Below are 57671 nucleotides of genomic sequence, written 5' to 3'. Positions count from 1 at the left end.
GCCTATCTCGGCATGACGCTCGGCGCCTTCGCCTGTATCCTCTCCATGCGCCGCAAGGACGGCATGGTCGAAGAGATCGCGGACCTGTCCGGACTGTGGCGCACCAACCTGCCGATGGCCATGCTGCTGTCGGTGATCCTGGTGTCGCTGGCCGGTATCCCGCCCTTCGTCGGGTTCTGGGGCAAGTGGTATGTGTTCTCGGCCGCTGTCCAGGCCGGGCTCTATCCGCTGGCGATCATCGGTGTGGTCGCCTCGGTCGTTGGTGCCTATTACTACCTTCGCATCATCAAGGTGATGCTGTTCGACGAGCCGGCCGAGAAGTTCGAGGCCATGCCCGTTGAACTGAAGGTGGTCCTCGGTCTGTCGAGCATCTTCGTGATCTTCTACATCGTGCTGCCGCAGCCGATCACGACGGCAACGGCGCTCGCGGCCAAGAGCCTGTTCTGAGACGCGGATGTCAGCAGATCTGACTTTCGGCCCGGTGCCTCAGGCGCCGGGCTTCCGCTTTGAAAGGCACGCCAGTCTGCCGTCGACGAACAGCACCGCCATGGCGGCGGCGCGGGCGGGGCAGGCGAGTGGGCTCTGGGTTCTCGCCGATGTGCAGACGCAGGGGCGTGGCCGGCGTGGCCGCAACTGGGTGTCGCCCGTCGGCAATCTGTTTGCCAGCCTGCTGCTGGTCGATGCAGGCCCGCGTGAGCGCATCGGGGAACTGCCGCTGGTCGCGGCAGTCGCTCTGGCAGAGGCAGTGGATGCGGCCGTTGGAGCCTTCGGCCTCGCGCGGCTCAAATGGCCCAACGACCTGCTCGTTGGCGGCGCCAAGCTTTCCGGCATCCTTCTGGAGGCTGAGCCCCTGGCTGATGGCCATCTGGCGGTGGTTTGTGGCTTCGGGGTCAATTGCGCCAGCCACCCGGAGCCTGAAAACTATCCGGCGACGGATCTGGCTTCGCTTGGCTACCGCGTCGATGCCGCGACGATGTTCCGCTGCCTGTCGGCCAGCGTAGCCCGCCGGCTGGACAACTGGCGCGAGGACGGCTTTGAGCCTGCCCGGCGCGCCTGGCTGGAGCGGGCATTGAAATTGGGTGAGACCATCACCGTTCGCCTGCCCGAAGAGGACCTGATCGGGTGCTTTCGGGATATCGATCCGCGCGGACAACTCGTTCTTGAGCTAGAGGACGGGACAAGACGCATTATTTCGGCCGGAGACGTGTTCTTCGGCGCGCGGTCAAAGGGCTGATCCAGCCTGCCGCGCATGACGACAGAAGGAGTTTGAACGCATGGCTGAGGCCAACGAAATCGTCTTCCTGCCGCTCGGCGGCGTTGGCGAAATCGGCATGAATCTGGGCCTCTACGGCTATGGGCCTGAAGATGATCGCACCTGGCTGGTGGTGGACGTCGGCGTGACCTTTGCCGGACCGGAACTGCCGGGCATTGATCTGGTTCTGCCCGATATCAGCTTCCTGGAGTCCGAGAAGAACCGCATTGCCGGCATCGTCATCACCCACGCGCATGAGGACCATTATGGCGGTCTCGTGCATCTGTGGCCGCTGTTGCGTGCGCCGGTCTATGCAACGCCGTTCACCGCAGGCCTGATCGAGGCCAAGGTGGAAGGGGAGCCCGGCGCGGAAGAGATCCCGGTCACCGTGGTCCAGCAGGGTCAGCGGCTGAATATCGGACCCTTCGATGTCGAGTTCGTCGCCATGTCGCACTCAATCCCTGAACCTTGCGCGCTGGCGCTGCGGTTCAAGGAAGGCATGGTGCTGCATACGGGCGACTGGAAGATCGACCTGAAGCCGGGTCTTGGCCTGCCGATAGATCTGAAGCGGCTGGAGGAACTGGGCAACGAGGGCGTCACGGCGCTGGTCTGCGACAGCACCAATGCCTATCGCGACGGCTTCAGCCCGAGTGAGTCGGATGTCGGAGCCGAGCTCACCCGGATCATGAGGGAAGCCAAGCAGCGTGTTGCCGTAACAACGTTTTCCTCCAATGTGGCCCGTATTCGGGCCATCGCGGAGGCGGCAGCAGCTGCGGATCGCAATCTGGTGGTCGTTGGTCGCTCCATGCGCCGCGTCATCGATGTTGCGGGTGAACTGGGCTATCTCGACGGGTTGCCGCCGTTCCTCGACGAGGACAGCTACGGCTTCCTGCCGCGGGAGAAGACAGTGCTGCTTTGCACCGGATCCCAGGGCGAGGAACGCGCAGCGCTGTCCCGGATTGCGGCAGGGGCCCATCGCAACATCGCCCTGGCCAAGGGAGACATGGTGATCTTCTCCGCGCGCACCATTCCGGGCAACGAGAAGGAAGTCGGCGCCGTCGTCAACGGCCTTGCCAAGACCGGTGTGCAGATCGTCACGGACCGGGATGCTCTGGTCCATGTCTCGGGCCATCCGCGCCGCGGCGAGCTGGCGGAACTCTACAAGCTGGTTCAGCCAAAGGTGGTGGTTCCCGTGCACGGCGAACCGTTCCATCTTGCCGCTCATGGCGAGTTTGCGTGCAGCCAAGGCATCCGCTCGGTCGTGATAGCCGGCAATGGCGACATCATCCGGTTGTTCCCGGGTGATGCCAAGGTGATCGACGAGGCCCCCTTCGGTCTCATGGTTGTCGATGGCAATGTCATGGGCGACCCGGAGATGACCGGGGTCAAGGAACGGCGCAAGCTGGCCATCGCCGGCGCTCTGGTCGTGTCTGTCGTGTTGAACCGGGCCGGTGACATGATGGACGATCCGGCCGTTGCCCTGTTCGGCATTCCGGAAACGGATACCGAGGGCGATCCGATGGAGGAAATTGTCCGTAAGGCGGTTACAGGGGCCTTGTCCGGCATCCCGAAAGCCCGCCGCAAGGATGACGATATGGTCGCGGAGGCTCTGCGGCGTGCGGCGCGTGCGTCGGTGACATCCGTGTGGGGCAAGAAGGCGCTCTGCAAGGCGCTCGTCACCCGAGTTTGACAACCCGGTGGGTGCTTGGTTCCCGAAAAGACCGCACCCCCGACCCCTGGGGGAGTGTGCATGATCGGACGTTTGAACCATGTGGCGATTGCCGTGTCTGACATTGACGCGGCAACCGCCGTCTATCGCGATACGCTCGGCGCGGAGGTCTCGGCCAAGGTGGCGCAGACCGAGCACGGTGTGACAACCGTGTTCATCAACCTGCCGAACACGAAGATCGAGTTGCTGGAGCCGCTGGGCGCCGGCTCTCCGATCGCCAGGTTCCTTGAAAAGAACCCGACCGGTGGCATCCACCATGTCTGCTACGAGGTCGAGGATATCCTGGCCGCTCGGGATCAGCTGGTTGCGCGCGGTGCCCGCGTCCTGGGTGACGGAGAGCCGAAGATCGGAGCTCACGGCAAGCCGGTGCTGTTCCTGCACCCGAAGGACTTTCTCGGCACCTTGACCGAACTCGAGCAGGCCTGATCACGCCAGTTGGAGCCGGCTGGCTTGCCGGTTGGCTCCGCCCCCGCATGCTTGACCCTGGCAGCCTTGCCAGGCGGTTGAACCTTAGGACCCTTGCGACATGTCACTTCCTTTTGCACTCGCCATCTATTTCATGATGTGGTGGATCGTGCTGTTTGCGATCCTGCCCTTCGGCGTCAGGACCCAGGCAGAAGAAGGCGAAGTGGTGCCCGGTACCGAAGCCAGCGCTCCGGCCAGGTTCCGCATGCTGCGCACGGCGATCTGGACGACCATCGTCACAACGGTCCTGTTCGCGGGCTTTGTCTGGTTGCGTCAGTCCGGCATCACCCTGGATGACATCCCGCTGCCCGGCCCGCGCTGAGTCGGGGGTCTGTACTTTATGCGGGAGCCCGTGAACGCAGCTTCTGCGAGCGGCCATTGAGATAATGCCCAGTGGCAGGCGCCAGACGAAATCCGACAGAGTGGAAGCAGTGCGGGGACGAAAAAAAAGCAGGGCAATTGCCCTGCTTTTTTAGTTCCGCGTCCAAAACTCCCCCAATACATCAGTGCGTTCCTTTTGGAAACTTCACTGTGTCGGCTGCGAACCTTGTGGGTGCGCCAGGGGGATCTTCCTCCCAAGACTCAGACCGCGATGCCTGTTATGAAAGGCTTAGAACGTTGCCGCTCTTTGCCTCTGTTCTTATGGAGAGGCAAACTAGCGCATTGACACAAACTTGTCACTATTTTGAGCGCATAAGCCCAAAATTTTTGCATGCTGCTTCCGGCGGCGTTTCGGAAAGCCTTATTCCTCAAGGGGATGCCCCTCCGGAATGTGGTCCGGACCCTGGAATCCCAAGCTTTTCCCGAAGCATTTCTGCAAGGGACTTGTGTTTTCGGGATGCATGCGGTTTGACTGCGGCGCGGCCCGGTGGTGGGTGCCCGCGATATTCAGGAACCTGACATGCGACTGTCCCGCTTTTTTCTGCCCATCCTGAAGGAAACCCCCAAGGAAGCCGAGATCGTCTCGCACCGGTTGATGCTGCGTGCCGGCATGATCCGCCAGCAGTCGGCCGGCATCTATTCCTGGCTGCCGCTGGGCTTCCGCGTGCTGCGCAAGATCGAGAAGATCGTCGAGGAAGAGCAGAACCGCGCTGGCGCCGTTCAACTGCTGATGCCGACGATCCAGTCGGCGGACCTGTGGCGCGAAAGCGGGCGCTATGATGCCTATGGCAAGGAGATGCTGCGCATCGAGGACCGCCACGAGCGCGAGATGCTGTTCGGCCCGACCAACGAGGAGATGATCACCGACATCTTCCGCGGCTATGTGCGCTCCTACAAGGACCTGCCGCTGAACCTCTACCACATCCAGTGGAAGTTCCGTGACGAGGTCCGTCCGCGCTTCGGCATCATGCGCGGCCGTGAGTTCCTGATGAAGGATGCCTATTCCTTCGACATCGACAAGGAAGCCGCGCGCCACGCCTACAACCGCATGTTCGTCGCTTACCTGCGGACCTTTGCCCGCATGGGGCTGAAGGCGATCCCGATGCGCGCCGACACCGGCCCGATCGGCGGTGACATGAGCCACGAGTTCATCATCCTTGCCGCCACCGGCGAAAGCGCCGTGTTCTGCGACAAGAGCCTCCTGGACATGGCAACCCCCGGCCTCGATACCGATTTTGCCTCTGACCTGACGCCGATCGTCGACAGCTGGACGACGCCTTACGCAGCGACCGAGGAAATGCACGACGAGGCAGCCTTCAACGCGATCCCGGAAGACGCCCGCGTCTCGGCCCGTGGCATCGAGGTGGGACACATCTTCTACTTCGGTACAAAGTATTCCGAGCCGATGGGAGCCAAGGTGATGACATCTGAAGGCACGGAAGTGCCCGTGCACATGGGCTCCTATGGTGTCGGTGTGTCGCGCCTGATGGGGGCCTTGATCGAGGCGAGCCATGACGAGGAAGGCATCATCTGGCCGGCCTCGGTCGCGCCGTTCCATGTCGGCCTGATCAACCTGAAGCCGGGCGACGCCGAGACGGACCAGGCCTGCGAGGCGCTCTACCAGCGGTTCGAGAATGCCGGCATTGAAGTGCTCTACGACGACGCAGATACCCGCGCTGGTGCCAAGTTCGCCACGATGGACCTCATCGGTCTGCCGTTCCAACTGATCGCCGGTCCGCGCGGCCTCAAGGATGGCGTGGTTGAGGTCAAGGAACGCGCCACCGGGGCCCGGGAAACGCTGACTGTCGAGGCAGCCTTCAACAAGATCCGCGACGCATTGACCTCGTGATCCCACTCGCGGATCCTTGTGACCGGGGATTCGGTGCACTTGGCGACCGAAACAGCCGATGTGCTCGCAATCCTGCCTGCTTTGGCTAATAAAGCGCGATCGTAGGCTCGCGCTTTATTGTCCGGGCCGATTCGGGAAACAGAACAAGCAGGCAACCGGACGCTTTCGCGACAGTGCAGGACGTCCGGTACCAGGGCCGAGCCCTTGCTCCACCTTCAAGGCAGATCATGAGCGCACGCACCACATCGCCGCAGTCGAAGGATGCCAAGCCGGAGAAATCCGCAAGCGCCGGCAAGGCCCCGGGGGATAGCAGTCCGGGCGCCGTCCGCCCGTTTGCCCCGTTCGAGTGGATGATCGCCGGTCGGTACCTGCGCTCGCGCCGTCGCGACAGCTTCATCTCGATCATTGCCGGGTTCTCCTTTGCCGGAATCATGCTTGGCGTTGCGACCCTTGTCATCGTCATGGCGGTGATGAACGGGTTCCGCACGGAACTCCTCAGCAAGATCCTCGGCATCAATGGCCACATGCTGGTTCAGCCGATAGATCAACCTCTCACCGACTATGACGCCGTGGCCTCACGGCTGCAGGGGGTGTCCGGTGTCGTGGCTGCCATTCCCTTTGTCGAGGGCCAGGCCCTTGTCGCCGGACCGGCGGGAAACCTCGGGGCGCTGGTGCGCGGTCTTTATGAGAGCGACCTCAAGCGGCTGCCCCTCGTTGCCGGCAACATTCGCCAGGGCTCGCTGGAGGGGTTTGACACCGACGGCGGCATTGCCATTGGCACACGCATGGCGCAGCAACTTGGCCTGCAGGTCGGCGACAGCATCACCATCATCTCGCCGCGCGGGGCGGTCACCCCGATGGGCGTGACCCCGCGTACCAAGGCCTACCCGGTCAGCGCCATCTTCGAGATCGGCATGTCGGAATACGACGGAACCATTGCCTTCATGCCGCTGCCAGAAGCCCAGGGCTTCTTCCGCATGGACGGCAAGGCGACGGGCGTCGAGGTCTATACCGACGATCCGGACAAGGTGGGCACCTATCGCTCGGCCGTCGAGGAAGGGGCAGGGCGCCCCGCATTCGTCAGCGACTGGCGCCAGCGCAACATGACGTTCTTCTCTGCCCTCGAGGTGGAGCGCAACGTCATGTTCCTGATCCTGACGCTGATCGTGCTGGTTGCCGCACTCAACATCATTTCCGGCCTCACCATGCTGGTGAAGGACAAGGGGCGCGACATCGCCATCCTGCGCACCATGGGGGCGACGCGGGGGGCGGTCATGCGTGTCTTCGTCATCACCGGTGCCAGCATCGGTGTTGTCGGCACGCTTGCGGGTTTCCTTCTGGGCCTTGTTGTCTGCCTCAACATCGAGAGCATCCGCCAGTTCATTTCCTGGCTGACCAGCACGCAGCTGTTTGATCCGACCCTTTATTTCCTCTCGCGTCTGCCGGCAGAGATGGACCAGGGCGAAACGATCATGGTGCTGGTGATGGCGCTGGTGCTGTCCCTTCTGGCAACGATCTACCCGGCCTGGCGTGCCGCGCGCCTCGATCCGGTCGAAGCGCTCAGGTACGAGTGAACCATGGCCTTAGCCGGATCCTCAGGAGAGACCTCGTCCATGTCCGCGTCTGTATTGCGCCTCAGCGGTATTACCCGTGTGTTCAGTGAAGCTTCCGGCACGCTGGAGATCCTGAAAGGGGCTGATCTGACGCTTGAAGCGGGTCAGATGGTTGCTCTGGTCGCCCCCTCGGGCACAGGCAAGTCCACGTTGCTGCACATCGCTGGCCTGCTGGAAAAGCCCGATTCGGGTGAGGTCTATGTCAATGGCAAGCCTTGCGGTGCGCTCGGAGATGATGCGCGCACGACCATCCGGCGTAACGACATCGGTTTTGTCTACCAGTTCCATCACCTCCTGCCGGAATTCACGGCTCTGGAAAACGTGATGATGCCGCAGATGATCCAGGGTTTGCCGAAAAAGACTGCGGCCGAACGCGCCAGCCAGCTCCTTGCTTATATGCGGCTTGGGGCCAGAGGCACACATCGTCCATCCGAATTGTCCGGCGGCGAGCAGCAGCGTGTCGCCATTGCACGTGCCGTCGCCAATGCCCCGCGGCTGCTCTTGCTCGACGAGCCGACCGGCAATCTGGATCCGCAGACGGCCCATTATGTCTTCGACGCTCTCCAGGCGCTGGTGCGGGCGACCGGCGTTGCAGCCCTGTTTGCCACCCATAACATGGACCTGGCCGGACGGATGGATCGTGTCATCACGCTTCGGGACGGGTTGATCCTCGATTACTGAGACCAGTTGCGACCGTGTTTTCCTGATCCTTGATGCCCAGTGGTCCAGGTGGGGGCACAGCGCCTTGCATGTGCCGCCCCCGTGGGGGCGAAGGGGCCGTGCGTCGCCCCAGACTAGGCGCCGTTCATTATTTGTTCACCCTCACATGAGAACAACGGGGCCCGCGATGCTTCGGACCCGATAGAGGCTTGTCAAAAGAACAAAAAGGGAACAATCTGGTGACCAAGGGGCCGCTGCGGCCCCAGACCACGGAACCCGAGGCAGCGGAGCTGCCGGTTCGAAAGAGAGGAGCATGCCATGACTTTCCTGGCCCGCGATATCGCCGCTTTCGGTTCGCTCGTTGTTTTCGCCGCCACCATTGCTGTCTGGGGAGAGGTTCTGCTGGCGTTCAACTGAGGCCCGCCGGCGCAGGAACCTCTGGATCGGGTCGTCTCCGGCCGGATCGCAGCTCGACATCTCCCCCCGCTTCAGGGCATGTCAAAGGGACAAACGGCTGATCATCCTGGCTCCGGTTACGGGACAGGATGGTTCTCTCTTACCGGGTCCCGTTGTCATGTCCGAGATCGGCTTCGTCCACCTTCGCGTTCACTCCGCCCTTTCCCTGCTGGAAGGGGCGCTGCCGATCAAGAAGCTGCTTGATCTTGCCAAGGCGGACGGTCAGCCCGCGCTGGCAATCACGGACACCGGCAACTTGTTCGGGGCGCAGGAATTTGCCGGCAAGGCCTGGGGCTCCGGTATCCAGCCGATCATCGGCTGCCAACTCGCGGTGGCCTTTGACGATGAAGCCGGCGATGATCGGCGCGGTGAACCCGCCTTGAGCGATGTGGTTGTGCTTGCCATGAGCGAGCAGGGCTACATGAACCTCATGGAACTGACGAGCCGGGCGTTCCTGGAGACGCCGACTGGCCAGCACCCGCATGTGCCGCTGGCATTGCTGGAATCGCGTGCTGCCGGCCTGATCCTTCTGACTGGTGGTGTTCATGGCCCGGTCGGCAAGGCGCTGCTAACGGGCAACCACAAGCTTGCGGCAGCCCGCCTCGACCGCCTGGCCGCAGCCTTCGACGGGCGGTGCTATGTGGAACTGCAGCGTCACGGCATGGCCGCGGAGCGGAAGACCGAGCCGGGCTTTCTCGATCTGGCCTATGACAAGGGCCTTCCCATCGTTGCCACCAACGAGCCCTTCTTTCCCAAGCGCGACGACTATGAGGCCCATGATGCCCTCATCGCGATTTCGGAAGGCCGGGTGCTCATTGATGATGACCGGCGCAAGCTGACGCCGGAACACTATTTCAAGTCCCGTGCCGAGATGCTTGCGCTGTTCTCCGATCTGCCGGAGGCCTGCGACGCCACGCTCGAGATCGCGCGGCGCTGCCACTACCGGCCGCTGAAGCGCGATCCGATTCTGCCGCGCTTTGCCGGTGCCGATGCCGATCCCGAGCAAGCGGAGAAGGCAGAAGCCGATGAATTGAGACGCCAGGCCCGCGAAGGTCTGGCCATGCGCCTGGCTGCCCACGGCCTTGCCCCTGACCTGACCGAGAAGGACTATTGGGACCGCCTCGATTTCGAACTGTCGGTCATCGAGCGGATGAAGTTTCCCGGCTACTTCCTGATCGTGGCCGATTTCATCAAGTGGGCCAAGGCGCATGACATTCCTGTTGGCCCGGGCCGTGGTTCGGGTGCCGGGTCCGTGGTCGCCTGGGCGCTGACCATCACCGACCTCGACCCGATGCGGTTCTCGCTGCTGTTCGAGCGCTTCCTCAATCCGGAACGCGTGTCGATGCCGGACTTCGACATCGACTTCTGCCAGAACCGGCGCGAAGAGGTCATTCGCTACGTCCAGGAGAAATACGGCCGCAGCCAGGTGGCGCAGATCATCACGTTCGGGTCGCTACAGGCCCGCGCGGTGCTGCGTGACGTCGGCCGCGTGCTGCAGATGCCTTATGGCCAGGTCGACCGTCTGTGCAAGCTGGTCCCGGCCAATCCCGCCAATCCGGTAACCCTCGCCCAGGCCATCGCGGAGGAGCCGCGCCTGCGTGAGGCCGCGCGCGACGAGGAAAGCGTCGAGCGGCTACTGGCGATGGCCCAGAAGCTTGAAGGTCTCTATCGCCACGCCTCGACCCACGCCGCAGGCGTGGTGATCGGTGATCGTCCGCTGGAGCAGCTTGTCCCGCTCTATCGTGATCCGCGTTCCGACATGCCGGTGGCGCAGTTCAACATGAAGATGGTGGAGGAAGCCGGACTGGTGAAGTTCGACTTCCTGGGCCTGAAGACCCTTACCGTCATCGACACGGCAGTAAAGCTGATCGCCCGCAAGGGCATACATGTCGACATGGCAGCGGTCCCGCTTGATGATCCGAAGACCTACAAGCTGCTGGCGGCAGGCGAGACCGTCGGCGTGTTCCAGCTGGAAAGCCAGGGCATGCGCCGGGCCATCGCCGGCATGAAGCCGGACCGGTTCGAGGACATCATTGCTCTGGTGGCCTTGTATCGCCCGGGTCCGATGGAGAACATCCCGGTCTATAACGCCGTCAAGCATGGCGAACAGGAGCCGGACTACCTGCATCCGCTGCTGGAGCCGATCCTGACCGAGACGAACGGCATCATCGTCTATCAGGAACAGGTGATGCAGATCGCGCAGGTGCTCTCCGGTTATTCGCTTGGCGAGGCTGACCTGCTGCGCCGCGCCATGGGCAAGAAGATCGCCGCCGAAATGGAGGTGCAGCGCGCCCGCTTCGTCGATGGCGCCGTCGAGCGCGGCGTCGACAAGGACCAGGCCGGCACGATTTTCGACCTCGTGGCGAAATTCGCCAACTACGGCTTCAACAAGTCACACGCTGCCGCCTATGCGCTGGTCTCCTACCACACGGCCTGGCTCAAGGCGAACCATCCGGTCGAGTTCCTGGCCGCGTCCATGACGCTCGATCTGGGCAACACCGACAAGCTGGGCGACTTCCGCCAAGAGGCCCGGCGCATGGGCGTCGAGGTGCTCGCGCCGTCGATCAACCGATCAATGGTGCCCTTCGACGTCGACAACGGCCGCATCGTCTATGCCATGGGCGCCATCAAGGGGGCGGGCGAACAGGCGATCCAGCATCTCGTCGATGTGCGCGGCGACAGGCCCTTCAAGAGCCTTGGCGATTTTGCCTCGCGCATTTCGCCGAAGTTCCTGAACAAGCGCGTCCTGGAAAGTCTCGTCAATGCTGGCGCCTTTGATTGCCTTGAGCCGAATCGCGCCCGCGTCTTTGAAGGGCTTGAGCGAATCATCGGCCAGGCGCAGCGAACGGAAGCCAATGCCACGGTCGGCCAGAACGACATGTTCGGCGGCGGCGGTGGTGGGGCAGGGGATGAGTTGCAACTGGCCGAGGTCTCGGGCTGGCTGCCGGCCGAGCGCTTGCAACGGGAGCATCAGGCCATTGGCTTCTATCTGTCCTCCCATCCGCTCGATGAATATCAGCCTCTGCTCGAACGGATGCGGGTGCAGCCATGGGCGCAGTTCTCAGAGGCCGTGAAACGGGGCGCATCCGCCGGCCGTCTCGCCGGCACGGTCGTCTCCAAGCAGGAGCGCAAGACCAAGTCCGGAAATCGCATGGGCATTGTCCGCTTCTCGGATGCCACCGGCCAGTTCGAGGCGCTGCTGTTCTCCGAAAAGCTGGCCCAGTTCCGCGATGTGATCGAGGTCGGCAAGTCGATGGTGGTCCTCGTCAGCTCTGATATGCGCGATGACGAGCCCTCGGTGCGAATCGAGCAGGTTGATCCGATCGAGACCATGGCCGCACGCGTGCAGAAGAGCCTGCGGGTGTTCCTGCGCGACGCCCGGCCGATGAAGAGCCTGGCCCGTCATCTGTCGACCAAGGGGGAGGGCGAGGTGAATGTCGTCCTGCTGCTGGACGAGGGCAAGCGCGAGGTCGAGGTAAGGTTGCCCGGCAAATACCGCCTGTCCCCGGAAATCGCCGGCGCCCTGAAGGCCGTTCCGGGCGTCACTGACGTGCAGATGGCGTGAGATCCTGCGTCCGGGTTGGGATCTGGTGTCTTGTGTCTGAAGTAGCCTAAGGGCTTGTGTTTCGAGAATTCGACGCCTATAAGGCGCCCATTCCACACACGGGGAAGGATCCGGCATGCCCGGTTCCGTCCGGTGTCCGTTGCGGCTTGATGCCGTCGCTGCACTCCCCGTGGAGGTCATAACCGGAAAAATCAGGAGTTTAGGGCCATGGCTTTGCCCGATTTCACCATGCGTCAGCTGCTGGAAGCAGGCGTTCACTTCGGTCACCAGAAGCACCGCTGGAACCCGCGCATGGCGCCGTACATCTTCGGCGTTCGCAACGACATCCACATCATCGACCTCGCGCAGACCGTTCCGCTGCTGCACCAGGCCCTGAAGGTCGTCAGCGACACTGTCGCCAATGGCGGCCGCGTGCTGCTCGTCGGCACCAAGCGCCAGGCCCAGGAAGCTGTTGCCGAATGCGCGCGCAACTCCGCGCAGTATTTCGTCAACGCCCGCTGGCTCGGCGGCATGCTGACCAACTGGAAGACCATTTCCGGTTCGATCCAGCGCCTGCGCAAGCTTGAGGAAGTCCTGTCGACGGACACCTCGGGCCTGACCAAGAAGGAAAAGCTGTTCATGGACCGCGAGCGCGAGAAGCTCGAGCGGAACCTGGGCGGCATCAAGGACATGGGCGGCCTGCCGGACCTGATCTTCGTGATCGACACCAACCGCGAGGCAATCGCCATCCAGGAAGCCCGTCGTCTGGGCATCCCGGTCGCTGCGATCCTTGATTCGAACTGCTCGCCGGAAGGCATCACCTATCCGGTCCCGGGCAACGACGACGCCGGCCGTGCGCTGCAGCTCTATTGCGACCTGATCGCCCGCGCTGCCATCGACGGCATCTCGCGCGCCCAGGGCAACATGGGCATGGATGTCGGCGCTTCGGAAGCCGCTCCGGTCGAGCCGGTCCTGGCCGACGGCGAACAGGCTGACGCCTGAGTTTGACGGCAGGCGCAGCGGACCTCCGCTGCGCCGCCTGTCTCGAATGGCCGCCGGTCATTCGGTTTCCTGCCCTGTTCCTGTCTTTCGGGAGCAGGTCTCCTGGGCAAGTCCGGGATCGCTGGGCCCAATGGCCCGTTCCGTGACTGTCCGTAGAATTCGCCCGGCCCTCAGGTTGTCTGCTTGCCAGACGGCATCAGCGAGGGCCCGATATGTGTGAATAACCCATGCATATCGTCATAAAGCCGCGGTGGCGCATGCGCTAAACCGGGCAACAATTGTAACCCCCGATCCACGAGGCGTTCGATGAGCATTTCCGCAGCGATGGTAAAAGAGCTCCGCGAGAAGACCGGCGCGGGCATGATGGACTGCAAGACTGCCCTGAACGAGACGGGCGGCGACATGGAAGCAGCAATCGACTGGCTGCGCACCAAAGGCCTTGCAAAGGCTGCCAAGAAGGCTGGCCGTGTTGCCGCTGAAGGTCTGGTTGGCGTTGCCTCCCACGGAATCAAGGCCGCAGTGATCGAGCTGAATTCCGAGACAGACTTCGTTGCGCGCAACGATGGCTTCCAGAAGCTCGTCCGCGACGTAGTCAGCGTCGCAATCGAGACCGGTTCTGATGTCGAGGCGATCTCTGCCGCGACCTACCCGGGTGCCGACAAGTCCGTTGATGCCGTCATCAAGGACAACATCGCCACCATCGGCGAGAACATGACCCTGCGCCGTGCTGCCGTACTGGCCGTGTCGGAAGGCGTTGTCGCCACCTACATCCACAGCGCTGTGACCGACGGTCTTGGCAAGATCGGCGTGCTCGTCGCGCTGGAATCGGCCGGTGACAAGGACAAGCTGAACGGTCTCGGCCGCCAGATCGCCATGCACATCGCCGCCACCAGCCCGCTGTCGCTGAACGTCGACCAGCTGGATCCGGCCGTTGTCGAGCGTGAGCGCAACGTGTTCATCGAGCAGGCGCGCGAGTCCGGCAAGCCGGACAACATCATCGAGAAGATGGTGGAAGGCCGCATCCGCAAGTTCTACGAGGAAGTGACCCTCGTGAAGCAGGCGTTTGTCATCGACCCGGAGAAGACCGTTGAACAGGCCGTCGAGGCCCTGGCCAAGGATCTTGGCACCCCTGTGAAGCTCACCGGCTTCGTCCGCTTCGCTCTCGGTGAAGGCATCGAGAAAGAAGAAACGGACTTCGCGGCCGAAGTGGCCGCGGCCGCCGGCCACTGAATGCCAAAGGCGCCGGCGACCCCGGCGCCTTTTTTCTGACTGCTGTTTGATTTCCGTCGTTCCATAAACACAAAAGAAGGTGTGCCGATGACCACCACGTTGCGCTGGCGCAGGGTCCTGCTGAAACTCTCCGGTGAAGCCCTGATGGGCAGCCAGCCTTTCGGCATCGATCCCTCGGTCGTCGAGCGCATTGCGGTGGAAGTGGCCAACGCGGTCAAGCTCGGCGCGCAGGTCGGCCTGGTGGTGGGTGGCGGCAACATCTTCCGCGGTGTCGCCGTTGCCGCAAAGGGCGGCAACCGGGTTACCGGCGATCACATGGGGATGCTGGCGACCGTCATGAACAGCCTGACCCTGGCCGATGCCCTGCGTCGCCAGGAAGTGCCGGCTCGCGTGCTGTCTGCGGTGCCTGTGCCCTCGATCTGCGAGACGTTTACCCAGCGTGGTGCCGAGCGCTACATGGAAGACGGTGACGTCATCGTTTTCGCTGGCGGCACGGGCAACCCGTTCTTCACCACCGATTCGGGTGCGGCGCTGCGTGCGGCCGAGATGAAGTGCGACGCCTTCCTGAAAGGCACACAGGTCGACGGCATCTATTCCGAGGATCCGAAGATCAATCCGCATGCCGAGCGCTACACCGAACTGACCTATGACGATGTGATCAACCGCAATCTCAAGGTCATGGATACGACAGCCATCGCGCTCGCCCGGGACAACAGGATCCCTGTTGTTGTCTTCTCCATCCACACGCCCGGTTCGCTTGTGGATGTGCTTCTGCAGCGTGGCCGCTATACTGTGGTCAGCGCAGCCTGAATCAGTCCCGCCGGGCTTTCGCACCGTTCGTCCGTTCAGTGGCCGGAGCGAGAGCAAAGGCATGGGGACTGGGTGTGATTATCGTTGCAATGGTTCGGTAATTCTTGTCTTTGAACAAGATTGTGCCATCGTTGCGCCCCGGCCCGTCCGGGCCCCTACAAACATGAATTGCGAGGATCAAAATGCCGGTAGAAGGTGTCGATCTTGGAGATCTTGAGCGTCGGATGCAGGGTGCACTCGGCGTACTGAAAACCGAATTGTCGGGTCTGCGCACCGGCCGCGCATCTTCCAGCATGCTTGATGCGATTGTCGTGACCGCCTATGGCCAGACCATGCCGATTGCCCAGGTCGGCACCGTATCGGTTCCCGAGCCGCGCATGGTCGCGATCCAGGTCTGGGACAAGGGCATGGTCAGCGCCGTCGAAAAGGCAATCCGCGAATCGAGCCTCGGTCTCAACCCGGTGATCGATGGCCAGCTGCTGCGTCTGCCGATCCCGGAGCTGAACGCGGAGCGGCGCCAGGAACTCATCAAGGTCGCGCACAAGTATGCGGAAGCGGCGAAGGTTTCCATTCGCCATGTCCGCCGCGACGGCATGGACCTGATCAAGAAACTCGAAAAAGACAGCAAGATCAGCCAGGATGACGCGCGCGTCGCCTCGGATGACGTCCAGAAGCTGACGGATGGCCGCATCGCGGAAGTCGACAGCATGCTGGACAAGAAGCAGCAGGAAATTTCCCAGGTCTGAGACCTGATCCCGCGCGGCGCCGAGGGTGTGAATGACAACCAGTCCTGACAGCGGTTTGCTGAAGCCCGGTCAGATCCCTCGGGAGGCCGCCAAGCGACATGGCGTTCCGCGGCATGTTGCCATCATCATGGATGGCAACGGTCGCTGGGCCAATGCGCGTGGGCTCCCCCGGACAGAAGGTCATCGCCAAGGTCTCGATGCCCTGCGCGGTGCCATCCGGCATGCCGGGCAGCGCGGCATCGACTTTGTCACAGTCTACAGTTTCTCCTCCGAGAACTGGAGCAGGCCGCCGACCGAAGTGAGCTTCCTGATGGGGTTGCTGCGCCGCTTCGTTCAACGTGACCTGTCGGAATTGCACCAGGCCAACATACGCGTTCGTGTCATAGGCGCTCGCGCGGGCCTTGAGCCTGGCATTTGCGCCCTGCTTGATGAGGCGGAGGCCCTGACCCGCGCCAACACCGGCATGACTCTCGTTGTGGCCTTCAACTACGGAGGGCGGGACGAGATCCTCAGGGCAGCACGTCAGTTGGCCGAAGCTGCGGCTGCCGGGCAACTCGATCCGGCAAGCCTCAGCGAGCAGGACATTTCGTCCCGGCTCGATACGTCGGACATTCCCGACCCGGACCTCATCATCCGCACCAGCGGCGAACAGCGCCTGTCGAACTTCCTGCTCTGGCAGGCCGCCTATGCGGAATTCGTATTCTCGCCGGTCATGTGGCCGGATTTCGATGCTGCAGCCTTTGACGCGGCTCTCGATGCGTTTTCCGCGCGCGAGCGGCGGTTTGGTGCGGTGTCGGCGGGAGGGGGCTGATGGGCGGAACTGATACTGGCTCCGGAGACGGAGCACCCCGGCGTCCGGCGTCGGACTTGCGCGCCCGCGTCCTTTCGGCCCTGGTGCTCGGGCCGCTTGTTCTGGCGGTTGTCTGGTGGGGCGAGGAGCCCTATACGGTCTTGATTGCTTTTGGCGGGTTGGTGATCCTGCGTGAATGGCTGCTGATCATCGGTGCGCCGAAAACCGGTCTTGTACCGCTTCTCGGCTATGCTTCGGTTCTGGCCTTCACAATCCTGGTACACCTCTCCTATGAACTGGCTGCCTTGGCAGGCCTTGCCGGCGCGACAGCAGCGCTTTATGCGGCCGCAGGCGGCGCGCGGCCCGGCCGCTGGGCCGCAGAAGGCTTGCTCTACGCGACCCTGTCTGTCGGCGCATTGCTGGTCGTTCGTCGCGGCGAGATCGGCGAGGCCTTCAGCTTCTTCCTCATTGCAACTGTCTGGGTGACCGACATTGCCGCCTATTTTGTCGGTCGCCGGTTCGGTGGACCGAAACTGTGGTCTCGTATCTCGCCGAAGAAAACCTGGTCGGGAGCCATTGGCGGACTGGTTGCCGGCGCTCTGGCAGGTGTTGGTGCCGCTGCCTTTTATGGCCGTGAGGGCTTGCTGGTCTGGTTCGGCCTCGCCATCGTACTGTCTGTGGTGTCTCAGATCGGAGATCTTGCGGAATCCGCCGTCAAGCGCCGCTTCGGCGTCAAGGATTCCGGGGCTCTCATCCCAGGGCATGGCGGCATGATGGACCGGGTCGACGGCCTTGTCGCTGCCTCGGTTGCCGCCGCGCTTATGGGCCTTCTGCTGGGCGGCACCCTGCATGAACCGGTCTCCGGCCTTGGCCTTGGCTGACCCAAACAAGGGACTGTCGTGACCCCCAGCAACCGTTTCGTTTCCGCGGCACCGGGCCTTGAGGCTGATCCGGCATCGCGTCTGTCCCGATCCGTACAGCCTGTCCGTCTCGTTGTGCTCGGCGCCACCGGCTCCATTGGCAAGAGCACGCTCGACATTGTCCGCCATCATCCGGACCGCTATGAGGTGGTCGCCCTGGTCGCTGGCCGGCGTGCCGACGAACTGGCGGCACTGGCGCGCGAGTTCAAGGTGCGTTTTGCGGCCCTTGCCGATCCGCAAGGGCAAGACCGTCTGGCGCAAGCGCTGTCGGGAAGCGGGATCGCGAGCGGGGCAGGGCCGTCCGCCGTTGCCGAGGCCGCGCTCCATCCGGCCGATATCGTCGTCGCTGGCATCGTCGGGGCCGCAGGTCTTGCACCGACCTTCGCCGCCCTGCGGGCAGGACGCACCATCGCGCTTGCCAACAAGGAGTGCCTGGTCTGCGCCGGCGACCTGTTCATGGCGGAAGCCCGGCGACAGCAGGTTGCCGTCCTGCCGATGGACAGCGAGCACAATGCCATTTTCCAGGTGCTGGAAAGCCGCAACCTTGCCGAGGTCGAGAAAGTCGTCCTGACGGCGTCCGGCGGTCCGTTCCGCACCACGTCGCTTGAGGAAATGCGACACGTTACCCCGGCAGAGGCCCTGCGCCACCCCAACTGGGACATGGGCAGCCGCATCACGATCGACAGCGCCACACTGATGAACAAGGGACTGGAGGTGATCGAAGCCTCACATCTGTTCCCGCTTTCCCATGATCAACTGGATGTCCTGGTGCATCCCCAGTCCGTGATCCACGGCATGGTGCAGTACAAGGATGGCTCGCTTCTGGCGCAGATGGGCAGTCCCGACATGCGCACGCCCATCGCCCATTGCCTGGCCTGGCCGCACCGCCTGGATCTGCCGGTCGCCCGGCTGGATCTCGCCCGGCTCGCAACCCTGACATTCGAGGCGCCGGACCCGGAACGCTTTCCAGCGCTTGGCCTGGCTCTGACCGCCATGCGCAATGGCGGCGGGGCGCCTGCCGCGCTCAATGCCGCTGATGAGGAAGCCGTCGCCGCCTTCCTCTCCGGGCACATCGGGTTTCTCGATATTGCCGCAGTGGTTGCCGATGTTCTGGAGGTGATGTCCGGCGCGCATGCGCTCACGGCACCGGCTTCGGTCGAGGCAGTTCTGGATCTGGATGCGGCCGCCCGGCGGCAGGCCATGCAGGCGATTGCGCGCCGGGCCGCCTGACACGCCAGCCGATGCTCCGCAATTATCCCGCATGCATCTTGCGCGTCATGTGTTCCGGGCTGGCCAGCGCGAACCTGTGTCGCTATGTTAAACTACAATTACGATTTGAGCTTTAGGGTTCTGGTAACGGGGAGGCCCCTCTGGTCCGCCTCCCTCGGCGTAGGAAAAGCGTATGGACCTTGTTTCAGGTTATCTGACCCAGTCGGTGACGATGCTCGCCGCCTTTTTGTTTGTCCTGACGATTGTCGTGTTTTTCCATGAGCTTGGCCACTTTCTCGTTGCCCGCTGGTGCGGGGTGCGGGTGGATGCATTTTCGGTCGGATTCGGCCGCGAACTGGCCGGTTTCAATGACCGCCACGGCACGCGCTGGAAACTCAGCCTGATTCCCCTCGGTGGATATGTAAAGTTTGCGGGCGACGAGAATGCGGCCAGCATGCCGGATCGCTCAGGGCTTGCCGGTATGACCGATGCCGAGCGGGCTGGGACGTTCCCGGCGAAGCCAGTCTGGCAGCGGGCCGCAGTCGTTGCAGCCGGGCCCATTGCCAACTTCCTTCTTTCCATCGTGATCTTTGCCTTTGTGTTCGGTATCTATGGCAAGGTGGTCACGACCCCGCTGCTGCAGGAGATCCATCCGGGCAGCGCCGCCGAACAGGCCGGCCTGCAGCCCGGCGATCTTGTTCTTTCTGTTGATGGTCGGCAGATCACCACCTTCACCGATCTGCAGCGGATCGTCTCTGCGAGCGCCGATGTCCCGCTGACGCTGGATGTCGACCGCAAGGGGGAGGTGGTGCGTGTCGTCGTGACGCCCCAGTACAAGGAAATCTCCGACGGCTTCGGCGGTACCCAGAAGGTTGGTCTTCTCGGTGTTACCCGGTCGCCGGCCCAGGCGGACCTGACCCGGGTCCAGTACGGACCGGTGGAGGCCGTGGCCGAAGGCGCGCGCGAGACTTGGTTCATCGCCGCCCGCACGCTCGATTATCTGTCCAAGGTGGTGACGGGCCGGGAGTCGGCCGATCAACTGGGTGGCCCGATCCGGGTGGCGCAGGTCTCCGGACAAGTGGCGGAGCTGGGGATCATTCCTCTCCTGCAACTGGCGGCCGTCCTCTCGGTGTCCATCGGTCTTCTCAACCTGATGCCCGTCCCGATGCTGGATGGTGGCCATCTGGTCTACTACGCGGTGGAAGCCGTACGTGGCAAACCCTTGAGCGAGCGGGTTCAGGATGTCGGTTTCCGGATCGGTATCGCCCTGGTCCTGATGCTGATGGTGTTTGCGACATGGAATGATGTATCGCGTCTCGCAGGCGGGTGACCGCAGGCGTGACATGGCCGCAACGCCTTCAAATGAAATCCGTTTCGGGTGAGGCTTGCGGTTGCGTATTCGGCAAAAGGATGTAAAAACCATGCCGGATGCTGAGAATCTGACGAAGGCCCTAATCCGGTCTCAATTGAAAAAGGCATAGCTCGGATATGCAGCGACTGCGGAAAATTTCTCGTGCCGTTATTTTGTCGGCACCGCTCTTTGTGGCTGGCGGGATCATTCCTGACCCGTTCGGTCTTTCTGTCACGAGCGCTGAAGCCGCGGTCGCCGGCAATATCGTTGTGCGTGGCAATACGCGCATCGAGGGCGAGACGGTTGTCAGCTACCTGACAATCCAGCGTGGCCGGTCCTATTCTGCGGCTGATGTTGATGAGTCCCTGAAGGCGCTGTTTGCGACGGGTCTGTTTGAGGACGTCCGCATCAGTTCCGAAGGCGGCACGCTCGTTGTCACCGTGAAAGAGAACCCGGTCATCGGTCGTGTTTCTTTCGAAGGCAATCGCCGCGTTTCCGACGACCAGCTCAAGACGGCTGTGCGGACCACCGAGCGCTCCATGCTGACGCGCTCGAAGGTGCAGTCCGACGTTCAGAATATTCTGGAAGCCTATCGCCGCACAGGTCGCTATCGGGCGTCCGTGGAGCCGAAGATCATTGATCGCGGTAACAACCGCGTTGATCTCGTGTTCGAGATTTCAGAGGGTGAAAAGACCGGTGTCGAGCGCATCACCTTCATCGGCAACGGCAATTTCAGTGACCGTCGTCTGCGGGAAGTCATTCGTACCCGTGAAAGCGGGCTGCTGAGCTGGCTGCGCAGCACGGACACCTATGACCCGGATCGCCTCGCTGCCGATCAGGAACTGCTGCGCCAGTTCTACTACCAGAACGGTTACGCCGATTTCCGCATCGTTGCCACCAGCGCCGATCTTGATCGCGAACAGAACGTGTTCTTCGTCACCTTCACCGTTGAGGAAGGCGAGAAATACGAAATCGGCAATGTCGAGATCCAGAGCTCGCTGTCCTCGATCGATCCGGAAGCGCTGAAGGGCAACGTACGCACCCGGTCCGGTGATACGTATAATTCGCGCCGTGTCGAGCAGACGCTGGAAGACATCACTCTGAAGGTGTCTGAAGATGGGTATGCCTTTGCGGAAGTGCGCCCGCGCGCCCTCCGCAATTACGAGACCAAGACGATCGACCTCGTGTACAACATCGAGGAAGGTCCGCGTGCCTATGTCGAGCGGATCAACATCCGCGGCAACGATCGCACCCGTGAGTATGTAATCCGCCGCGAGTTTGATCTTGCCGAAGGCGATGCGTTCAATCGTGTCCTGCTTGACAAGGCCGAGCGCCGGCTGCGCAACACCGGCTTCTTCAAGGAAGTGCGGATCACGTCCGAGCGCGGCAGCTCGCCCGATCGCGTGATCATCAACGTTGATGTCGAGGAACAGGCAACCGGCGAAGTCTCGTTCGGCATCGGTTACTCGACATCCGATGGCATCATTGGTGATGTTTCGATCAGCGAGAAGAACTTCCTTGGCCGTGGCCAGTATGTTCGCGTTGGTGTCGGCGGCGGCAAGTCTTCGCAGAACTACGAGTTCCAGTTCCGTGAGCCGTTCTTCCTCGGTCGTCGTATCGCGCTCGACCTTGACGCATATCGCCGCGTTTCGGACAAGAACGACTACCGCAGCTACAAGGAAGACGTGACCGGCGGTGGCTTTGGCTTCACTCTGCCGCTTCGGGAAGATGAGCTGGCTCTCAAGCTGTTCTACAACATCTATGAGACCAAGATCACCGATCCGAAGAAGCTGGCGACAGGTCTGTCTAACTGCTCGAAGAACCCGGATCTGTCTCCGGCGGTTTGCGACTCGCTTGGTACTTACCTCACGTCGCTGGCCGGCTACGCGCTGATCTACAACACCCTCGACAGCAACCAGAATCCGTCGGACGGCCTCTATGGCAAGTTCCAGCAGGAATTCGCCGGTATCGGTGGTGACGCTCAGTTTATCCGCACGACTGCGGAAGGGCGTCTCTACAAGGAGATCTATCCGGACGCTGGTATCGTCGGCAACATCACCCTGCGTGGTGGTCATATCCAGGCCCTGGGCAGCAAGCGTCTTCGCATTTCCGACCAGTTCATGATGGGCGGCGACATGGTTCGCGGCTTCGAGAACGGTGGCATCGGTCCGCGTGACCGCAAGACGGGCGATGCGATTGGCGGGCGTTTCTATGTTGCTGGTACGCTGGAAGCGACTTTCCCCTTCCCGGTCATCCCGGAAGAGTTCGGCCTGAGCGGCGCAGTCTTCGCCGATGCCGGTTCGCTGTGGGATGCCGATTCCAAGCTGATCAAGGCGGTCGGCACCAATGGTGTCAATTCGAACGGCTTCGACCTGCGTGCATCTGCCGGCTTCGGCGTCCGTTGGGTGTCCCCGTTCGGTCCGTTGCGCATGGACTTCGCCTGGCCGATCATGAAGCAGAAGGGCGACCAGACCCAGGTGTTCCGCCTGTCCGGCGGTACCCGCTTCTAAGGTCGTACACATGTTTGAGCTACGGCCGCCGCTTGCCTCGGCGGCCGTTTGCTTTTTGAGAGCCGGTCGCGCCGGCTGTAAGGAGCCGTCGAATGGCTGATCCCGTGTTCTTCGCGCCGATGCCGGTGCTGCCTCTTGCCGAACTGGCCGAAGTGTGTGGCGCAGAGCTGCAGCGCGGTGCATCTGACCTGACGATCAGCTGTGTGGCGCCGCTGGAGGATGCTCGAGAGGGGGCGTTGGTGTTTTTTGACAACACGCGCTACCTTGATCAACTGGCTGCCACCCGTGCAACGGCCTGCATCGTCGCGCCCAAGCACGCCGGAAAGGTACCGGAAGGCGTCGCGCTGCTGGTTTCAAAGGATCCTTACCGCGCCTGGGCCAAGGTTCTGGCGCGCCTCTATCCGCAAGCCATGGCGCCGCTGCCGGCCTATGGCAATGATGCCGGAATCTCGCCGCGCGCTGTTGTTCACCCGGAAGCTCGGCTCGAGGACGACGTGACCATCGAACCAGGCGCGGTGGTTGGGGCTGGCGCCGAGATCGGCAGTGGCAGCCATGTCGGGCCGAATGCCGTGATCGGGCAGAATGTGCGCATTGGCCGGGATTGCCATATCGGCGCCAATGCGGTTGTGCAGCATGCCTTGCTTGGCAATCGCGTCATCCTGCATCCGGGCGTCGCCATCGGCCAGGACGGGTTTGGCTATGCCATGGGTCTGGGCGGCCATCTCAAGGTGCCGCAGATCGGCCGTGTCATTATCCAGGACGATGTCGAGGTCGGCGCCAATACGACCATCGACCGCGGAGCCAACCGCGACACCGTAGTCGGAGAGGGCACCCGGATCGACAATCAGGTCCAGGTCGGACACAACGTCAACATCGGCCGGCATTGCATCATCGTCTCGCAGGTTGGCCTGTCTGGCTCCTCGACCCTCGCGGATTATGTCGCCATCGGCGGCCAGTCCGGCGTTGCCGGCCACGTCGAGATCGGCATGGGGGCACAGATTGCGGCTGTCAGCGTTGTCAATGACAGCGTTCCGGCCGGCGGCCGCTACGGCGGCACGCCGGCAAAACCCGTAAAACAATGGTTCCGTGAACTGACAGCTTTGAAAAAGCTGGCCGAACGCGGTTCCGGGACCTGACATGACGCTGCTGCTCGGTTAAAGAGCAGCAAAGGCTATTTTCCCTTGACGGGGGCAGAGAACATGGAAAATCAAGACACCACGACCCTGGCATCCGCCGACATCATGAAGGTGATGGAGCTTCTGCCGCATCGCTATCCGTTCCTGTTGATTGACAGGATCATCGAGATGAAGGGCGACGAGTCCTGCATCGGCATCAAGAACGTCACGATCAACGAGCCGCATTTCCAGGGGCACTTCCCCACGCGTCCGGTCATGCCGGGCGTGCTCCTGATCGAGGCGATGGCACAGACCGCCGGCGCCTTGTGCGTGCATTCGCTGGGCAGTGATCACACGCCGCAGCTGGTCTATTTCATGACCATCGACAAGGCGAAGTTCCGCAAGCCGGTAGGTCCGGGCGACCAGGTCCATTTTCATGTGAAGAAGATCCGCAATCGCTCCAACATCTGGCGTTTCGAGGCCGTTGCGATGGTCGACGGGGCCAAGGTTGCTGAAGCCGAAATCAGTGCGATGCTGGTGGATGCCTGACGGGGCGGGCCCATGCCCTCCTGAAGCAATGCATCAACAGTACCGCTTAAGTGCCGGGGAGTTCAGACTGTGATCCATCCAAGTGCAGTGATCGAGGACGGCGCAAGCCTTGGCGAAGGTGTCCGCATCGGTCCGTTCTGTCACATTGGCAAGGACGCGAGGATCGGCGATGGCGTCGAGATGAAGTCCCACGTGGTGGTGGCCGGTGACACGACCATCGGCGCGCGCACGGTCGTCTTTCCCTTTGCCTCGCTCGGGCACCAGCCGCAGGATCTGAAGTATCGCGGCGAGCCTGCGACCTTGAGCATCGGGTCCGACTGTCTGATCCGGGAAGGGGTGACGATGAACCCCGGGACGGCGGCAGGCGGACATTCCACGACCGTTGGTGACCGCTGCGCTTTCCTGGCCAACTCCCACGTCGGCCATGACAGTCACATTGGCAGCAATGTGGTGTTGTCGAACAATGTCATGATTGCCGGTCATGTCACCGTCGGCGACCACGTCATCTTCGGCGGCGGGTCTGCCGTAATCCAGTTCACCCGCATTGGCGATCACGCCTTCATCGGCGGCCTTGCCGGCCTTGAGAACGACCTCATTCCCTATGGCATGGTCACCGGCAACCGCGCCCGTCTCGGTGGCCTTAATCTTGTCGGTCTGAAGCGGCGCAATTTCCCGCGCGAGCAGATCCATGCCCTGCGCTCCGCCTACCGCGACCTGTTCGAGAGCGATGAAGGCACCCTGCGTGACCGGGCCCAGAAACTGGCTGCCACCGCGGGCGAGGAGCCCTTGGTCCGGCAGGTACTGGACTTCATCCTGGTCGAGGGCGAACGGCGGTTCTGTACCCCACGCGGCCCGCAGGGCGACTGAGCCATGACCTCAGGCCCTGCCACCGGCGACCGCGCACCGCTCGGCCTCATTGCCGGCGGGGGGCAACTGCCGTTGGAAATTCTCGCGGACCTCAAGGCCCGGGGTGAGCCGGTGCTGACCATCGCCATCAAGGGCGAGACGGAACCGGCTCTTGCGGCGCAGGCTGACCACGAGCTCGGCTGGGGGCAGATCGGCCAGTTGTTCAAGGCATTGCACACAGCCGGCTGTGACCGGGTGATCCTGATTGGCGGCATCACACGGCGTCCGGACTTTACCTCGATCCTCGGTGATCTCGGCACCATGCGCCGGCTGCCGACCATCGTGAAGGCGATGGTCGGCGGTGATGACAGCCTTCTGACCCGCGTCATTCGCATTTTCGAGGGTGAGAACCTTCAGGTTGTCGGCGTTGCCGATGTTGCCCCCGGGCTTCTGGCTCCCGGCGGCGTGATAGACGGCAGCGCGCTGGAGGCCGGCAGCAATGAAGACATGCATCTGGCCTATCAGGCCGTCCGAATGCTGGGCGAGCTGGATATCGGCCAGGCAGCGGTGGCAGTTGGTGGCCGTGTGATCGCTCTGGAAGGGGCGGAGGGCACGGATGCAATGCTGCAGCGCTGCGCCGACCTGCGTGCCAATGGGCGGGTTCGGGCGAAAGGGGCGGTTGGTGTCCTCGTCAAGGCAGCCAAGCCGGGACAGGACCTGCGCGTGGATCTTCCGGCAATAGGCCCGCGTACGATTGATCTGGCCCGCGCCGCCGGTCTCGCCGGCATCGCAGTTGAAGCGGGCCGGTCGCTGATTGCTGATCGGGCAGCGACGCTTGCTGCCGCCCGTGCTGCCGGCCTGTTCGTTTATGGTCTTGCCCGGCCACAGGAACCTGAGGAGCAGGCGTGATGGCGACCCCACCTATGACCGGTGCCGGACAGGATCGGGCTTTGCGCGTGTTTCTCGTGGCGGGCGAGGAGTCTGGTGACGCGCTCGGGGCCAACCTGATGCAGGCCCTGAAGCAGCAGTACCCGGGTAAGATCGAGTTTGCGGGTGTCGGCGGTGAGCGCATGGGGCAGCAAGGGCTGGTCAGCCTGTTTCCTCTGGCCGACATTGCCGTCATGGGACTGACAGCGGTGCTGGCCCGACTGCCAACCATCGTCAAACGCGTCTATCAGACGGTGGATGCGGCAGTCGCGGCAGATCCCGATGTACTGGTGATCATCGACAGCCCTGACTTTACCCACAATGTCGCAAAGCGGGTGCGCAAGCGCGCAGCGCATATCCCTATTGTCGACTATGTGTCTCCCTCGGTCTGGGCCTGGCGCCCGGGCCGGGCCAAGACGATGAGCGTCTATGTCGACCGTCTCCTTGCCCTGCTGCCCTTCGAGCCCGAGGCGCATCGCCGTCTTGGTGGGCCGCCGACATTTTATGTCGGACACCCCTTGATCGAGCGCGTCGCGGAATTGCGTCCCGGCCCTGGCGAAAGAGCACAGCTCGGCAGAGGCTCCGATGTGCTTCTGCTTCTGCCAGGCAGCCGCCGCAGTGAAGTCGACATGCTGCTGGAGGACTTCGGCAAGACAGCGGAGCTGCTTCTGGCTCGTCGTCCTGGCCTGGAAATCTTGTTGCCGGCTGTGCCGCATCTGGCTGCCCGCATCCGGTCCACAGTTGCCGCATGGCCGGTTGACGTGACGGTGGTCGAGGGCGAGGCGGCCAAGTTCGCCGCATTCCGCCGCGCCCATGCTGCGCTGGCCGCCTCGGGCACCGTGTCCCTTGAACTGGCGGCCTCAGGCATTCCGATGGCGATCTGCTACCGCCTCGACTGGTTCTATCGCCGCCTGAAGCAGATCCACCGGATCTTCCCGATCGCTTCCGTGTCCTCAATGGTGTTGCCCAACATCATTCTGGGGCGAAATGTCGTTCCGGAATTTCTGGATGAGGCGGCAGCACCGGAGCGCCTTGTCGATGTGGTGGAGCGCCTGCTTGCCTCATCGCCGGAGCGGCAGGCCCAGGTTGACGCCTTCTCGGATCTCGACGCAGCCATGCGATTGCCAGATGGCCACAGCCAGAGCAGCACGGCGGCTCGCCTCGTTCTGGATCTGATCGGCCGCGCCTGACCAATCTGATGCGGGGGAACCTGGATAAGCCGGCACTTACCTGTGTCATCGCAGCGCTATGCCCGCGATGGTTCTGGCGCAGGCGCTGACGAGTGATCGGCAAACGGTAAAGGGGCTGTGGCCGCCCCTCAGACTGCTGACATACCCTCTATCGTCATCCTGGGCGCAGCGGAGCGGAGACCCGGGACCGGAGAGCCAAGGTTTCTCCTATGGTAACCCTTTGAAAGATAGAGGCCCCGGCTCACCGGTCCCGGCTCGTCGCTTCGCTTGGCCGGGATGACGCAGGTAGGGTCGAGGTTTGTCATCAAGCTCAAAGGGCGGCCATTGGCCGCCCCTTCATCTTGTGGTCAGTTTCCAGCTCTTGCAAGCCGATCAGCGACGCTGTTCAACCGGAACGTAGTCCCGCTTCGGTGCGCCGGTGTAGAGCTGGCGCGGACGACCGATGCGCTGGCCCGGATCTTCCACCATTTCCTTCCACTGTGCGATCCAGCCCACGGTGCGGGCAAGAGCGAACAGCACGGTGAACATGTGCGGCGGGAAACCGAGGGCGCGCAGGGTGATGCCCGAGTAGAAGTCGATGTTCGGATAGAGCTTCTTGCTGACGAAATATTCGTCGCTGAGCGCAATGCGCTCCAGTTCCATCGCGACGTCCAAAAGCGGGTCGTCCTTGATGCCGAGTTCGGCCAGCACTTCATGCGTGGTCTTCTGCATGATGCGGGCACGCGGGTCGTAGTTCTTGTAGACCCGGTGACCGAAGCCCATCAGGCGGAACGGATCGTTCTTGTCCTTGGCGCGGGCAATGAACTCGGGGATGCGATCTACGGAGCCGATCTCGGTCAGCATGTTGAGCGCCGCCTCGTTGGCACCGCCATGCGCCGGGCCCCACAGGCAGGCAATGCCGGCTGCGATACAGGCGAACGGGTTGGCGCCCGAGGAACCGGCCAGACGCACGGTCGAGGTCGAGGCGTTCTGCTCGTGGTCGGCATGCAGAATGAAGATGCGGTCCATGGCGCGGGCCAGAACCGGGTTCACCTTGTACTCCTCGCAAGGCACCGCGAAGCACATGTGCAGGAAGTTGGCCGAGTAATCGAGGTCGTTCTTCGGGTAAACGAAGGGCTGGCCGATGTGATACTTGTAGGCCATCGCCGCAATGGTCGGCATCTTTGCGATCATGCGGATCGAGGCGACCATCCGCTGATGCGGATCAGCGATGTCGGTCGAGTCATGGTAGAACGCCGACAGGGCGCCAACCACGCCGACCATCACCGCCATCGGGTGCGCGTCGCGGCGGAAGCCGGTAAAGAACCGGCTCATCTGTTCGTGGATCATCGTGTGCTTGGTCACACGATTCACGAAATCCTCCTTCTGCGGCCGGGTCGGCAGCTCGCCATACAGCAGCAGGTAGCAGGATTCCAGGAAGTCGCCATGGTCGGCGAGCTGTTCGATCGGATAACCGCGATAGAGCAGGGTGCCTTCATCGCCGTCGATATAGGTAATCTTTGATTCGCACGACGCCGTGGACGTGAAGCCCGGATCGAAGGTGAACATCCCTGTGTCCTTGTACAGGGACGAGATGTCCACGACCGACGGGCCGATCGTGCCGTCGAGCACAGAATATTCGCGGCTGGTGCCATCGATGGTCAGGTTGGCTTTCGTGTCGCCCATTCAGGTAACCCCCTTGTCTGGAACTGCCGCTGCATCCTGGCGTTGGGTACGCCTGGCCAGTCCTTGGAAACTGCACCGATGCTCTCGCGGCCAGAGAAATAGCCTCGGATTGCGTATCCCATTTGGGGGGGGGCCGCAAGCGCATGCTGCGCTGCCCGGGGCAGGTCACGGCCCGGAAATGCCGCAACCTGCCATCAATGTATACGAAAGTATGCAGTACTCTGCCGATGTGGATTATCGGGTTTGATCAGAGATGCGGCCCAATGCCTCATCCTTGCCCAGCACAACCAGCACGTCATAGATCCCGGGCGAGGTTGCCCGGCCGGTCAAGGCAGCCCGCAGCGGCTGCGCGACTTTGCCGAGTTTCAGGCCCTCGGTCTCGGCAAACGCCTTGATGACGGCTTCCGTGCTGGCGAGCGACCATTCGGTATCCGCTGTCAGGTGCGGCAGGAGACCGGCAAGAATCGCCTTGCCGTCGGCGTCCAGCAGCGCTGCGGCCTTCTCTTCCATGTCCAGCGGCCGCACTCGCCACAGGTAGGATGCACTCTCGGTCAACTCGACCAGGGTCTTGGCGCGTTCCTTGAGGCCGGGCAGGGCGGCAAGCACCTTTGCCTCGTTGCCGGGCAGGGCCATCCAGTTCAGCACACTCTCGCCGCCGTCAACATGCGCAAGGCAGGCCTTCCAGTGCAGCAGCAACTCCGCATCCGGGGTTGCACGCATGTAGTGGCCGTTGAGGTTCTCAAGCTTCTTGAAATCGAAACGCGACGGCGACTTGCCGACAGACTCCAGCCCGAACCAGGCGATCATCTCGTCAGTGGACATAATTTCGCTGTCGCCATGGCTCCAGCCGAGACGTGCGAGATAGTTGCGCATGGCCGCCGGCAGATAGCCCATCGCGCGGTAGGCTTCTGCTCCCAGCGCCCCATGCCGCTTGGACAGCTTCGCCCCGTCCGGACCGTGGATGAGCGGGATATGCGCCATCACCGGCACGGCCCAGCCCATGGCCTCATAGATCAACTTTTGGCGGGCGGCGTTGGTCAGATGATCATCGCCGCGGATGATATGGGTGACGCCCATGTCGTGGTCATCGACCACCACGGCCAGCATGTAAGTTGGAATGCCGTCGGAGCGCAGCAGGACGAGATCATCGAGGTCCTTGTTCGGGAACACGACGCGGCCCTGCACCTGATCGTCGATCACCGTCTCGCCATCGAGCGGTGCACGCAGGCGGATGGCCGGGGCGACGCCTGCGGGGGCTTCCGAGGCGTCGCGGTCGCGCCAGCGCCCGTCATAGCGCGGCGGGCGGCCTTCGGCGCGGGCCTTCTCGCGCATCTCGTCCAGCTCCTGCGGCGTGCAGTAGCACTTGTAGGCCGTGCCGCGAGCCAGCATCTCCGCGACCACTTCCTGATGGCGCGACACGCGGCCAAACTGCGACACCGGTTCCCCGTCCCAGGACAGGCCAAGCCAGGTCAGGCCATCGAGAATGGCATCCACCGCCGCCGTGGTGGAGCGGGCGCGGTCGGTATCCTCGATGCGCAGCAGCATCTTGCCGCCGTGGCGCTGCGAGAAAAGCCAGTTGAATAGGGCCGTACGGGCGCCGCCGATATGCAGGTAGCCGGTGGGCGAGGGCGCGAAGCGGGTGATGATCTGGTCGGCCATGGTCTTGGGGAAGGTTCTCTGTCAAGGTGAGGCGTGGGCCCGGAGGCCAGCGCGAGGCTGCTGCGGTGTTTAGCACAGGCGCGCGGGCGGGCAAACCGGGCCGGTTCGAGGGCTGCCATGCAGCGCGGGGACGGGAGCGCGACAGGGGTTGCGGCGGCGGATGACGCCCCGCCCGGGACCATGTCGCCGTCCGGGTCATCCCTCTCTCCCGTCAGGGCAGCGGCAACAGCGAATCGGCTGTTGGCGACGCTCGCAGCGCGAAGGCAGCCGACGGGGGCCGACGAAAGCCGCCCGTCTGGTCGTGTTGCCGAGGATCATCGGCTTTTGCAGGTGGCCTTTGCCTTTGCCGCAGGCATTGCCCTCTATTTCCAGCTGCCGGCCGAGCCTTCGCTGGCCCTAGTGCTTTGCCTTGCCGGCGGCGGGCTTGTCGCTGCAACTCTTGCCCACCGCCGTGGACGCCTGCCGCGAGCGGCCGTGCTCGCCCTTGCGCTCTTCTGCGGCGTATCGGCCGGGGCCTGGCGTACGGCAAGCGTTGCCGCGCCGGTGCTGGAACAGCCACGCAGCGCGACCCTCACCGGCCGGGTGATCGAGCGGGTTCCGACCGCTGCAGGCAGCCAGCTTGTGCTGGCGCTGTATTCCGCCGAGGGGCTCGGCCGTCAGGCGATGCCGAACCGCGTTCGGCTGTCCTTGCGGGGGACAAGCGGTGGCGACCTCCTGCCGGGGGATGGTGTGCGCTTGCGTGCACGCCTGCAGCCTCCCTCCGGGCCGGTGCGCCCAGGGGGCTATGATTTTGCCTTTGCGGCCTATTTTCGCGGCATAGGGGCCACCGGTTTTGTCTTCGGGGTACCCGAGCGAGTTGATCTGGGCCCCCCCGGCGCCTGGCTGACCTTCATGGCCGCGATCCAGAAGCTGCGGCTCGATGTGGCGCGGGAGGCGGATGCGGCCCTTGGCAAGGGGGACGAGAGCGCCATCGCCGCGGCACTGCTCGTCGGCTTGCGCGGTGAAATCTCACGTCAGGCCGAAGCCGACCTGCGCGAGGCCGGCTTGTCGCACGTCCTGTCGATTTCCGGACTGCATATGGTGCTTTTTGCTGGCGGCATGTATGCCGTCGTCCTCGGCGGGCTTGCCTTGTTTCCGGCACTTGCCTTGCGCCTGCCACTATCCCGGGTTGCCGCCGCCGCCGCCCTGCTGGCCGCCACCTGCTACCTGCTTCTGTCAGGCGCAAGCATCGCGACCCAACGCTCCTATGTGATGATCGCCCTGGTGTTCATTGGCCTTATGACCGGCCGCAGGGGGCTCAGCCTGAGGAGTGTCGCCCTGTCGGCGCTGCTGCTGCTGGCCCTGAGGCCGGAGGAGCTTTTCGCGCCGGGCTTCCAGATGTCCTATGCCGCCGTGATTTGCCTGATCGCGGCCTATGGTGACTATGGCCGCTGGTCACGCAGCCGGGCAAGGCAGCGCAAGCCGTCCGATCACGGGCTGTTGCGCCATCTGTTTCATCGCACATGGACCTGGGTCGCCGGCATTTCCGCGACCTCGCTGATCGCAGGTCTTGCCACCGGCATCATCGCGGCCCACCATTTTGACCGGCTGGCGCCATACGGCCTTCTCGGCAATCTTCTGGCCATGCCGGCGGTTTCCATGATCATCATGCCTGCCGGGGTGGCTGCCTTCCTGTTGCAGCCACTCGGTCTAGCAGCGCCGGCGCTCAGCGTGATGGGGCAGGGGATCGCCTTCATGCTGGCTGCGGCCAGCTTCACGGCCAGCCTCAGCGACAGCGACGGGGTCATCGGCCAATTGCCAGCATTTGCCGGACCGTTGCTGACAGTGGCTGTATTCTGGGCGTTTCTCGCCGAAGGTCCGCAGCGGCTGCTTGCAGCCGGTCCAGCACTGGCGGGCCTGATCCTGTGGGGCCTCGACCGTCCGCCTGACATTTATGTCAGTGATCGCGGCAACCAGATCGCGGCGCGGGACAGCGAGGGCACGTTGCGCATCACCGGCGGGCGCATCGGGTTTACCGCCGAAGTCTGGCTCACCGGCGAAGGCGTGTCTGAGCGCCGCTTCGCCAGCCATCGACAAAGCGCTGACCAAGCCAGCTGTGATCCACTCGGCTGTGTCGTCGCGGCCTATCCGCCGGCCAAGAGCCGATCTCCCGATGGCCGCCCGCCTGAACTCGGGCCAGGCCGAAGGCACGCACCTTCCGGTGATCCGCTGCCGCTGCATATTGCCATGCCGCGCAAGCCGGATGCCCTTGAAAGCGACTGCCTTGCCGCCGACATCCTGGTGACCGGGCTGACGGCCCCTCCCGATTGCGCCGCTCCGCTGATCCTCGACGGTGCCAGTCGCAGCCTCGGCGGTGCCGCGTTGTGGTTGGAGATTGTCGCCGGTGAAACGAGGGTTTCGCAGGTTCGCTACACCCGCCCCGCCGGCAAGCGACCCTGGCAACTCCCGGTCACAGAACCGGGAGCATCACGCTGATGATCTGCTGCATTGGGGGCGCCCGAAGCGCTGACAACCCCACAACCGATGCCGACCAACAAAGCCGGCGACAACGCCGTCGCACTTCCCACGCAGCGGATGCGTCCGGCTATCTGCCAGTTCGCAATCTGCACCGGCGCTGCGCCCATGGGCCGGCTCAGTACTGGCGGAACAATGCCACCAGCTTGCCCTGGACCCGCACACGGCCGGGGCCGAAGATACGGGTCTCGTAGGCCGGGTTGGCCGCTTCCAGCGCGATGGAGGCCCCCTTCTTGCGCAGGCGCTTCAGGGTGGCTTCCTCGTCATCGACAAGGGCGACGACAATGTCACCGCTCTCGGCCGCATCGGTCCGCCGGATCAGCACCGTGTCGCCGTCGAGAATGCCGGCCTCGATCATCGAGTCGCCGCGCACTTCCAGCGCGAAATGCTCGCCGCGGCCCAGCATGTCCTGCGGCACGTTGATGGTATGGCTGTGGGTCTGGATCGCCTCGATCGGCACACCGGCCGCGATCCGGCCCATCACCGGAATGCTGGTGATGCCGCTGGCCGGCTCCGGCTCGGAACGGGCGGGCGCGGGAGGCTGGGTCTTGCCGAGCGATCCCTCGATCACGGACGGGGCAAAGCCCTTGCCGCGCGGGGCAGCAAGGCCCGGAGACATGGAGTCCGGCAGGCGAACCACTTCCATGGCACGGGCCCGGTTGGGCAGGCGGCGGATGAAGCCACGCTCCTCAAGCGCGGTGATCAGCCGGTGAATGCCGGACTTCGACCTGAGGTCGAGCGCGTCCTTCATCTCGTCGAAGGAGGGCGGAACGCCGCTTTCCTTCAGGCGCTCATGGATGAACATGAGCAGTTCGTGTTGCTTGCGGGTCAGCATGGCGAATCCCCGTGGCGGGAGGCGGTACAAATCATGAACGCAGATTACTCGTTCTCACTGTGTTCCACAAGTCTTAAGGCGAAGTTAGCGGGATGTTCCGCGTGATGGGGTCATGGACGGGGAGGCCAACTGCGGCTAGGAAAGGGCAAATGACCGGATCTCCGTTGCCATGCCCGAGCCGATGCAGATGAACACAACGCCCCAAATTGCGTCCGGCGCCCCGGGTTCGGCGTCGGCCGCGGTCGACCGTCTGGTCGAGGAGTTTGCTGGCCGGCGGCCTCTGCGCGCCGGGGCCTTCATCGTCACGCTGTATGGCGATGTGGTGGTGCCGCGCGGTGGATCATTGTGGGTCGGCAACGTGATCGAGGCCTGCGCCCGGGTCGGGATCAGCGAAACGCTGGTGCGCACGGCCGCCTCGCGGCTTGTCGCCACCGGGCGGCTTGAGGGCACCCGGGTCGGGCGGCTTGGCTATTATGGCCTGACCGATGCGGCGCGGGCCGAGTTCAGTGCCGCTGCAGCGCGGCTTTATACGCTGTCGGCAGGGGCAGGTGAGCTTGGGTTCACCCTGGCCCTGCGCGGTGCGGAAAGTGATGCCGCCGCTGTCGACGCCGGGCTGGAGGCGGCAGGCTTCGTTCGCCTGGGTGACGGGCTGGCGATGGCCATCGGTGAGCGTCCAGTGCCCGCCGGATGGGCCCGGCTTGCGGTTTCGCCCGGTGATCTGACGGACGGCGCGGCGCTGCGCGCGGCCATGCGCAGGGTCTGGAACCTTGGCGAGCTGGAAGCGGGATACGAGGCGTTCATGGCCCGGTTCTCGCCGCTGGCGCAGCTGCTCGCCCAAGGGGAGCGACTGACGGACGGACTGAGTGCCCTATCGGCGAGGCTGTTGCTGGTGCATGGCTTCCGTGCCCTGGCCTTGCGTGATCCGGGGCTTGCACGGCCGGCGTTGCCGGAGGACTGGGCCGGCGAGCGGGCGAGGGCCCTGTTTGCCCGAACCTATCTTGCGCTGAGTGCCGCCGCTGATGCGCATGTCGCCAGCTTTGCCGGCCTTGGCGGCGCGCTGACGGCAACACCGCCTGAGGTGCTGGAGCGACAGGCGCGGCTTGCGGGCGTCTCATCCTGACGTGAAGACCGGTTGAGTCAGGTCTGCCGTGCCGCGACGCGCGTCGGCATGGGTGGCCGTCGGCGTATTTTTCTTGAGAGCGAGACTTGGGAAAAGGGAGGCAGGCAATCCCGCCGAGGGTTGCGGGGAGCGGGATCGCCTGTCCGGGAGGTTTCTGACCTTGGAAACCACACGCCTAAGATGGGTGGACTGAACGGCCGGTTCAAGTCCGCGGGCCTCGTTCATTTGGAGGGGGGGGCTCTGGAGGAGGGCCAAAAGGGCACAGCCATGCTGCAACGTGTCACAAGAATTTCCAAAATAGCTGTTGCGGCGTGATGCGAGAATGCATATGGTGACCGTGCGGTCGATGAATTGGGGGTGAGGCTCAGCTCTCGAACGCCGGCTGGTCTGAACAGACCCGCATGACAGTTTCTGGGGACGCTTCTGAGGGAGGAAGTGGATGTCCGACGCCTTTATCTGCGACGCAGTCCGCACGCCGATTGGCCGCTATGGCGGGGCTTTGTCGTCCGTCCGCGCCGACGATCTGGCCGCCGCGCCGCTGGCCGCCCTCGTGTCCCGCCATCCGGGTCTCGACTGGAGTGCGGTCGAGGACATCATTTACGGCTGTGCCAACCAGGCCGGCGAAGACAATCGCAACGTTGCCCGCATGGCCGGGCTGCTGGCCGGGCTGCCCGTTTCGGTTCCCGGCACCACGGTCAACCGTCTCTGCGGCTCGGGCATGGATGCGGTCGGCATGGCTGCACGCGGCATCCGGGCTGGCGACTATGATTTCGTGCTGGCTGGCGGCGTCGAGAGCATGTCGCGGGCGCCTTTCGTGATGCCGAAGGCTGATGCAGCCTTTTCCCGCAGTTCCGCAATTTACGACACCACCATCGGCTGGCGCTTCGTCAACCCGAAGATGAAGGCTGCCTTCGGCATCGACTCCATGCCGGAAACGGCGGAGAATGTTGCGGCAGATTTTGGCGTATCCCGCGCGGATCAGGACGCTTTTGCGGCCCGCAGCCAGGCCCGCTGGGCCACTGCGCAGGCGCATGGGCTCTTTGCGCAGGAGATTGCGCCGGTCGAGGTGAAGCGTCCCAAGGGCGAGACCGTCTTGGTTGCTGTTGACGAGCATCCGCGTCCGGGCACGACGGCCGAGCAGCTTGCCAAGCTCAAGGGCGTCAATGGTCCGGAGCTGACCGTGACGGCGGGCAATGCCTCCGGCGTCAATGATGGCGCTGCCGCGCTGATGCTGGCGAGCGAGGCAGCGGTGGCCCGTCACGGTCTGACGCCGATGGCGCGGGTTGTCGCGATGGCAGCGGCCGGTGTCGAGCCGCGCGTCATGGGCATCGGCCCCGTGCCGGCGGTGCGCCGGGTTCTGGCCAAGGCGGGTCTGACGCTGGACCAGATGGACGTAATCGAGCTGAATGAGGCTTTCGCGGCGCAGGCGCTGGCGGTGCTGCGCCAGCTTGGACTTGCCGACGAAGCGCCCCATGTCAATCCGAACGGCGGGGCCATTGCGCTTGGCCATCCGCTCGGCATGAGCGGCGCGCGGCTGGTGACGACGGCCGCCTATCAGTTGCAGCGCGTGCAGGGACGCTATGCGCTCTGCACCATGTGTATCGGTGTCGGGCAGGGCATCGCCCTGATCCTCGAACGGGTGTGAGCAAAGGGGGCCAGTCCGGCCCCGAAAGGTCAATTCAGGCTTCTGGAGGACGCACATGTACGCACAGATGGTGAAGACCGACGCCAACAGCGTGAAGACACTGGATGAGATGGACGCCGACGAGCGCGCCTTCCAGCAGCGGATCGACGCAGGCATCAAGATCGAGCCGAAGGAATGGATGCCGGAGGGCTACCGCAAGACGCTGATCCGGCAGATCTCGCAGCATGCCCATTCGGAAATCGTCGGCCAGCTGCCGGAAGCCAACTGGATCAGCCGCGCGCCGACGCTGGAGCGCAAGGCGATCCTGCTGGCCAAGGTGCAGGACGAGGCGGGGCATGGCCTTTACCTTTACTGCGCTGCCGAGACGCTTGGCGTGTCGCGTGACGAGCTGCTGGAGCAGCTGCATTCGGGCAAGGCCAAGTATTCCTCGATCTTCAACTATCCGACGCTGAACTGGGCCGATGTCGGCATGATCGGCTGGCTGGTGGATGGCGCGGCGATCATGAACCAGGTGCCGCTGCAGCGCTGCTCCTTCGGTCCCTACAGCCGGGCGATGATCCGAATCTGCAAGGAAGAGAGCTTCCATCAGCGCCAGGGCTATGACGCGCTGGTGAAGATGTGCCGGCAGGGAACGCCGGAACAGTTGGAAATGGCGCAGGATTCAATCAATCGCTGGTGGTGGCCGGCGCTGATGATGTTCGGGCCCTCCGACGCGGACTCGGTGCATTCCGCCCAGTCCATGGCCTGGAAGATCAAGATCAACTCCAATGACGAGCTGCGCCAGAAGTTCGTCGACCAGACCGTGCCGCAGGCCGAATACCTTGGCCTGAAGATCCCTGATCCGGACCTGAAGTGGAACGAGGAAAAGGGCGGCTACGACTTCGGCGAGATCGACTGGACCGAGTTTTACGAAGTGATCAAGGGCAACGGTCCTTGCAACAAGGAACGGCTCGCCGCCCGGGTCAAGGCCTGGGACGACGGCGCCTGGTACCGGGAAGGCCTGCTGGCCCATGCCCGCAAGAAGAATGCCGCAAAAGCCGCAGCCTGAACCGACGCGCATACGAGGGAGAAACGTCCATGAACGAGTGGCCGCTCTGGGAAGTCTTCATCCGCGGACAGCATGGCCTGTCGCACCGTCACGTCGGCAGCCTGCATGCGCCGGACGCCGAAAAGGCGATCATGGCGGCGCGGGATGTCTACACCCGCCGCAACGAGGGCGTCAGCATCTGGGTGGTGGAAACCCGCCACATCGCCGCCAGCGCGCCGGGCGACAAGGGCCCGTTGTTCGATCCCTCGAACAGCAAGGCCTATCGCCATCCGACCTTCTTTGACATTCCCGAAGAAGTCGGAGCGATGTGATGAGCGACCTGCCGCTTTTCGATCTGTGCCTCAGGATGGGCGACACGTGCCTTGTCCTGGCGCAGCGCACCTCGGAATGGATCGGCCATGCGCCGGTGCTGGAAGAGGACATCGGCCTTGCCAACATCGCGCTGGATCTGGTTGGCCAGACCCAGCTCTGGCTGGGACTTGCCGCCGAGGTTGAGGGCAAGGGCCGTTCTGCTGACGAACTGGCTTACCGCCGCGATCAGGGAGCCTATCGCAATCTGCTGATTGCTGAACGCCCGAACGGCGACTTCGGCCACACCCTGATGCGGCAGTATTTGTTTGACGCCTGGCACTATCCGATGCTGCAGGGGCTGACCGCCTCCAGCGACAGCCGCGTGGCCGGGATTGCCGAAAAGGCGCTGAAGGAAGTGTCCTATCACATCGCCCGCAGCGCCGATCTGGTGATCTCGCTCGGCGACGGCACGCCGGAAAGCCATGCCCGCATGCAGGCCGCGCTGAACGATCTGTGGCCCTACACGGGCGAGATGCTGATCGCGGACGAGGTCGATGCCGCGCTTTGCGAGGCAGGGCTTGCCCCTGACCTTGAACCCGTTGCGGCCGCCTGGCACGCCCATGTGGAGGCAACCTTGACGCAGGCAACCCTTGCCAAGCCGGCCTCCGGCTACATGCACAAGGGCGGCAAGCGCGGGCTGCACAGCGAACACCTGGGCTACATCCTGGCCGAAATGCAGTTCCTGCAGCGGGCCTATCCGACCGCGACCTGGTGAGGCAGCGATGACAACAGCGCCGTTTCATCCTGCTGTCGAGGAGATCTGGAGCTGGCTGTCTGACGTGCCGGATCCGGAAATCCCGGTCATCTCGCTGGTCGATCTCGGCATCATCCGCGATGTCCGCTGGCAGGACGGGACGCTGGTGGTGAAGGTGACGCCGACCTATTCCGGCTGCCCGGCGACCAGCGTCATCAACTTCGAGATCGAGAGGGCGCTGCGCGACCACGGCATCGCCGATCTCCGCCTCGAGCGCCAGCTGTCCCCGGCCTGGACCACGGACTGGATCAGCGCCGAGGGGCGGGCGAAGCTGACGGATTACGGCATTGCCCCGCCGGTGGCAGGCTCGTCCTGTGGCGGCGGCGTGCTGTCGAACCCGGTCGTTGCCTGCCCGCGCTGCGGTTCGGCCAACACGGAAATGGTCAGCCGCTTCGGCTCCACGCCCTGCAAGGCCGGATACCGCTGCCGCGACTGCCTGGAACCCTTCGATTACTTCAAGTGCATCTGACCGGCTCAGCCGGGCCCCGTGCAACAGGCCTGACGAGCGGACTTTAGGAGGAGCGCGACATGGCGCAGTTCTATCCCCTGAGCGTGACCGAGGTGCGGCGCGAAACGCGCGACGCCGTGGTGCTGACGCTGGTGCCGCGTGAGGAGGACCGCGCGGCCTTCGATTTCCTTGCCGGGCAATATCTCACCTTCCGCCGCGACTTTGACGGGGAAGAGCTGCGCCGCTCCTATTCCATCTGCGCCGCACGCGGAGAGGGGGCCTTGAAGGTCGGCATCAAGCGGGTCGATGGCGGGGCCTTCTCTTCCTGGGTCAATGACGAGCTGACGGCCGGCACCGTGCTTGAGGCCATGCCGCCGATGGGCACGTTCCATGCGCCGATCGAGCCGGCGCGGCCGAAATCCTATCTCGGCTTTGCCGGCGGCTCCGGCATCACGCCGGTGCTCGGCATCCTGAAGACGGTGCTGGCGGAGGAGCCAAAGTCGGACTTCACGCTCGTTTACGGCAACCGGTCGATCAACGCGATCATGTTCCGCGAGGAGCTTGAGGATCTCAAGAACACCTATCTCGGACGGCTCAACATCATCCATATCCTGGAGAGCGAGTCGCAAGACATTGACCTGTTTTCCGGCCGGCTGGATGCGCAGAAATGCAAGACGCTGTTCGGCACCTGGGTGAACGTTGCCAAGGCCGACTTGGCCTTCATCTGCGGTCCTGAACCGATGATGCTGGCCGTCTCGGCCGCCCTGAAGGAGAACGGGCTGCCTGAGGACCGGATCAAGTTCGAACTGTTTGCCTCCGGCCAGCCGGGACGGGCGAAGCAGCGCGCGGAGGCAGCTGATGCTGCTCGCGCCGCCGGTGACATCTGCCACGCCACCATCACGGTCGACGGGGCGACCCGCGAGATCGAGATGCCGCGCAAGGGCCAGAGCCTGCTCGATGCCGCACTCGGGGCAAGCCTTGATGCGCCTTACGCCTGCAAGGCGGGGGTCTGCTCCACCTGCCGTGCCCTTGTCACCGAGGGCGAGGTGGAGATGGAGGCGAACTATGCGCTGGAGGACTACGAGGTGCGGCGCGGCTACGTGCTGACCTGCCAGTGCTACCCCGTCAGCGACCATGTGGTCGTGGATTACGACCAGTGAGCGATCCGGCCTTGGACCTCGGGAGGAGGGCAGCATGAGCGAAGACATGGAACTGGCCGATTATCTGGCCAAGGGTGGCAAGCTGACGTCGCCGGCCAATGTGCCTGCGCGCTACCGGGCCGAGCTGATGCGGCTGATGGCGAGCTTCGTCGACAGCGAGCTGGCGGGGGCCGCCGGCTTTGCCGACCGGATCAATGAGGCGCCGGGCCTGTCCCAACGTGCGGCAGCAGCCCGCATTGTCGCGGAAAAATTCGAGAATGCGGCCAAGGTTCTGGCAGTCATGGGCGACTTTGGCGCCGACACCCGGCGCTATGCCGCGCAGCACCCCTGGGCCGCGCGCATGTCCCGCGAGGCCGATATCGGACAGACCCGTCAGGGCGGCGACATGCGCCTGTCGGTGTTCCATTCCCCGATCACCGACTGGACCGACAGCGTCGTCATGAACGTGCTGATGGGCAAGGCGAGCCTGTTGCAGATCGAGGAGCTGGCGCGCGCGTCCTACCAGCCGCTGGCCGAGGTGATGCGGGAGATCCTGGCTGTCGAGACCCGGCACGCGACCTCAGGCATTGTGGCGCTGAAGGTGCTGGCGGCAGAGCCCGGAGCGATGGCGGCGATCCAGACGGCCTATGCCTATTGGCACCCGCGCGTCGCCGCCAGCTTTGGTGCGGCGCGGTCCAGCCGGTTTGAGGCCCTGGCTCGCCTTGGCCTGCGCCATACCCCCAACGAGGCGCTCGCGGCCCGCTGGCAGCAGGATGTGGCTGATCTTTTCACGGAGCTCGGTCAGGCGCAGGCCGCCGGTTGACCATCGAATTGCAAGAGAGAGACGACATGACCCTTATGAGCGATGCGCCGCGCCGCCTCCAGAGCTACGCCTGCGGCGCCTGGGTGTCCGGGACAGGCAAGGGCCAGGTGCTGGCCGATGCCTCGACCGGGGCACCGGTGGCCGTCATCGATGCCGCCGGTCTCGATACCGCTGCAATGCTGGCCTATGGCCGTAAAACCGGTGGCAAGGCCTTGCGCGCGATGACCTATCATCAGCGCGCCGGTCTGCTGAAAGAGCTCGCCAAGCATCTGATGGAGGTGAAGGAAGAGTTCTACGCCCTGTCGAGCGCCACCGGCGCCACCCGGACCGATGGCTGGGTCGACATCGAAGGCGGCATCGGCACGCTGTTTGCCTATTCCTCGATCGGCCGCCGCCAGCTGCCCAACACGCATCTGCTGATCGATGGCGAACCGGAGGTCTTGTCCAAGGACGGAAGCTTTGCTGGCCAGCACATCCTCAGCCCGCTCGAGGGCGTGGCGGTGCACATCAACGCCTACAACTTCCCGTGCTGGGGCATGCTGGAAAAGCTCGCGCCGACTTGGCTTGCGGGCATGCCGGCCATCGTCAAGCCGGCGAGCCAGACCGCTTACCTCACCGAGCTGATGGTCCGGCGCATCATCGACAGCGGCTTACTGCCCGAAGGCGCGTTGCAGCTGGTCTCCGGTTCGGTCGGCTCGATGCTGGACCATGTCACGGCGCAGGATGTCGTGACCTTCACCGGCTCGGCGTCAACCGGCCGGATGCTGCGCTCGCACCCCGAAATCATCGCCAATTCGGTGCGCTTCACCATGGAGGCCGACAGTCTGAACGCGTCGGTGCTTGGCCCGGATGCGGTGCCGGGCACGGAGGAGTTCGACCTGTTCGTGCGCGAGGTCGTCCGCGAGATGACGGTGAAGTCGGGCCAGAAATGCACGGCCATCCGCCGCGTCATCGTACCGGAAGCCTTGTCGGAAGCGGTGATCAAGGCGATTGGCGAGAAGCTCGCCAAGACCACGATTGGCGATCCGCGCGCCGAGGGCGTGCGCATGGGGCCGCTGGCCAGCCTGTCGCAGCGCGAGGAAGTACGGGGCCGGATCAAGGATCTCTGCCGCGAGGCCGAACTGGCCTATGGCACGCCGGACGCGGTTGATCCGATCGCCGGCGACCCGGACAAGGGCGCGTTCCAGTCGCCGGTGCTGCTGTACTGCGGGCGCCCGCTGGACGCGGCCATCCTGCATTCCGTCGAGGCCTTTGGTCCGGTGGCCACGGTGATGCCCTATCGCAGCACCGATGAGGCCATCGAACTGGCTGCGCGCGGTGAGGGCAGCCTGGTCTCGTCCGTCTTCACCAATGATGGCGACTTCGCCCGCGAGGCGGTGCTGGGCCTGGCGCCCTGGCATGGCCGCGTGCTGATCGGCAACCGGACCACGGCCAAGTCCTCGACGGGCCATGGCTCGCCATTGCCGCAGATGATCCACGGTGGTCCCGGCCGCGCCGGTGGCGGGGAGGAAATGGGCGGCCTGCGCGGCGTGCATCACTACCTGCAGCGCACAGCCGTGCAGGGCTCTCCGGACATGCTGACCGCAGTGGCGGGCAAATGGGTGCGCGGATCCGCCACGCGGACGGGCAACGTGCATCCGTTCCGCAAGTCTCTTGCCGAACTGGAGATTGGCGACACGCTGGTGACCGGCACCCGCACCGTGACGCTGGAGGACATCGAGCATTTCGCCGAGTTCACCGGCGATACGTTCTACGCCCACATGGACGAGGCGGCGGCCAAGGCCAATCCGTTCTTCGAGGGACGCGTCGCGCATGGCTACTACATCGTCTCGGCGGCGGCAGGCCTGTTCGTGCAGCCCGATCCGGGGCCGGTGCTGGCCAATTACGGCGTCGACGCGCTGCGTTTCCTGACGCCGGTCTATCCGGGCGACACGCTGCAGGTCTCGCTCACCTGCAAGGAAATCAACCCGCGTGAGGGCGCTGACTATGGTGAGGTGCGGTGGGACACCACGGTGACCAACCAGCGCAGCGAAGTGGTGGCCCAGTATGACGTGCTGACCATGGTGGCGAAGGTCTGGCCGATGGCCGCCTGATAGGTAGGTCGAGCGTCCACGGGCGCTCGATACATCCTCCGCGCTGTCCCGGCTCAAGGCCGGGACCTGGTGGGGTGTCGCGGTGCGCGCCTGACGGGTCCCGGCACAGGGCCGGGACGGCGTGGGGGACGTTGGCGTCCGGGGTTACTTGACCGCCTTGACGCCTTCCAGGATCAGCGTTGTGGCGAGATCGGCATAGTCTTCGCGGGAAACCGGGCCGCCGGGGCGGAACCACATGTAGACCCAGTTCAGCATGCCGAGCAGGGACATGGTCACCGGCTTCAGGAGCGGGCGGCCGGTGTTGAGGTCCGGATTGACTGCCAGCAGCGCGTCCGAATACCGCCGCACGATCCGCCGTTCCAGCTCCTTGATCCGGTCGGCCTTGTCGGGCGGCAGCAAGGGCAGGCCCGAAAGCTGGACCTTGTGGGTGTCGTTGGCATCCCGGTAGGCTTCCAGCGTCTTGTGCACCAGTGCGCGGAGCCTGTCCTCTGGCGCTAACGAAAGATCATCCGCTTCGGCCAGGGTTTCGTCGAGATCCTCCAGATGCGAATGGATCACATCGAAAAGGATGTCTTCCTTGCTGGAATAATAGTGATACAGCAGCGCCTTCGACACGCCGCAGGCGCTGGCGATGGCCGACATCGACGCCCGGTCGACGCCCATCTCCGCAAACAGGCTGGCTGAGCGGTCCAGGATCGCCTTGCGTTTGTCGTCATAGTCTGCGGCGCGGGTGCGTGCCATATCCGGTTGTCCTTCACGGTGCAACGGGGCCCCGCATAGCCGCATTGCCGGGGAAGGTCAAATGCGTCCATGCGGGGCAAAGTGCGGGAGCTTCAGCCTTTCGGCCGGTTGTCGATGACGCGGCGGGCCTTGCCGGCCGAGCGCTCGACGCTGCCGGGATCGCCGACATCGATCCTTGTGCTGACGCCGATCACGCTCTTGATGTGATGCGCCAGTTCCTTGGCGGCGTGAGCGCGGGCCTCGTCGGTCTCGTGGCCGGAGGCGGCTTCCACCTTCACCGTCATGGCGTCCATGCGGCCGGAGCGGGTCAGCTCGATCTGGAAATGCGGTGCGAGGCCCTTGCATTTCAGGATCTGTTCCTCGACCTGGGTCGGGAACACGTTGACGCCGCGCAGGATGATCATGTCGTCGGAGCGGCCGGTGATCTTTTCCATCCGCCGCATGGAGCGCGCGGTGCCCGGCAGCAGGCGGGTCAGGTCGCGGGTGCGGTAGCGGATGATCGGCAGGGCTTCCTTGGTGAGCGAGGTAAACACCAGCTCGCCCTCGCTGCCGTCGGGCAGGACCTCGCCCGTCACCGGGTCGATGATCTCGGGATAGAAGTGATCCTCCCAGATGTGCAGCCCGTCCTTGGTCTCGACGCATTCATTGGCAACGCCCGGACCCATCACCTCGGATAGGCCGTAGATGTCGACCGCGTGCATGTCGAAGGCCTGCTCGATTTCCTGACGCATGGCGTTGGTCCAGGGCTCGGCGCCGAAGATGCCGACAGCAAGCGAGGTCTCGCGCGGGTCGATGCCGGCGCGGCGGAACTCGTCGAGGATCGAGAGCATGTAGGACGGCGTCACCATGATGATGCGCGGCTTGAAATCCTCGATCAGGGTGATCTGGCGCTCGGTCATGCCGCCGGAAATCGGCACGACGGTGCAGCCGAGCTTTTCCGCACCGTAATGGGCGCCGAGGCCGCCGGTGAAGAGGCCGTAGCCATAGGCCACATGCACGATGTCACCGGGGCGGCCGCCGGAGGCGCGGATCGAACGGGCGACGACGCCGGCCCAGGTGTCGATGTCCTTCTTGGTGTAGCCCACGACGGTCGGCTTGCCGGTGGTGCCAGAGGAGGCGTGGATGCGGACGATGTCCTTCTGCGGCACGGCGAACATGCCGAAGGGATAGGTGTCGCGCAGGTCCGTCTTCACCGTGAAGGGGAACTTCGACAGGTCGGCGAGGGTCTTCAGGTCGTCCGGATGCACGCCATGGGCATCGAACTTCGCCCGGTAGAACGGGGAATTGGCATAGGCATGGGCGAGCGTCGTCTTCAGACGCGTCAGCTGCAGCGCGGAGATTTCATCGCGGGACGCGGTTTCGATCGGCTCGAGATCCCCGGGGCGCGGGCTCAGGTCTTCCATGGTGTTTCCTCCCGAAAACAATGTTCTTGTGGGGCTGGCGGTCTGGGCTGGGTCTCAGCCGGCCGGGCCCGTGTCGGTCTCCCCGGCGAGCGGCACGTGGGTGCCCTTCACCGTCCGCGAATGGCCGCGGAATTCGGCCAGGATCGCGCCGGTCTGGTTCGTGACCTGCACGTCGTAGATGCCGGAACGGCCAGCGCGCGAGATCTCCCGGGCGGTGGCCGTCAGAACGTCGCCGGCAAAGGCCGGGGCGATGTAGGTGATCGAGCAATGCTGGGCGACGGCGCGCTGGTTGTGGCTGTTGCAGGCAAAGGCAAAGGCCGAATCGGCCAGCGCGAAGATGAAGCCGCCGTGGCCGGTCTTGTGGCCGTTGGTCATGGCGTCAGTCAGCGTCATGCTGAGCGTGGCCTCGCCCGGGGCGACGTGGTCGAGGACCATTCCGAGGCCGGCGCTGGCGTTGTCGCCGTTCCACATGGCGGCGGCGCTGGCTTCAGCCAGCTGCTGGGGCGTCAGGGAGGCCGTCATCTCAGCGCCTCCCGCTGTAGACGGGGGGACGTTTGGCAAGGAAGGCGGCAACGCCTTCGGCATAGTCCGGGGTACGACCGGCTTGCCGCTGCAGGTCGCGTTCCAGATCGAGCTGCGCATCGAGACTGTTGGTGGCCGCGGCCTGGATGGCCTGTTTGGTCAGGCCAAGGCCGACCGTCGGGCCGCTAGCAAAGCTGTCGGCGAGCGCGAAAGCCTCGTCCATCAGTTTGTCATCGTCGCAGATCTGCCAGATCAGGCCCCATGCCAGCGCTGTTTCTGCGGGGAGCGGCTGGCCGGTGAGGGCAAGGCCCTTGGCCCGGGCTTCGCCGAGGAGATGGGGCAGGGACCAGGTGCCGCCCGAATCGGGCACGAGGCCGATCTTGGCGAAGGCCTGGATGAACTTGGCCGAGCGGGCGGCAATGACAATGTCGCAGGCCAGCGCGATGTTTGCCCCCGCGCCGGCGGCCACGCCGTTGACGGCGCAGATGACTGGCTTTTCAAGGCTGCGGATCAGCCGGATAAGCGGATTGTAGAAGCGCTCGATGGTCTCGCCGAGATCCGGCGCACCGGTCATCTTCGCCGGATCGCGGTCGCCCAGATCCTGGCCGGCGCAGAAGCCGCGGCCGGCGCCGGTCAGCAGCACGGCCCGCACATCCGCATCGTCGCGCGCGGTTTCGAAGCCGGCGCGCAGGGCGAGGTGCTGGGCCTCGTTGAAGGAATTGAGCCGGTCAGGCCGGTTCAGCGTCAGCACCAGAACGCCGCCGCGGCGGTCCACAAGCACAGGCGTTTCGCCTGCAACATCACCTGTCATGTCGATCCTCCCTCGGACTGCCGGTCGGGATGGGTCCCCCGGCAGGCTGACGTGCCTGTGACCTCCCGGCAAGCAGGAACAGGCCGTCTGAGCGCCAAGTGCCGCAACATCTGGAATGCGACCTTGGTCGTTGAAGAAAGATGTTGCATAAACCAACCGGTCGGTCAATATAACTGAAGCGCCCGATGGCGCAGCAAGAACGGGGAGAGAGACGACAGCCTGCGGGCCCGGAGTGAGGACCGGATCCGCCCCGGTGGCTTGATGCCACGGGACGTGCTGGCCCGGGCGGTGTGCCGGTCTGATGACCGGACGAGCCGGGCAGGGGAGCAGCCTTTCGGATCTGCCTAGACGACATTGCGATGGGAGGAAAATCATGACGTTTCTGACGAGCCTGAAGCAGGCGACGGCTGTGCTGGCGCTTATTGGTCTGGCGAGTTCGCCGGCCCTTGCCGACATCAAGATCGGTGCATCCCTGTCCCAGACGGGCCCGGCGTCCTTCCTGGGCGATCCGGAAGCCAAGACCCTGAAGATGCTGGTCGACGAGATCAACGCCAAGGGCGGCATCAAGGGCGAGAAGATCGAGCTCGTCATGTATGATGACGCGGGCGATGCCAACAATGCCCGCACCTTCGCCACTCGCCTCATTGAAGACGATGAAGTCGTGGCTGTCATCGGCGGCACCACGACCGGCACGACCATGGCAATGATCCCGGTGATGGAAGAGGCGGAAGTGCCGTTCATCTCGCTGGCCGGCGCCGTGGTGATCATCGATCCGGTGAAGAAGTGGGTGTTCAAGACCCCGCACACCGACAAGATGGCCTGCGCCAAGATTTTCGGCGACCTGAAGGCGCGCGGCCTCACCAAGATCGGCCTCATTTCCGGCACCGGCGGTTTCGAAATGTCGATGCGCGAGCAGTGCCTGAAGCTGGCGCCGGAGTTCGGCATGGAGATCGTGGCGGACGAAAGCTACGGCCCGAAGGACGCCGACATGACGCCGCAGCTGACCAAGATCGCCGGCGTCGCCGGGCTGCAGGCGGTCGTCAACCCGGGCTTCGGCCAGGGCCCGGCCATCGTCACCCGCAACTTCCGCCAGCTGAACATCCAGGTGCCGCTGTACCAGTCGCATGGCGTTGCCTCGAAGAGCTTCATCGAACTGGCAGGGGATGCCGCTGAAGGCGTCCGTCTGCCGGCCGCTGCCCTTCTGGTGGCCGACAAGCTGCCGGACAATGATCCGCAGAAGCCGGTCGTCGTCGGCTACCGCGATGCCTATGAGAAGGCGACCGGATCGCAGGTCTCCACCTTTGGCGGCCATGCCTATGACGCCTTCATGATCCTGACCCAGGCTATCGAGCGCGCCGGGTCTGCCGAGCCTGCTGCGATCCGCGACGAGATCGAGAAGACCAAGGGCTATGTCGGCACCGGCGGCATCGTCAACATGACCGCTGACGACCACATGGGCCTCGACCTGTCCGCGTTCCGCATGCTGGAAATCAAGGACGGCGACTGGACCATCGTCGAGTAACAGGGCGCATCAGGGGGCTGACCGCATCGGGCAGATGCGATCAGCCCCCCGCTTTGCAAGTTGTCCGATCCGCGTTCACCGAACCATGCGGCAGGCCCCTGTGCCTGCCCGACGGGACCGATCCATGTCCGATCTTCTGCAGTTCGTCTTTTCCGGCCTCACGGTCGGCGCAGTCTATGCGCTGGTCGCGCTCGGCTTCACCATCATCTACAACGCCTCCGACGTGGTGAATTTCTCGCAAGGCGAGTTCGTCATGCTGGGCGGCATGTCGACCGTGTTCCTGTCGGCTGCCGGCGTGCCGCTGCCGGCCGCTGCCATCCTGGCCGTGGTGATCACCGCGCTGGTTGGCGTGGCGCTGAACAAGTTCGCCATCGAGCCCGCGCGCAATGCTTCCGTTGTGACGATCATCATCATCACCATCGGCGCGTCGATCTTCCTGCGCGGTGTGGCCCAGATCGTCTTCGACAAGCAGCTGCACCGCTTCGAGAGCTTTTCCGGCGACGTGCCGATCGAGATCCTGGGGGCGACGATCCTGCCGCAGAGCGTCTGGGTGATCTTCGGCGCCGCGGTGATCTTCACCGGTCTCTATCTCTTCTTCACCCGCACCCTGACGGGCAAGGCGGTGCTGGCCACCGCCAACAACCGGCTGGCGGCGCGGCTCGTCGGCATCAACACCAATTTCATCATGACGCTGAGCTTTGCCCTGTCGGCGGCCATCGGCGCGGTGGCGGGCGTGCTCGTCACCCCGATCACGCTGACGAGCTACGACATCGGCATCGCGCTGGCCCTCAAGGGCTTTGCCGCAGCCATGCTCGGAGGCATGGGCAATCCGTTCGGGGCCCTCGTCGGCGGTCTCGTCGTCGGCCTGATCGAGGCGCTGACTGCCGGCTACATCTCCTCCACCTACAAGGATGCGGCGGCCTTCATCGTCATCCTTGCGGTACTGTTTGTCATGCCCAGTGGCCTGTTCGGCCGGGCCGCGGTCAACCGGGTCTGAGCCATGAAAAACCTGTCTCCCAAGACGATCACGCTGCTGGCGCTGGTGGCGCTGGTGCTGGTTGCACCGCTGTTCTTTCCCTCCTCGTTCTATTACCGGGTCGGGACGCTGATGTTCATCAATGGCCTGGCCGTCACCGGCCTCGTCATCCTGATCGGCTATGCCGGCCAGATCAGCCTTGGCCACGCCGGCTTCTGCGGCATTGGCGCCTATGCCTGTGCCCTTGCCCCGGTGCATCTGGGCCTGCCGCCGGTCGTTGCCATGCTGCTCGGGGCTCTCATCTCCGGCGTGCTGGCCTATCTGGTCGGCCGGCCGATCCTGCGGCTGAAAGGGCACTATCTGGCTGTCGCCACCCTCGGCTTCGGCATTCTCATCTTCATGGTGCTGTCGAATGAATCCTGGCTGACCGGCGGTCCCGATGGCATGCAGGTCGAGGATCTCGGCTTGCGGGACCTCCTGAAGTCGCTTGGCCTGTCCGTTCCGGCAGCGCAGGTCTGGTACTGGTTCTCCGGGCTCGTGCTGCTGCTGGGGGCGCTGCTGGCGCTGAACCTTCACACCAGCTCGACGGGCCGTGCACTCCGGGCGCTGCATGATAGCGAGATCGCCGCGCGCACCGTCGGCGTGGATGTGGCCTATTTCAAGCTGATGGCCTTCGTCATTTCCGCCGTCTATGCCTCGGTGTCCGGGTCGCTGCTGGCGATGATGAACAAGTTCGTGACACCCGACATTGCCGGCTTCCTGCACTCTGTGCAGATGGTCACGATGACGGTGCTGGGCGGTGCTGGCTCGGTGTTCGGGGCCATCACCGGTGCCTCGATCCTGACCGCATTGCCGCAGGCACTCACGGTCTTCCACGACTATGAGCATATCGTGCTCGGCCTTATCATGATGCTGGTGATGATCTTCCTGCGCGAAGGTCTGGTGCCGAGCCTGATCAAGCGCTTCAGCCGGAGGCAGGGATGAAACTTCTTGAGATCGAAGGCCTCGGCATCGACTTTGGCGGCGTCAAGGCCGTGGATGCGGTGAGCTTCGCCGTGACGGAAGGCGAGATCGTCTCCGTGATTGGCCCCAATGGCGCCGGCAAGACGACCCTGTTCAACATGATCTCCGGCGTCTATCTGCCGGCCCGTGGCAGTGTTCGGCTGGCAGGGGAAACCGTTACCGGCCTGCCGCCGCAGGCCCTGGCCGCACGGGGCCTGTCCCGCACCTTCCAGAACCTGCAGGTGTTCCAGCAGATGAGCGTGCTGGACAATGTGATGGCCGGCTTCCACCTGTCCGAAGGCCGCCATATCCTCTCCGACATTCTCGCGCTGCCCTCGTCCCTGCGGCGCAACCGGGAGACGGAAGACGCTGCCCGCAAGTTGCTGGCAAGGGTCGGGCTGGAGCGCGGCGCGGAGCTGATCGCATCGCAGCTGTCCTATGGCGCACTGAAGCGGCTGGAAATTGCCCGGGCGCTCGCCTGCAAGCCGCGCCTCCTGCTGCTGGACGAACCGGCCGCCGGGTGCAACGCGGTCGAAACCGAAGAGATCGATCATCTCATCGCGGCCGTGGCGAAGGAGGGCGTCGCCATCCTGCTGGTCGAGCATGACATGAAGCTGGTGATGAAGATTTCTGACCACATCGTCGTGCTCGATCACGGCGTGAAAATCACGGAAGGCAAGCCGGAGGTGGTGGCCCGTGATCCCAAGGTGATCGAGGCCTATCTTGGGGCCCATGGCGGCAAGGAGGCGGCCAATGCTCTCGGTTGAAGGACTGCGCAGCAAATACGGGCGCATCGAGGTGCTGCACGGGGTCGATCTGGAGGTGAAATCCGGCGAGATCGTCTCGGTGATCGGGGCCAATGGCGCGGGCAAGACGACGCTGTTGCGCTGCCTTTCGGGTGTGCAGCCCGCATCGGGCGGCTCTCTGATGTTCCGGGGCGACGACATCTCGAAACTGCCGGCGCACCGGCGCGTCGGGCTGGGGCTCGCCCAGTCGCCGGAGGGCCGGCAGATCTTCACCAACCTGTCGGTGGAGGAAAACCTGCGCCTTGGCGCCTATCTGTTCGCCGATGCGCGCGTTGACAAGGACATGGCCGATGCCTTTGCCATGTTCCCGGTGCTGAAGGAAAAGCGCAATCTCTCCGCTGGCGGCCTGTCCGGCGGCCAGCAGCAGATGCTGGCGATAGCCCGGGCGCTGATGGCGCGTCCCACCTGCGTGTTGCTGGATGAGCCCAGCATGGGGCTGGCTCCGATCCTGGTCGACCAGATCCTCGAGGTGGTGAAGTCGCTAAAGAGCCTGGACGTGACGGTGCTCCTGGTGGAGCAGAACGCCTTCGCAGCGCTGTCCATCGCTGACCGGGGCTATGTGATGGAGACCGGCCGCATCACCATGTCCGGACCTGCCGCCGAACTGATTGCAGATCCCCGCATCCGGGAGGCGTATCTGGGGATTTGAGGGGTACGGCATTCGGCTCAGCGATCGTCATGGATCTGTCGTACGGCAGCCTCTAAGGTCGCCGCGCGACCGGTCCAGCCCGAACAGGCCGGCGCATCCGGAGTCCGCTTGTGCCTGTTTCCCCCACCTTCCGTGACCTGATCCTCACCTTCGCCCGCATCGGCGTCCTGTCTTTCGGCGGGGCGGCGGGGCAGATCGCGATGATGCACCGGATCGTCGTCGACGAGAAGAAGTGGCTCGACGAGCCGCGCTACCTGCATGCGCTCAACTATTGCATGCTGTTGCCCGGACCCGAGGCACAGCAGCTGGCAACCTATATAGGCTGGCTCACCCATGGCGTGCGCGGCGGGCTGGCCGCCGGCATTTTGTTCGTGCTGCCCGGCAGCCTGATCATGCTCGCCCTATCCTTCCTCTATGCGCTGGGCACCGGCACGACGCTGGTGGACGGTGTGTTCTTCGGCATCAAGGCGGCGGTGCTGGCGATTGTCATCCAGGCCCTGATCAAGATCGCCAGGCGCGGCCTGAAGGGACCGTTGCCCTATGGCCTGGCCGCAGCGGCTTTTCTACTGATCCTGCTGTTCGACCTGCCGTTTCCCCTGATCATCATCGGTGCCGGCATCGCCGGAGCCCTGGCTACCGGCTTCGCGCCGCGTCTGATGGGACTTGGCGGCAAGCCTCCCGCCGTTCAGTCCGCACCCGTGTTGCCGAGCGGCGCGGCAGTGCGCGCGTTTCGCACTGCCTTGGCCTGTCTGGCTGTCTGGTGGGCGCCGGTGCTGGCCGCCGTGCTGCTGCTCGGGCCTGGACATGTGCTGGTCGCCATCGGCCTGTTCTTCTCCAAGCTGGCCGTCATCACCTTTGGCGGCGCCTATGCCGTGCTGGCCTATCTGGCGCAGGCGGGCGTCGACATGGGCTGGGCAACGCCGCGCCAGATGATCGACGGGCTTGGCCTTGCCGAGACAACGCCGGGACCGACCATCCTCGTCAATCAGTTCGTCGGCTTTCTCGCAGCGCTCAAGGACGCGGGCGGGATGCCGCCGCTGGTCGCGGCCAGCCTCGGCGCGCTGATGGCCACCTGGGTGACGTTTGCTCCCTCGTTCCTCTGGATCTTCGCCGGTGCGCCCTTTGTCGAGAGCCTGCGCCGCAATGCAGCGCTCGCTGCGGCGCTGACCGGGATCACGGCGGCCGTGGTCGGTGTCATCGCCTATGTCGCCGTCTGGTTCGGTCTCAACGTGCTGTTCGCCTCCGCAACGCGGGTGTCGGAGGGCTGGCTTCACTTCGTCCGCGTCGACCCGTCGAGCCTTGATCCGGCCGCAGCCCTCCTCAGCGCCCTGGCGCTTGTCCTGGTCTTCGGCGCAAGACGCGGCATGATGGAAACGGTCGGCCTGATGGCGCTGCTCGGTGTTGCCATCAAGCTGCTGTTGCCTTGACGGGCTGTCACGCCTCCAGCGTTACGGCGCTGACCGGATGGGAGCAGCAGGCGAGGATGTAGCCGCTGGCGATTTCTTCGTCCGTGATGCCGCCATTGTGGGCCATGGTGACGTCGCCGGCCGTCTTCTTCACCTTGCAGGTGCCGCACATGCCGGCCTCGCAGGCGGCCGGGATGCGGACGGCCGCCGCGCGGGCGGCCTCCAGCAGGGTCGTGCCGGGGGCACAGGTCGTCGTGACGTCGCTGCGGCTGAACTGCAGCCGCACGCCGTCGCCGGCATACCCTGCGGTGGCGGTGCCGTCCTGCGCCGGGGCGGCGGCCGTCGGCGCTGCGCCTTGCACCTGCGACGGGACGTGGCCAGCCGTGGCATCATCCGTCACCGTCTTTGCTGCGCTGGCAGCCTTGGCGCTGGTGACCTGGACCTGGGCCTGACTCTGGGTCTGGACTTTGGTCTGGGGCTGCGTTTGGGCCTTCGACGGCGCGCCGAAGCTTTCCTCGTGATAGTGGCGCATGTCGAAGCCGGCGTCTTCCAGCATCAGGCGCACACCGGCCATGAAGGGTTCCGGGCCACAGCAGAAGATTTCCCGCTGGCGGTAGTCGCGCACCAGGAACTTCAGCCGCGCCATGTCGATGCGCCCGGTCAGGCCGTGCCAGCGGTCGGCTGCGCCCTTGCGTTCCACCATCAGTCCCAGCGACAGGTTCGGCATATGCCGCGCTAGCATCTCCAGCTCGTCGCGGAACAGAAGGTCGCCGGGCGTGCGGCCGCAGGTGAGGAAGGCCACGTCGCTGGCCGGGGCCGTGTCGGCCATCGCGCGCAGCATCGACATCATCGGCGTGATGCCTGATCCGGCCGACAGGAACAGATAGCGCTCGGCCAGATGGTTCCAGTGGCTGAAATGCCCGGCCGGGCCGCTGGCCGTCAGCGTCATGCCCGGCACCAGCGTGTCGAACATCCAGCGCGTACCAATGCTGCCGGCCTGTGCCTTCACAGTTACCGAGGCCGAGAAAGGCCGCGTCGGCGTGGAGGAGAGCGTATAGGTCCGCCACACCGGCCCGCCGGGCACCGGCAGCTCAAGGGTCACGAACTGGCCGGGCTTGTAGGAGAACCAGCCGCCGCCTTCAGGCCGAAAGACGAAGGTCTTCACGTCGGCGGTCTCGTCGATCACGGCCAGCACCTCCAGCCGCGATGCCGGTCCCTTCCAGGGGGCGGTTGCGGCGAAGGGCAGGGCGAGGCCTGCGGCAAAATCCGGTTTGACGGTCATGGATGAGGATCCTCAGGCGACGCTGCGCAACGGCTTGGCACCTGTCGTCAGGCGCGTTTCGACATTGCGGCAATACCAGTCGACGAACTGCATCACGCCGCCCTCGTGCAGTTCGGAATAGGGACCGGGCTCATAGGCGGGCGATTTGATGCCGAAGGCATTCTCCTCGACGATGCGCCGGTCCTGGTCGTTGGTCTGCATCCACACATGCGTCAGTGTGTCGAGGTCATAGTCGACGCCCTCGACCGCGTCCTTGTTGACCAGCCACTTGGTGGTCACGGCGGTCTCGGTGGCGCTGATCGGCAGCACGCGGAAGGTCACCGCGTGGTCGCTGAGCACATGGTTCCAGGTGGTCGGATAGTGGAACAGCAGCAGCGCCCCGATCCGCTCCTGGCTCACACCCGCCGACAGAAGCTCCTGCACCGCCGGGCGGCCGGAAATCGTGTAGCTCACCGCATCGCCGATCAGCGGCGTGCGGCAGGCGCGGAACTGGCCGCTCTCATGCATCTGGAACCGGCTCGGCAAGCCGCCCGCCTCAAGCCGCGTCCAGTGCTCGGTCAGGTCCGGGTCCTCGTCGCCGCCGGCAACACCGGTCACTGTCGGGGCTTCCGGATAGGTCTTGCAGAGTTCCGGGTGGTTGCCGGCGCAGTGGTAGCACTCGCGGTTGTTCTCCCAAACAAGCTTCCAGTTGCCCTTCTCGATGATCGTGCTCTCGAAGGCGACCTTGGCCTCGGTGAGGCGGTGCGGCGCGAAATAGGGCTGCATCAGCTGCGCGAAAGGCGCGAACTCGGCCGGCTTGTCCGCAAGGCAGATGAAGATGTAGCCGGCCACGCTTTCGCAGGCGACGGGTTTCAGCGAGAACTGCGACTTGTCGAAATCCTCGGCCATCTGCCGCGCATAGAGCAGGCTGCCGTCGAGGTCATAGGTCCACTGGTGATAGGGGCAGACGAGCCTTGCGCTCGAACCGCGATGCTCCGTGCAAACCCGGCTGCCGCGATGGCGGCAGGAATTGTGGAAGGCGCGGATCTGACCGTCGCTGTCACGCAGGATCACCACCGGATAGTCGCCCACCTGCACGGTGAAGAAGCTGCCGGCCTTGGCCACCTCGCAGTCATGGCCGACGAACAGCCAGTCGCGGTACCAGATGAGATCCAGGTCGAGCTTGAAATACTCCGGATCGATGTAGAAGGCCTGATCGAGAGAAAAGCCTTCGCGCCGGTTGCGCACGCGGCTCAGCATGTCATTGCGAACGTCCATGGCCTCACATTCCGCTTGCCGGCGGGGGACTTGGGTCAGGGACAGGCTTGCTCCGGCGGTCTCCCTCCGCCACAGCTCTGGCCGCCCCGGTCCGCCCTCCGCGATCCGTTGGGTTGTCTCTGGCCAGGGCTGGTTTCCGGGCTTCGAGGCGGCCTTGCGGCCCGGATGCGGCACCTTCCCGGGTTGCCCCAGTGGCTCCTCCACCGCGCTCCTGTCCTCGCCACCGTTGCGGGGGCAGCGCCGGCTTGCCATGCGCCCCAGGGCCCATGTCACCGGCTTCCCAATTCTCCCTGCCGCGTCACCGAAGCAGGGCACCCTGGTCATGCCCCAATCCACCACGGGCGGGCCGTTGCGGATGATCCGAAAACGACACGCCATGCCGGTTCTGCGACGTTGCCTGCTGCGGGCAAAGGGCGGCGGCTCAGGCGGCCTCCGCCCGCACGAAATGGCCGGGCAGCACCTCGACCAGCGGCAGCTGGGCCAGCCGTTCGCCCGGACGCGTGAAGGCCAGCTTCGGGGCAACCGCCTCGCGCAGCCGACCGTCCTTGCGGTTCTCGCCCGGCTTGCCCGACGGCACGGCGGCCAGCAGGCGGCGGGTATAGCTGTGCTGCGGTCGCGCCAGAATGTCGGCGGTCGCGCCCATCTCGACGATCTCGCCGCCATACATCACCGCGATGCGATGGCTGACCCGCTCGACCACGGCAATGTCATGCGAAATGAAAAGAAACGCCATGCCCTCGCGCTGCTGCAGATCCAGCATCAGGTCCGTCACCTGCCGCGCAATCGAGACATCGAGAGCCGACACTGCTTCATCTGCAACGATCAGTTTGGGCCGCACCGACAGCGCCCGCGCGATGCAGAGCCGCTGGCGCTGCCCGCCGGAGAACTGGTGCGGATAGCGGGTGATGCAGTCCGCCTCCAGCCCGACCCGCGTCACGAGATCGGCGGCCAGCTGCTTCTGGTCCTTCTCGCCGATCAGGCCGTGAATGCGCGCGGGTTCAGTCACCAGCTCATGTACCGGCAGGCGCGGGTTGAGGCTGGCAAAGGGGTCCTGGAACACCATCTGCGCCAGTCGCCGCTCCGGCCTGAGGTCGGCAAGCCGCTTGCCGGTCAGCTCCCGTCCGGCCAGATCCACCCGGCCCTCGGCCGGCTCCACCAGCCGCAGGATGCTGCGGGCCAGCGTGGACTTGCCACAGCCGGATTCGCCCACAAGGCCCAGCGTCTCGCCCTCGTTCAGCGACAGGCTGACAGTGCGCACGGCATGAAGCTCCCCCTGCAGGCGCCGCAGGAAGCCCTTGCGGACAGGGAATCGGGTTGAAAGGTTGCGCACGGTCAGCACGGGCGTTGCGCTTGCCGGCGTGGTCAGGCTGCCGCTGCCGAGGCGCGGCGTTGCCTCCATCAGGGCGCGGGAATAGGCCGCCTGCGGCGCGCGGAACAGCTCGGCTGTGGCCGCCTCCTCGACAGCCTGGCCATGCCGCAGCACCAGCACCCGGTCGGCGATTTCCGAGACGACACCCATGTCATGCGTAATGAAAAGAAGGCCCATGCCGATTTCATTTTGCAATGAACGGATTAGGTCGAGGATCTCGGCCTGGGTCGTCACATCCAGCGCGGTGGTCGGTTCATCTGCAATGAGAAGATCTGGGCGGCAGGCCAGCGCCATGGCGATCATCACCCGCTGGCGCAGGCCGCCCGACAGCTCGTGCGGGTATTGCACCAGCCGGCGCTGCGCGTCGGGAATGCGCACGGCGTCGAGCCCGGCGCGGGCCTCCTCAAGCGCCGCGCGGGCGCTGAGGCCCCGGTGCCGGATGAACACCTCGGCCAGCTGCGCCCCGACGGTCATCACCGGATTGAGCGAGGTCATCGGCTCCTGGAACACCATCGACACCCGGTCGCCGCGAATGTCGGTGAGGGCGTCATCGGACAGGGCGGTCAGGTCAATCTGCTCGGCGCCTGTACCGAGCAGGATGCGCCCGCCGGCGATCCGTCCGCCTTCACGCTCGATCAGCCGCAAGATGGCGAGCGCCGTCGCCGACTTGCCGGAGCCGGATTCCCC

The 57671-nt window shown here is 64.3% G+C and carries 49 protein-coding genes and 1 riboswitch (2 of these 50 cut by a window edge); of the genes, 39 read left to right on the top strand and 10 right to left on the bottom strand.

Features of this window, described 5'->3' with window-relative positions; translation table 11 throughout:
- The 23 genes from nuoN to lpxB all read left to right on the top strand — a co-directional run.
- Positions 1-447: the end of an NADH-quinone oxidoreductase subunit NuoN gene (nuoN, locus tag C8348_RS10490; protein ID WP_106753278.1), read on the top strand. The gene continues 996 nt to the left of window position 1, outside the view; 447 of the gene's 1443 nt are visible here — the last part of the coding sequence; its start codon lies beyond the left edge, outside the window; its stop codon occupies positions 445-447.
- 7 nt (positions 448-454) lie between these two features.
- Positions 455-1234: a biotin--[acetyl-CoA-carboxylase] ligase gene (locus C8348_RS10485; protein ID WP_106753277.1), complete on the top strand. Its 780-nt coding sequence runs from the start codon at positions 455-457 to the stop codon at positions 1232-1234.
- 40 nt (positions 1235-1274) lie between these two features.
- Positions 1275-2942 carry a ribonuclease J gene (locus C8348_RS10480; protein WP_106753276.1) on the top strand — a complete coding sequence of 556 codons (1668 nt, stop codon included), beginning with the start codon at positions 1275-1277 and terminating at the stop codon, positions 2940-2942.
- Between the two features lie 60 nt (positions 2943-3002).
- Positions 3003-3407 (top strand): methylmalonyl-CoA epimerase, encoded by a 405-nt coding sequence (gene mce, locus C8348_RS10475; RefSeq protein ID WP_106753275.1) that lies wholly within the window; start codon positions 3003-3005, stop codon positions 3405-3407.
- Positions 3408-3507: 100 nt separating this feature from the next.
- A complete protein-coding gene (locus tag C8348_RS10470; protein WP_106753274.1) occupies positions 3508-3768 on the top strand; it encodes a DUF1467 family protein in 261 nt (86 codons plus the stop codon).
- A gap of 579 nt (positions 3769-4347) precedes the next feature.
- Complete coding sequence (proS, locus tag C8348_RS10465) at positions 4348-5676, top strand: proline--tRNA ligase (protein WP_106753273.1); 1329 nt, start codon at positions 4348-4350, stop codon at positions 5674-5676.
- Positions 5677-6026: 350 nt separating this feature from the next.
- Entirely contained in the window at positions 6027-7250 is a 1224-nt protein-coding gene (locus C8348_RS10460; protein WP_106753364.1) for a lipoprotein-releasing ABC transporter permease subunit, read from the top strand.
- 39 nt (positions 7251-7289) lie between these two features.
- Positions 7290-7970 carry an ABC transporter ATP-binding protein gene (locus C8348_RS10455; RefSeq protein ID WP_106753272.1) on the top strand — a complete coding sequence of 227 codons (681 nt, stop codon included), beginning with the start codon at positions 7290-7292 and terminating at the stop codon, positions 7968-7970.
- 553 nt (positions 7971-8523) lie between these two features.
- Positions 8524-11970 carry a DNA polymerase III subunit alpha gene (gene dnaE / locus C8348_RS10450; RefSeq protein WP_106753271.1) on the top strand — a complete coding sequence of 1149 codons (3447 nt, stop codon included), beginning with the start codon at positions 8524-8526 and terminating at the stop codon, positions 11968-11970.
- Positions 11971-12177: 207 nt separating this feature from the next.
- Complete coding sequence (gene rpsB / locus C8348_RS10445; protein ID WP_106753270.1) at positions 12178-12951, top strand: 30S ribosomal protein S2; 774 nt, start codon at positions 12178-12180, stop codon at positions 12949-12951.
- Positions 12952-13257: 306 nt separating this feature from the next.
- Positions 13258-14181, top strand: a complete 924-nt coding sequence (gene tsf, locus C8348_RS10440; RefSeq protein WP_106753269.1) for a translation elongation factor Ts — start codon at positions 13258-13260, stop codon at positions 14179-14181.
- Positions 14182-14268: 87 nt separating this feature from the next.
- Positions 14269-14991, top strand: a complete 723-nt coding sequence (gene pyrH / locus C8348_RS10435; RefSeq protein ID WP_106753268.1) for a UMP kinase — start codon at positions 14269-14271, stop codon at positions 14989-14991.
- Between the two features lie 182 nt (positions 14992-15173).
- Positions 15174-15737 (top strand): ribosome recycling factor, encoded by a 564-nt coding sequence (gene frr, locus C8348_RS10430; protein WP_198647002.1) that lies wholly within the window; start codon positions 15174-15176, stop codon positions 15735-15737.
- A 31-nt stretch (positions 15738-15768) separates the two neighbouring features.
- On the top strand, positions 15769-16548 hold the full coding sequence (locus tag C8348_RS10425) for an isoprenyl transferase (RefSeq protein ID WP_106753267.1): 780 nt from the start codon (positions 15769-15771) through the stop codon (positions 16546-16548).
- The gene (locus C8348_RS10420; protein ID WP_106753266.1) at positions 16548-17408 is read left to right on the top strand and encodes a phosphatidate cytidylyltransferase; all 861 of its coding nucleotides are present in this window, start codon (positions 16548-16550) and stop codon (positions 17406-17408) included. The genes C8348_RS10425 and C8348_RS10420 overlap by 1 nt, the downstream gene beginning before the upstream one ends.
- An 18-nt stretch (positions 17409-17426) precedes the next feature.
- Positions 17427-18677, top strand: a complete 1251-nt coding sequence (locus C8348_RS10415) for a 1-deoxy-D-xylulose-5-phosphate reductoisomerase (RefSeq protein ID WP_157950417.1) — start codon at positions 17427-17429, stop codon at positions 18675-18677.
- A 172-nt stretch (positions 18678-18849) separates the two neighbouring features.
- Positions 18850-19986, top strand: coding sequence for an RIP metalloprotease RseP (gene rseP / locus C8348_RS10410; RefSeq protein WP_106753265.1), 1137 nt, complete (start codon positions 18850-18852; stop codon positions 19984-19986).
- A gap of 158 nt (positions 19987-20144) precedes the next feature.
- Positions 20145-22517 (top strand): outer membrane protein assembly factor BamA, encoded by a 2373-nt coding sequence (gene bamA, locus C8348_RS10405; protein ID WP_106753264.1) that lies wholly within the window; start codon positions 20145-20147, stop codon positions 22515-22517.
- 92 nt (positions 22518-22609) lie between these two features.
- Positions 22610-23653, top strand: coding sequence for a UDP-3-O-(3-hydroxymyristoyl)glucosamine N-acyltransferase (gene lpxD, locus C8348_RS10400; RefSeq protein ID WP_106753263.1), 1044 nt, complete (start codon positions 22610-22612; stop codon positions 23651-23653).
- Positions 23654-23716: 63 nt separating this feature from the next.
- On the top strand, positions 23717-24181 hold the full coding sequence (fabZ, locus tag C8348_RS10395; protein ID WP_106753262.1) for a 3-hydroxyacyl-ACP dehydratase FabZ: 465 nt from the start codon (positions 23717-23719) through the stop codon (positions 24179-24181).
- A gap of 69 nt (positions 24182-24250) precedes the next feature.
- A complete protein-coding gene (lpxA, locus tag C8348_RS10390) occupies positions 24251-25048 on the top strand; it encodes an acyl-ACP--UDP-N-acetylglucosamine O-acyltransferase (protein WP_106753261.1) in 798 nt (265 codons plus the stop codon).
- A 3-nt stretch (positions 25049-25051) separates the two neighbouring features.
- Positions 25052-25936 carry an LpxI family protein gene (locus C8348_RS10385; protein WP_106753260.1) on the top strand — a complete coding sequence of 295 codons (885 nt, stop codon included), beginning with the start codon at positions 25052-25054 and terminating at the stop codon, positions 25934-25936.
- Positions 25936-27144, top strand: coding sequence for a lipid-A-disaccharide synthase (gene lpxB / locus C8348_RS10380; protein ID WP_244293975.1), 1209 nt, complete (start codon positions 25936-25938; stop codon positions 27142-27144). Before C8348_RS10385 ends, lpxB begins: the two co-directional genes overlap by 1 nt.
- A gap of 372 nt (positions 27145-27516) precedes the next feature.
- On the opposite strand, the gene gltA is transcribed toward lpxB, so the two are convergent.
- Together gltA and gltX are read right to left on the bottom strand one after the other, a co-directional pair.
- Entirely contained in the window at positions 27517-28809 is a 1293-nt protein-coding gene (gltA, locus tag C8348_RS10375; RefSeq protein ID WP_106753258.1) for a citrate synthase, read from the bottom strand.
- Between the two features lie 234 nt (positions 28810-29043).
- On the bottom strand, positions 29044-30468 hold the full coding sequence (gene gltX, locus C8348_RS10370) for a glutamate--tRNA ligase (RefSeq protein WP_106753257.1): 1425 nt from the start codon (positions 30466-30468) through the stop codon (positions 29044-29046).
- A gap of 240 nt (positions 30469-30708) precedes the next feature.
- On the opposite strand from gltX, the gene C8348_RS10365 reads away from it, so the two are divergent.
- Positions 30709-32943, top strand: coding sequence for a ComEC/Rec2 family competence protein (locus C8348_RS10365; protein WP_198647001.1), 2235 nt, complete (start codon positions 30709-30711; stop codon positions 32941-32943).
- A gap of 157 nt (positions 32944-33100) precedes the next feature.
- Here the strand turns inward: C8348_RS10365 and lexA are convergent, their stop codons facing one another.
- Complete coding sequence (gene lexA, locus C8348_RS10360) at positions 33101-33817, bottom strand: transcriptional repressor LexA (protein WP_106753255.1); 717 nt, start codon at positions 33815-33817, stop codon at positions 33101-33103.
- A gap of 169 nt (positions 33818-33986) precedes the next feature.
- On the opposite strand from lexA, the gene C8348_RS10355 reads away from it, so the two are divergent.
- From C8348_RS10355 to paaZ, 9 genes are all read left to right on the top strand, one after another.
- Positions 33987-34937, top strand: coding sequence for a PaaX family transcriptional regulator C-terminal domain-containing protein (locus C8348_RS10355; RefSeq protein WP_106753254.1), 951 nt, complete (start codon positions 33987-33989; stop codon positions 34935-34937).
- Between the two features lie 439 nt (positions 34938-35376).
- Positions 35377-36582, top strand: a complete 1206-nt coding sequence (gene pcaF, locus C8348_RS10350) for a 3-oxoadipyl-CoA thiolase (RefSeq protein ID WP_106753253.1) — start codon at positions 35377-35379, stop codon at positions 36580-36582.
- Positions 36583-36637: 55 nt separating this feature from the next.
- Positions 36638-37630, top strand: coding sequence for a 1,2-phenylacetyl-CoA epoxidase subunit PaaA (paaA, locus tag C8348_RS10345; protein WP_106753252.1), 993 nt, complete (start codon positions 36638-36640; stop codon positions 37628-37630).
- A 29-nt stretch (positions 37631-37659) separates the two neighbouring features.
- Positions 37660-37941: a 1,2-phenylacetyl-CoA epoxidase subunit PaaB gene (paaB, locus tag C8348_RS10340; protein ID WP_106753251.1), complete on the top strand. Its 282-nt coding sequence runs from the start codon at positions 37660-37662 to the stop codon at positions 37939-37941.
- The gene (gene paaC, locus C8348_RS10335; RefSeq protein ID WP_106753250.1) at positions 37941-38696 is read left to right on the top strand and encodes a 1,2-phenylacetyl-CoA epoxidase subunit PaaC; all 756 of its coding nucleotides are present in this window, start codon (positions 37941-37943) and stop codon (positions 38694-38696) included. The genes paaB and paaC overlap by 1 nt, the downstream gene beginning before the upstream one ends.
- A 7-nt stretch (positions 38697-38703) precedes the next feature.
- Entirely contained in the window at positions 38704-39204 is a 501-nt protein-coding gene (gene paaD / locus C8348_RS10330) for a 1,2-phenylacetyl-CoA epoxidase subunit PaaD (RefSeq protein ID WP_106753249.1), read from the top strand.
- A gap of 59 nt (positions 39205-39263) precedes the next feature.
- The gene (gene paaE, locus C8348_RS10325; RefSeq protein ID WP_106753248.1) at positions 39264-40343 is read left to right on the top strand and encodes a 1,2-phenylacetyl-CoA epoxidase subunit PaaE; all 1080 of its coding nucleotides are present in this window, start codon (positions 39264-39266) and stop codon (positions 40341-40343) included.
- A gap of 34 nt (positions 40344-40377) precedes the next feature.
- The gene (locus C8348_RS10320; RefSeq protein WP_106753247.1) at positions 40378-41145 is read left to right on the top strand and encodes a Phenylacetic acid catabolic protein; all 768 of its coding nucleotides are present in this window, start codon (positions 40378-40380) and stop codon (positions 41143-41145) included.
- A gap of 26 nt (positions 41146-41171) precedes the next feature.
- Complete coding sequence (gene paaZ / locus C8348_RS10315; protein ID WP_106753246.1) at positions 41172-43238, top strand: phenylacetic acid degradation bifunctional protein PaaZ; 2067 nt, start codon at positions 41172-41174, stop codon at positions 43236-43238.
- Positions 43239-43382: 144 nt separating this feature from the next.
- On the opposite strand, the gene C8348_RS10310 is transcribed toward paaZ, so the two are convergent.
- The 4 genes from C8348_RS10310 to paaG form a co-directional block, all read right to left on the bottom strand.
- The gene (locus tag C8348_RS10310; RefSeq protein ID WP_106753245.1) at positions 43383-43979 is read right to left on the bottom strand and encodes a TetR/AcrR family transcriptional regulator; all 597 of its coding nucleotides are present in this window, start codon (positions 43977-43979) and stop codon (positions 43383-43385) included.
- Between the two features lie 92 nt (positions 43980-44071).
- Entirely contained in the window at positions 44072-45382 is a 1311-nt protein-coding gene (gene paaK / locus C8348_RS10305; RefSeq protein ID WP_106753244.1) for a phenylacetate--CoA ligase PaaK, read from the bottom strand.
- Between the two features lie 54 nt (positions 45383-45436).
- Entirely contained in the window at positions 45437-45904 is a 468-nt protein-coding gene (gene paaI / locus C8348_RS10300; protein ID WP_106753243.1) for a hydroxyphenylacetyl-CoA thioesterase PaaI, read from the bottom strand.
- Between the two features lies 1 nt (position 45905).
- Positions 45906-46715 carry a 2-(1,2-epoxy-1,2-dihydrophenyl)acetyl-CoA isomerase PaaG gene (gene paaG, locus C8348_RS10295; RefSeq protein ID WP_106753242.1) on the bottom strand — a complete coding sequence of 270 codons (810 nt, stop codon included), beginning with the start codon at positions 46713-46715 and terminating at the stop codon, positions 45906-45908.
- Positions 46716-47088: 373 nt separating this feature from the next.
- Between paaG and C8348_RS10290 the strand changes: the two genes are divergently transcribed.
- The 6 genes from C8348_RS10290 (at position 47089) to chrA (ending at position 53097) form a co-directional block, all read left to right on the top strand.
- Positions 47089-48237, top strand: coding sequence for an ABC transporter substrate-binding protein (locus C8348_RS10290; RefSeq protein ID WP_106753241.1), 1149 nt, complete (start codon positions 47089-47091; stop codon positions 48235-48237).
- A gap of 124 nt (positions 48238-48361) precedes the next feature.
- Positions 48362-49234 carry a branched-chain amino acid ABC transporter permease gene (locus C8348_RS10285; RefSeq protein ID WP_106753240.1) on the top strand — a complete coding sequence of 291 codons (873 nt, stop codon included), beginning with the start codon at positions 48362-48364 and terminating at the stop codon, positions 49232-49234.
- 3 nt (positions 49235-49237) lie between these two features.
- Complete coding sequence (locus C8348_RS10280) at positions 49238-50197, top strand: branched-chain amino acid ABC transporter permease (protein WP_106753239.1); 960 nt, start codon at positions 49238-49240, stop codon at positions 50195-50197.
- A complete protein-coding gene (locus C8348_RS10275; RefSeq protein WP_106753238.1) occupies positions 50194-50982 on the top strand; it encodes an ABC transporter ATP-binding protein in 789 nt (262 codons plus the stop codon). The genes C8348_RS10280 and C8348_RS10275 overlap by 4 nt, the downstream gene beginning before the upstream one ends.
- Positions 50969-51670, top strand: coding sequence for an ABC transporter ATP-binding protein (locus C8348_RS10270; RefSeq protein WP_106753237.1), 702 nt, complete (start codon positions 50969-50971; stop codon positions 51668-51670). Before C8348_RS10275 ends, C8348_RS10270 begins: the two co-directional genes overlap by 14 nt.
- Positions 51671-51780: 110 nt before the next feature.
- Complete coding sequence (gene chrA / locus C8348_RS10265) at positions 51781-53097, top strand: chromate efflux transporter (RefSeq protein ID WP_106753236.1); 1317 nt, start codon at positions 51781-51783, stop codon at positions 53095-53097.
- A 7-nt stretch (positions 53098-53104) separates the two neighbouring features.
- On the opposite strand, the gene C8348_RS22390 is transcribed toward chrA, so the two are convergent.
- The 3 genes from C8348_RS22390 to C8348_RS10250 form a co-directional block, all read right to left on the bottom strand.
- On the bottom strand, positions 53105-54358 hold the full coding sequence (locus tag C8348_RS22390) for an FAD-binding oxidoreductase (protein ID WP_198647000.1): 1254 nt from the start codon (positions 54356-54358) through the stop codon (positions 53105-53107).
- 12 nt (positions 54359-54370) lie between these two features.
- Complete coding sequence (locus C8348_RS10255; RefSeq protein WP_106753235.1) at positions 54371-55615, bottom strand: aromatic ring-hydroxylating oxygenase subunit alpha; 1245 nt, start codon at positions 55613-55615, stop codon at positions 54371-54373.
- A gap of 110 nt (positions 55616-55725) precedes the next feature.
- Positions 55726-55949: riboswitch (cobalamin riboswitch) on the bottom strand.
- An 87-nt stretch (positions 55950-56036) separates the two neighbouring features.
- Positions 56037-57671: the 3' portion of an ABC transporter ATP-binding protein gene (locus C8348_RS10250; RefSeq protein ID WP_106753234.1), read on the bottom strand. It continues 126 nt past the right edge of the window; 1635 of the gene's 1761 nt are visible here — the last part of the coding sequence; its start codon lies off the right edge, out of view; the stop codon is at positions 56037-56039.

The organism is Pannonibacter carbonis (assembly GCF_003012935.1).
Lineage (GTDB): Bacteria > Pseudomonadota > Alphaproteobacteria > Rhizobiales > Stappiaceae > Pannonibacter > Pannonibacter carbonis.
Note: the sequence above shows the minus strand (reverse complement) of the source record. Positions and strands in the feature narration are given on the sequence as shown.

Bases quoted from the DNA above. Each gene is read 5' to 3' on its own strand.
- C8348_RS10485 (WP_106753277.1), top strand. From the start codon at position 455: ATGTCAGCAGATCTGACTTTCGGCCCGGTGCCTCAGGCGCCGGGCTTC.
- C8348_RS10480 (WP_106753276.1), top strand. From the start codon at position 1,275: ATGGCTGAGGCCAACGAAATCGTCTTCCTGCCGCTCGGCGGCGTTGGC.
- mce (WP_106753275.1), top strand. From the start codon at position 3,003: ATGATCGGACGTTTGAACCATGTGGCGATTGCCGTGTCTGACATTGAC.
- C8348_RS10470 (WP_106753274.1), top strand. From the start codon at position 3,508: ATGTCACTTCCTTTTGCACTCGCCATCTATTTCATGATGTGGTGGATC.
- proS (WP_106753273.1), top strand. From the start codon at position 4,348: ATGCGACTGTCCCGCTTTTTTCTGCCCATCCTGAAGGAAACCCCCAAG.
- C8348_RS10460 (WP_106753364.1), top strand. From the start codon at position 6,027: ATGATCGCCGGTCGGTACCTGCGCTCGCGCCGTCGCGACAGCTTCATC.
- C8348_RS10455 (WP_106753272.1), top strand. From the start codon at position 7,290: ATGTCCGCGTCTGTATTGCGCCTCAGCGGTATTACCCGTGTGTTCAGT.
- dnaE (WP_106753271.1), top strand. From the start codon at position 8,524: ATGTCCGAGATCGGCTTCGTCCACCTTCGCGTTCACTCCGCCCTTTCC.
- rpsB (WP_106753270.1), top strand. From the start codon at position 12,178: ATGGCTTTGCCCGATTTCACCATGCGTCAGCTGCTGGAAGCAGGCGTT.
- tsf (WP_106753269.1), top strand. From the start codon at position 13,258: ATGAGCATTTCCGCAGCGATGGTAAAAGAGCTCCGCGAGAAGACCGGC.
- pyrH (WP_106753268.1), top strand. From the start codon at position 14,269: ATGACCACCACGTTGCGCTGGCGCAGGGTCCTGCTGAAACTCTCCGGT.
- frr (WP_198647002.1), top strand. From the start codon at position 15,174: ATGCCGGTAGAAGGTGTCGATCTTGGAGATCTTGAGCGTCGGATGCAG.
- C8348_RS10425 (WP_106753267.1), top strand. From the start codon at position 15,769: ATGACAACCAGTCCTGACAGCGGTTTGCTGAAGCCCGGTCAGATCCCT.
- C8348_RS10420 (WP_106753266.1), top strand. From the start codon at position 16,548: ATGGGCGGAACTGATACTGGCTCCGGAGACGGAGCACCCCGGCGTCCG.
- rseP (WP_106753265.1), top strand. From the start codon at position 18,850: ATGGACCTTGTTTCAGGTTATCTGACCCAGTCGGTGACGATGCTCGCC.
- bamA (WP_106753264.1), top strand. From the start codon at position 20,145: ATGCAGCGACTGCGGAAAATTTCTCGTGCCGTTATTTTGTCGGCACCG.
- lpxD (WP_106753263.1), top strand. From the start codon at position 22,610: ATGGCTGATCCCGTGTTCTTCGCGCCGATGCCGGTGCTGCCTCTTGCC.
- fabZ (WP_106753262.1), top strand. From the start codon at position 23,717: ATGGAAAATCAAGACACCACGACCCTGGCATCCGCCGACATCATGAAG.
- C8348_RS10385 (WP_106753260.1), top strand. From the start codon at position 25,052: ATGACCTCAGGCCCTGCCACCGGCGACCGCGCACCGCTCGGCCTCATT.
- lpxB (WP_244293975.1), top strand. From the start codon at position 25,936: ATGGCGACCCCACCTATGACCGGTGCCGGACAGGATCGGGCTTTGCGC.
- gltA (WP_106753258.1), bottom strand. From the start codon at position 28,809: ATGGGCGACACGAAAGCCAACCTGACCATCGATGGCACCAGCCGCGAA.
- gltX (WP_106753257.1), bottom strand. From the start codon at position 30,468: ATGGCCGACCAGATCATCACCCGCTTCGCGCCCTCGCCCACCGGCTAC.
- lexA (WP_106753255.1), bottom strand. From the start codon at position 33,817: ATGCTGACCCGCAAGCAACACGAACTGCTCATGTTCATCCATGAGCGC.
- C8348_RS10355 (WP_106753254.1), top strand. From the start codon at position 33,987: ATGCCCGAGCCGATGCAGATGAACACAACGCCCCAAATTGCGTCCGGC.
- pcaF (WP_106753253.1), top strand. From the start codon at position 35,377: ATGTCCGACGCCTTTATCTGCGACGCAGTCCGCACGCCGATTGGCCGC.
- paaA (WP_106753252.1), top strand. From the start codon at position 36,638: ATGTACGCACAGATGGTGAAGACCGACGCCAACAGCGTGAAGACACTG.
- paaB (WP_106753251.1), top strand. From the start codon at position 37,660: ATGAACGAGTGGCCGCTCTGGGAAGTCTTCATCCGCGGACAGCATGGC.
- paaC (WP_106753250.1), top strand. From the start codon at position 37,941: ATGAGCGACCTGCCGCTTTTCGATCTGTGCCTCAGGATGGGCGACACG.
- paaD (WP_106753249.1), top strand. From the start codon at position 38,704: ATGACAACAGCGCCGTTTCATCCTGCTGTCGAGGAGATCTGGAGCTGG.
- paaE (WP_106753248.1), top strand. From the start codon at position 39,264: ATGGCGCAGTTCTATCCCCTGAGCGTGACCGAGGTGCGGCGCGAAACG.
- C8348_RS10320 (WP_106753247.1), top strand. From the start codon at position 40,378: ATGAGCGAAGACATGGAACTGGCCGATTATCTGGCCAAGGGTGGCAAG.
- paaZ (WP_106753246.1), top strand. From the start codon at position 41,172: ATGACCCTTATGAGCGATGCGCCGCGCCGCCTCCAGAGCTACGCCTGC.
- C8348_RS10310 (WP_106753245.1), bottom strand. From the start codon at position 43,979: ATGGCACGCACCCGCGCCGCAGACTATGACGACAAACGCAAGGCGATC.
- paaK (WP_106753244.1), bottom strand. From the start codon at position 45,382: ATGGAAGACCTGAGCCCGCGCCCCGGGGATCTCGAGCCGATCGAAACC.
- paaI (WP_106753243.1), bottom strand. From the start codon at position 45,904: ATGACGGCCTCCCTGACGCCCCAGCAGCTGGCTGAAGCCAGCGCCGCC.
- paaG (WP_106753242.1), bottom strand. From the start codon at position 46,715: ATGACAGGTGATGTTGCAGGCGAAACGCCTGTGCTTGTGGACCGCCGC.
- C8348_RS10290 (WP_106753241.1), top strand. From the start codon at position 47,089: ATGACGTTTCTGACGAGCCTGAAGCAGGCGACGGCTGTGCTGGCGCTT.
- C8348_RS10285 (WP_106753240.1), top strand. From the start codon at position 48,362: ATGTCCGATCTTCTGCAGTTCGTCTTTTCCGGCCTCACGGTCGGCGCA.
- C8348_RS10280 (WP_106753239.1), top strand. From the start codon at position 49,238: ATGAAAAACCTGTCTCCCAAGACGATCACGCTGCTGGCGCTGGTGGCG.
- C8348_RS10275 (WP_106753238.1), top strand. From the start codon at position 50,194: ATGAAACTTCTTGAGATCGAAGGCCTCGGCATCGACTTTGGCGGCGTC.
- C8348_RS10270 (WP_106753237.1), top strand. From the start codon at position 50,969: ATGCTCTCGGTTGAAGGACTGCGCAGCAAATACGGGCGCATCGAGGTG.
- C8348_RS22390 (WP_198647000.1), bottom strand. From the start codon at position 54,358: ATGACCGTCAAACCGGATTTTGCCGCAGGCCTCGCCCTGCCCTTCGCC.
- C8348_RS10255 (WP_106753235.1), bottom strand. From the start codon at position 55,615: ATGGACGTTCGCAATGACATGCTGAGCCGCGTGCGCAACCGGCGCGAA.